This is a genomic window from Streptomyces sp. NPDC100445, assembly GCF_044759735.1.
Classification (GTDB): domain Bacteria; phylum Actinomycetota; class Actinomycetes; order Streptomycetales; family Streptomycetaceae; genus Streptomyces.
In genome coordinates, this window is sequence record NZ_JBIVZV010000010.1 from 129,149 (window position 1) to 186,819 (window position 57,671).

The 57,671-nt window shown below is 69.9% G+C and carries 48 protein-coding genes and 1 tRNA gene (2 of these 49 running past the window's edge); 22 read left to right on the forward strand and 27 right to left on the reverse strand.

All coding sequences use genetic code 11. The features are described 5' to 3' along the window. Together ACIQVT_RS23450 and ACIQVT_RS23455 are read left to right on the forward strand one after the other, a co-directional pair. Window positions 1-1,574, forward strand: the 3' portion of a protein-coding gene (locus tag ACIQVT_RS23450) for a hypothetical protein (protein ID WP_403757180.1). 2,638 nt of this gene lie to the left of the window's left edge; only the last 1,574 of its 4,212 coding nucleotides appear in the window; its start codon lies off the left edge, out of view; it ends in the stop codon at window positions 1,572-1,574. Between the two features lie 217 nt (window positions 1,575-1,791). Further along, window positions 1,792-2,265, forward strand: coding sequence for a hypothetical protein (locus ACIQVT_RS23455; RefSeq protein WP_403757183.1), 474 nt, complete (start codon window positions 1,792-1,794; stop codon window positions 2,263-2,265). A 191-nt stretch (window positions 2,266-2,456) separates the two neighbouring features. Here ACIQVT_RS23455 and ACIQVT_RS23460 read toward each other — a convergent pair. The 9 genes from ACIQVT_RS23460 to dnaA form a co-directional block, all read right to left on the reverse strand. Further along, window positions 2,457-2,530: transfer RNA gene (locus ACIQVT_RS23460), tRNA-Ile, on the reverse strand. Between the two features lie 110 nt (window positions 2,531-2,640). Continuing rightward, entirely contained in the window at window positions 2,641-3,375 is a 735-nt protein-coding gene (locus ACIQVT_RS23465; protein WP_403757186.1) for a DUF3566 domain-containing protein, read from the reverse strand. 18 nt (window positions 3,376-3,393) lie between these two features. Beyond that, a complete protein-coding gene (gyrA, locus tag ACIQVT_RS23470; protein ID WP_403757189.1) occupies window positions 3,394-5,988 on the reverse strand; it encodes a DNA gyrase subunit A in 2,595 nt (864 codons plus the stop codon). Between the two features lie 42 nt (window positions 5,989-6,030). Beyond that, window positions 6,031-8,127, reverse strand: a complete 2,097-nt coding sequence (gyrB, locus tag ACIQVT_RS23475) for a DNA topoisomerase (ATP-hydrolyzing) subunit B (RefSeq protein WP_403757194.1) — start codon at window positions 8,125-8,127, stop codon at window positions 6,031-6,033. Window positions 8,128-9,256: 1,129 nt separating this feature from the next. Then, on the reverse strand, window positions 9,257-9,811 hold the full coding sequence (locus ACIQVT_RS23480) for a DUF721 domain-containing protein (RefSeq protein ID WP_403757197.1): 555 nt from the start codon (window positions 9,809-9,811) through the stop codon (window positions 9,257-9,259). After that, complete coding sequence (gene recF, locus ACIQVT_RS23485) at window positions 9,808-10,929, reverse strand: DNA replication/repair protein RecF (protein ID WP_403757200.1); 1,122 nt, start codon at window positions 10,927-10,929, stop codon at window positions 9,808-9,810. Before recF ends, ACIQVT_RS23480 begins: the two co-directional genes overlap by 4 nt. A gap of 35 nt (window positions 10,930-10,964) precedes the next feature. Continuing rightward, window positions 10,965-11,840: a phosphogluconate dehydrogenase (NAD(+)-dependent, decarboxylating) gene (gene gnd / locus ACIQVT_RS23490; RefSeq protein WP_403757203.1), complete on the reverse strand. Its 876-nt coding sequence runs from the start codon at window positions 11,838-11,840 to the stop codon at window positions 10,965-10,967. A 178-nt stretch (window positions 11,841-12,018) separates the two neighbouring features. Continuing rightward, window positions 12,019-13,149 carry a DNA polymerase III subunit beta gene (gene dnaN, locus ACIQVT_RS23495; RefSeq protein WP_403757206.1) on the reverse strand — a complete coding sequence of 377 codons (1,131 nt, stop codon included), beginning with the start codon at window positions 13,147-13,149 and terminating at the stop codon, window positions 12,019-12,021. Window positions 13,150-14,325: 1,176 nt separating this feature from the next. Beyond that, the gene (gene dnaA, locus ACIQVT_RS23500) at window positions 14,326-16,254 is read right to left on the reverse strand and encodes a chromosomal replication initiator protein DnaA (RefSeq protein ID WP_403757210.1); all 1,929 of its coding nucleotides are present in this window, start codon (window positions 16,252-16,254) and stop codon (window positions 14,326-14,328) included. A gap of 373 nt (window positions 16,255-16,627) precedes the next feature. On the opposite strand from dnaA, the gene rpmH reads away from it, so the two are divergent. The 9 genes from rpmH to ACIQVT_RS23545 all read left to right on the forward strand — a co-directional run bounded on the left by rpmH (window position 16,628) and on the right by ACIQVT_RS23545 (window position 23,594). Then, window positions 16,628-16,765 carry a 50S ribosomal protein L34 gene (gene rpmH, locus ACIQVT_RS23505; protein ID WP_003975051.1) on the forward strand — a complete coding sequence of 46 codons (138 nt, stop codon included), beginning with the start codon at window positions 16,628-16,630 and terminating at the stop codon, window positions 16,763-16,765. A 21-nt stretch (window positions 16,766-16,786) separates the two neighbouring features. Beyond that, window positions 16,787-17,158, forward strand: coding sequence for a ribonuclease P protein component (rnpA, locus tag ACIQVT_RS23510; protein WP_403757213.1), 372 nt, complete (start codon window positions 16,787-16,789; stop codon window positions 17,156-17,158). Further along, window positions 17,155-17,526, forward strand: a complete 372-nt coding sequence (gene yidD, locus ACIQVT_RS23515; protein WP_403757216.1) for a membrane protein insertion efficiency factor YidD — start codon at window positions 17,155-17,157, stop codon at window positions 17,524-17,526. The genes rnpA and yidD overlap by 4 nt, the downstream gene beginning before the upstream one ends. Window positions 17,527-17,529: 3 nt before the next feature. Next, window positions 17,530-18,813: a membrane protein insertase YidC gene (gene yidC / locus ACIQVT_RS23520; protein ID WP_403757221.1), complete on the forward strand. Its 1,284-nt coding sequence runs from the start codon at window positions 17,530-17,532 to the stop codon at window positions 18,811-18,813. Window positions 18,814-18,828: 15 nt separating this feature from the next. Then, complete coding sequence (locus tag ACIQVT_RS23525) at window positions 18,829-19,341, forward strand: protein jag (RefSeq protein ID WP_403757224.1); 513 nt, start codon at window positions 18,829-18,831, stop codon at window positions 19,339-19,341. Between the two features lie 119 nt (window positions 19,342-19,460). Then, a complete protein-coding gene (rsmG, locus tag ACIQVT_RS23530) occupies window positions 19,461-20,177 on the forward strand; it encodes a 16S rRNA (guanine(527)-N(7))-methyltransferase RsmG (RefSeq protein ID WP_403757227.1) in 717 nt (238 codons plus the stop codon). A gap of 305 nt (window positions 20,178-20,482) precedes the next feature. Continuing rightward, window positions 20,483-21,556 carry a ParA family protein gene (locus tag ACIQVT_RS23535; protein WP_403757230.1) on the forward strand — a complete coding sequence of 358 codons (1,074 nt, stop codon included), beginning with the start codon at window positions 20,483-20,485 and terminating at the stop codon, window positions 21,554-21,556. Further along, window positions 21,553-22,653 (forward strand): ParB/RepB/Spo0J family partition protein, encoded by a 1,101-nt coding sequence (locus tag ACIQVT_RS23540; RefSeq protein ID WP_403757234.1) that lies wholly within the window; start codon window positions 21,553-21,555, stop codon window positions 22,651-22,653. The genes ACIQVT_RS23535 and ACIQVT_RS23540 overlap by 4 nt, the downstream gene beginning before the upstream one ends. Window positions 22,654-22,976: 323 nt before the next feature. Then, a complete protein-coding gene (locus ACIQVT_RS23545) occupies window positions 22,977-23,594 on the forward strand; it encodes a GNAT family N-acetyltransferase (protein ID WP_403757237.1) in 618 nt (205 codons plus the stop codon). 95 nt (window positions 23,595-23,689) lie between these two features. Here the strand turns inward: ACIQVT_RS23545 and trxA are convergent, their stop codons facing one another. From trxA to ACIQVT_RS23580, 7 genes are all read right to left on the reverse strand, one after another. Further along, window positions 23,690-24,022, reverse strand: coding sequence for a thioredoxin (gene trxA, locus ACIQVT_RS23550; RefSeq protein ID WP_392197562.1), 333 nt, complete (start codon window positions 24,020-24,022; stop codon window positions 23,690-23,692). Window positions 24,023-24,073: 51 nt separating this feature from the next. Continuing rightward, window positions 24,074-25,045, reverse strand: a complete 972-nt coding sequence (gene trxB / locus ACIQVT_RS23555; RefSeq protein WP_403757241.1) for a thioredoxin-disulfide reductase — start codon at window positions 25,043-25,045, stop codon at window positions 24,074-24,076. 152 nt (window positions 25,046-25,197) lie between these two features. Further along, window positions 25,198-26,082, reverse strand: coding sequence for an anti-sigma factor family protein (locus tag ACIQVT_RS23560; RefSeq protein ID WP_403757244.1), 885 nt, complete (start codon window positions 26,080-26,082; stop codon window positions 25,198-25,200). Further along, on the reverse strand, window positions 26,079-26,807 hold the full coding sequence (gene sigM, locus ACIQVT_RS23565; RefSeq protein WP_403757247.1) for an RNA polymerase sigma factor SigM: 729 nt from the start codon (window positions 26,805-26,807) through the stop codon (window positions 26,079-26,081). The genes ACIQVT_RS23560 and sigM overlap by 4 nt, the downstream gene beginning before the upstream one ends. Window positions 26,808-26,833: 26 nt before the next feature. Next, entirely contained in the window at window positions 26,834-28,555 is a 1,722-nt protein-coding gene (locus tag ACIQVT_RS23570; protein ID WP_403757250.1) for a serine/threonine protein kinase, read from the reverse strand. 118 nt (window positions 28,556-28,673) lie between these two features. Beyond that, window positions 28,674-31,061 (reverse strand): murein biosynthesis integral membrane protein MurJ, encoded by a 2,388-nt coding sequence (gene murJ, locus ACIQVT_RS23575; protein WP_403757253.1) that lies wholly within the window; start codon window positions 31,059-31,061, stop codon window positions 28,674-28,676. A 45-nt stretch (window positions 31,062-31,106) separates the two neighbouring features. Next, a complete protein-coding gene (locus tag ACIQVT_RS23580; protein ID WP_403757256.1) occupies window positions 31,107-33,479 on the reverse strand; it encodes a DUF6049 family protein in 2,373 nt (790 codons plus the stop codon). Between the two features lie 254 nt (window positions 33,480-33,733). On the opposite strand from ACIQVT_RS23580, the gene ACIQVT_RS23585 reads away from it, so the two are divergent. Beyond that, window positions 33,734-35,200, forward strand: a complete 1,467-nt coding sequence (locus ACIQVT_RS23585) for a CCA tRNA nucleotidyltransferase (protein ID WP_403757259.1) — start codon at window positions 33,734-33,736, stop codon at window positions 35,198-35,200. Between the two features lie 61 nt (window positions 35,201-35,261). Here ACIQVT_RS23585 and ACIQVT_RS23590 read toward each other — a convergent pair whose 3' ends face one another. The 3 genes from ACIQVT_RS23590 to ACIQVT_RS23600 form a co-directional block, all read right to left on the reverse strand. Next, window positions 35,262-36,557, reverse strand: a complete 1,296-nt coding sequence (locus ACIQVT_RS23590) for an MFS transporter (protein ID WP_403757262.1) — start codon at window positions 36,555-36,557, stop codon at window positions 35,262-35,264. Between the two features lie 117 nt (window positions 36,558-36,674). Continuing rightward, window positions 36,675-37,757 (reverse strand): inositol-3-phosphate synthase, encoded by a 1,083-nt coding sequence (locus ACIQVT_RS23595; protein WP_403757264.1) that lies wholly within the window; start codon window positions 37,755-37,757, stop codon window positions 36,675-36,677. Window positions 37,758-37,801: 44 nt separating this feature from the next. Further along, the gene (locus tag ACIQVT_RS23600) at window positions 37,802-38,485 is read right to left on the reverse strand and encodes a helix-turn-helix transcriptional regulator (protein ID WP_403757266.1); all 684 of its coding nucleotides are present in this window, start codon (window positions 38,483-38,485) and stop codon (window positions 37,802-37,804) included. A gap of 396 nt (window positions 38,486-38,881) precedes the next feature. Between ACIQVT_RS23600 and ACIQVT_RS23605 the strand changes: the two genes are divergently transcribed. Both ACIQVT_RS23605 and ACIQVT_RS23610 read left to right on the forward strand, forming a co-directional pair. Beyond that, window positions 38,882-41,563, forward strand: a complete 2,682-nt coding sequence (locus ACIQVT_RS23605) for a transglycosylase domain-containing protein (RefSeq protein ID WP_403757268.1) — start codon at window positions 38,882-38,884, stop codon at window positions 41,561-41,563. Between the two features lie 128 nt (window positions 41,564-41,691). Next, window positions 41,692-43,245 carry a glycosyltransferase family 87 protein gene (locus ACIQVT_RS23610; protein ID WP_403757271.1) on the forward strand — a complete coding sequence of 518 codons (1,554 nt, stop codon included), beginning with the start codon at window positions 41,692-41,694 and terminating at the stop codon, window positions 43,243-43,245. A gap of 91 nt (window positions 43,246-43,336) precedes the next feature. On the opposite strand, the gene ACIQVT_RS23615 is transcribed toward ACIQVT_RS23610, so the two are convergent. From ACIQVT_RS23615 to ACIQVT_RS23625, 3 genes are all read right to left on the reverse strand, one after another. After that, window positions 43,337-44,368 carry an alanine racemase gene (locus tag ACIQVT_RS23615; RefSeq protein ID WP_403757276.1) on the reverse strand — a complete coding sequence of 344 codons (1,032 nt, stop codon included), beginning with the start codon at window positions 44,366-44,368 and terminating at the stop codon, window positions 43,337-43,339. An 82-nt stretch (window positions 44,369-44,450) separates the two neighbouring features. Further along, window positions 44,451-45,569, reverse strand: coding sequence for a lipid II:glycine glycyltransferase FemX (locus ACIQVT_RS23620; protein WP_403757279.1), 1,119 nt, complete (start codon window positions 45,567-45,569; stop codon window positions 44,451-44,453). Window positions 45,570-45,710: 141 nt separating this feature from the next. Then, on the reverse strand, window positions 45,711-46,025 hold the full coding sequence (locus ACIQVT_RS23625) for a hypothetical protein (protein ID WP_403757282.1): 315 nt from the start codon (window positions 46,023-46,025) through the stop codon (window positions 45,711-45,713). Between the two features lie 258 nt (window positions 46,026-46,283). Here ACIQVT_RS23625 and rpsF point away from each other — a divergent pair, with 258 nt between their 5' ends. The 4 genes from rpsF to rplI all read left to right on the forward strand — a co-directional run bounded on the left by rpsF (window position 46,284) and on the right by rplI (window position 48,001). Then, a complete protein-coding gene (gene rpsF, locus ACIQVT_RS23630; protein ID WP_403757285.1) occupies window positions 46,284-46,574 on the forward strand; it encodes a 30S ribosomal protein S6 in 291 nt (96 codons plus the stop codon). Between the two features lie 76 nt (window positions 46,575-46,650). Continuing rightward, a complete protein-coding gene (locus ACIQVT_RS23635; protein WP_403757287.1) occupies window positions 46,651-47,241 on the forward strand; it encodes a single-stranded DNA-binding protein in 591 nt (196 codons plus the stop codon). A gap of 58 nt (window positions 47,242-47,299) precedes the next feature. Further along, window positions 47,300-47,536, forward strand: a complete 237-nt coding sequence (gene rpsR, locus ACIQVT_RS23640; RefSeq protein ID WP_003949403.1) for a 30S ribosomal protein S18 — start codon at window positions 47,300-47,302, stop codon at window positions 47,534-47,536. 18 nt (window positions 47,537-47,554) lie between these two features. Further along, on the forward strand, window positions 47,555-48,001 hold the full coding sequence (rplI, locus tag ACIQVT_RS23645) for a 50S ribosomal protein L9 (RefSeq protein WP_361989556.1): 447 nt from the start codon (window positions 47,555-47,557) through the stop codon (window positions 47,999-48,001). A gap of 138 nt (window positions 48,002-48,139) precedes the next feature. On the opposite strand, the gene ACIQVT_RS23650 is transcribed toward rplI, so the two are convergent. Next, window positions 48,140-49,477 (reverse strand): MATE family efflux transporter, encoded by a 1,338-nt coding sequence (locus ACIQVT_RS23650; RefSeq protein ID WP_403757290.1) that lies wholly within the window; start codon window positions 49,475-49,477, stop codon window positions 48,140-48,142. A 481-nt stretch (window positions 49,478-49,958) separates the two neighbouring features. Between ACIQVT_RS23650 and dnaB the strand changes: the two genes are divergently transcribed. Continuing rightward, a complete protein-coding gene (gene dnaB / locus ACIQVT_RS23655; RefSeq protein WP_403757293.1) occupies window positions 49,959-51,437 on the forward strand; it encodes a replicative DNA helicase in 1,479 nt (492 codons plus the stop codon). A 25-nt stretch (window positions 51,438-51,462) separates the two neighbouring features. Here the strand turns inward: dnaB and ACIQVT_RS23660 are convergent, their stop codons facing one another. Beyond that, complete coding sequence (locus tag ACIQVT_RS23660; RefSeq protein ID WP_403757296.1) at window positions 51,463-52,803, reverse strand: phosphatase PAP2 family protein; 1,341 nt, start codon at window positions 52,801-52,803, stop codon at window positions 51,463-51,465. A 333-nt stretch (window positions 52,804-53,136) separates the two neighbouring features. On the opposite strand from ACIQVT_RS23660, the gene ACIQVT_RS23665 reads away from it, so the two are divergent. Next, window positions 53,137-54,522: a serine hydrolase domain-containing protein gene (locus tag ACIQVT_RS23665; RefSeq protein WP_403757299.1), complete on the forward strand. Its 1,386-nt coding sequence runs from the start codon at window positions 53,137-53,139 to the stop codon at window positions 54,520-54,522. Window positions 54,523-54,609: 87 nt separating this feature from the next. On the opposite strand, the gene ACIQVT_RS23670 is transcribed toward ACIQVT_RS23665, so the two are convergent. Together ACIQVT_RS23670 and ACIQVT_RS23675 are read right to left on the reverse strand one after the other, a co-directional pair. After that, window positions 54,610-55,062 carry a GNAT family N-acetyltransferase gene (locus ACIQVT_RS23670; RefSeq protein WP_403757302.1) on the reverse strand — a complete coding sequence of 151 codons (453 nt, stop codon included), beginning with the start codon at window positions 55,060-55,062 and terminating at the stop codon, window positions 54,610-54,612. Between the two features lie 9 nt (window positions 55,063-55,071). Next, window positions 55,072-55,530 carry a MarR family winged helix-turn-helix transcriptional regulator gene (locus ACIQVT_RS23675; protein WP_403757305.1) on the reverse strand — a complete coding sequence of 153 codons (459 nt, stop codon included), beginning with the start codon at window positions 55,528-55,530 and terminating at the stop codon, window positions 55,072-55,074. Window positions 55,531-55,674: 144 nt separating this feature from the next. Between ACIQVT_RS23675 and ACIQVT_RS23680 the strand changes: the two genes are divergently transcribed. Beyond that, on the forward strand, window positions 55,675-56,877 hold the full coding sequence (locus ACIQVT_RS23680; RefSeq protein ID WP_403757308.1) for an MFS transporter: 1,203 nt from the start codon (window positions 55,675-55,677) through the stop codon (window positions 56,875-56,877). Window positions 56,878-56,959: 82 nt separating this feature from the next. Then, entirely contained in the window at window positions 56,960-57,379 is a 420-nt protein-coding gene (locus ACIQVT_RS23685) for a heme-binding protein (RefSeq protein WP_403757312.1), read from the forward strand. 72 nt (window positions 57,380-57,451) lie between these two features. On the opposite strand, the gene ACIQVT_RS23690 is transcribed toward ACIQVT_RS23685, so the two are convergent. After that, on the reverse strand, window positions 57,452-57,671 hold the 3' portion of the coding sequence (locus tag ACIQVT_RS23690; RefSeq protein WP_403757316.1) for a GNAT family N-acetyltransferase. Its footprint extends 647 nt past the window's final position; only the last 220 of its 867 coding nucleotides appear in the window; its start codon lies off the right edge, out of view; it ends in the stop codon at window positions 57,452-57,454.

The window sequence follows — 57,671 nt, forward strand, 5'->3', positions numbered from 1 at the left end:
CCCCGCTGACCACGCTGCGCGGGCACCGGGCGGCGGTCCGCTGCGTGGCGTTCGGCCCGGACGGGCGGACGCTGGCGACGGGCGGCGACGACGACACGGTCCGGCTGTGGGACCTCTCCCGCCCGCGCCGGCCCGCACCGGCCGGGACCCTGCGGGGCCACACGGGCCTGGTGCACACGGTGGCCTTCAGTCCGGACGGGCACACCCTGGCCAGCGGCAGCGCCGACGACACGGTCCGGCTGTGGCACCTGTCCGGCCGGGGCCACGCGGCAGCGGCCGGCCCGCCGCTGACCGGTCACACCGGACCGGTCTGGTCCGTCGCGTTCAGCCCCGACGGCGGCCGGCTCGCCGCCGCCAGCGCGGACAGCACGGCGAGCCTGTGGAACGTCAGTGATCCGGCCTCCCCCTCCCAGGTCGGCGAGCCGCTCGCGGGCAGCAGCGGCGAGATGTACGCCCTGGGCTTCAGCCCCGACGGCAAGACCCTGGCCACCGGCAGCGGGGACGGCAAGGTGCGCCTGTGGTCGGTCCCCACCTCCGACATGATCGGCCGGAGCGGCGCCTTCCGTCCGGACGGCCGGGTCCTGGCCACCGCCGCCCGGGACGGCCGGCTGCGCCTGTGGAACGTGACGCGGCCCGGCCGGCCCGTCCCCCTCGGCGAGCCCTTCATGCGGGCCGACGGCGGCCAGCGCTCCCCCGCCTTCTCCCCCGACGGCCGCACCCTCGCCGTCCTCACCGGCGACGAGTCGGTGTACCTGTGGAACGTCACCGACCCCGCCCACCCGGTCCTCGCCGGCCCGCCGCTGCACCTCCGGACCCGCTTCATGGGCCCGGACGCGCTCGCCTGGAGCCCGGACGGCCACACCCTGGCCACCGCCTACGACGACCGCACGATCCGGCTGTGGAACGTCACCGACCCCGCGCGCGCCGTCCCGCTCGGCAAGCCGCTCACCGGCCACCGGGGCTTCATCGACACGCTGGTCTTCGCGCCCGACGGCCACTCCCTGGCCAGCGGCAGCGCCGACAGCACGATCCGGCTGTGGAACGTCACCGACCCCGGCCGGCCCGTCCCCCTCGGCGCGCCGCTCACCGAGCACTCCGGGCCCGTCAACGCCCTCGCCTGGAGCCCGGACGGACACACCCTGGCCAGCGGCAGCGACGACGACACCGTGCGCCTGTGGAACGTCACCGACCCGGCCGCGGCCAGCGCGCGGGGCGCCCGCCTCACCGGCCACACCGAGGCGGTCACGTCCCTCACCTTCGGCCCGGACGGCCACATCCTGGCCAGCGGCGGCAACGACAACACGGTCCGCCTGTGGAACGTCTCCGACCCCGCCTCGGCGACCCCGATCGGCCAGTCCATGAGCCCCAACGCCAAGACGGGCAACTTCCTGGCCTTCAGCCCCGCCACCCGCGTCCTCGGCGTCTCCAGCGGCGCCGACACGGTTCGCCTGTGGAGCCTGGACGCCGACGCGGCGATCCGGCACATCTGCTCGGTCACCCGGAACGTACTGACCGGACACAAGTGGCACGAGTACCTGCCGCGCCTGTCCTACGACCCCCCGTGTGGTCGATGATCGGCCAACGTACGGTCATTCCCCCGGACTTGCCCCCACGGAACCGACAACCTTGTTACCCTTGGCCATAGCCCGATCGCTGGTGCATCCCCCGTCGCCAGCGGTCGGGCGTTCGCGTTCCGCGCCCGGTACGGCGGTCTACACGCCACGGGGCCGCCTTGTCCCGAATCTCCCCGAAGAACCACGACATCGCGGCCATCGTTGCGACCATCCCGGCATGACACTGACAACGCTCGCGCCGCTCCTCGGCGTCGCGCTCGGCGGGCTCCTGTCAGGAGTGACCCAGCACTCGGTGCGACACTCATCGGAGCGGGCCGAAATACGCCGCGATGTTCGCGAATGCGCAGAATCACGCCGCAGCGAACGCCTGTCCTGCCTCGACGACTTCCTCGCGATCGTGCAGGAGGCCGAACGGGTCGCCGTCGACCGCTACCACCACCACGAGTCCGACGAACCGTGGCAGCCACGGGCGCGGCAGACCGAGGACCGGATGTGGCTGGCACAGAAGAAGATCCACATGCTGTGCCCGCAGGAGGTGAACGAGGCGGCACGCCGGCTCGCGTTCGCCACCCAGAAGGTGATCAGGAACGGCCCCGACGAGCCGGGTGAACCACAGGACGAGAAGGTCTGGGCGACCATCGGACCGGCCCGGCGTGACTTCCTCGACGTGGTCCGCGACCACCTGCGATGACCCGACCAGGAACCACCTGTGATCAGTCCCTGAGGCACGGGGAAGGGTCCTGGACCGTGGCGGGGGCAGCCGGCCTCGAATCCTGACCGGAGCGGCGCAGCGCCTCGGCGACGAACCCGGACGCCACGAACCCTAGGAGGCCGTCCACGGCAAGACCCCCGATCCATACGGACCGGGGGTCTCCTCGTATGTGGGGCTAACAGGATTTGAACCTGTGGCCTCATCCTTATCAGGGATGCGCTCTAACCAACTGAGCTATAGCCCCGCCGCGCTCTGCGGTGTATGTCCCGCGCGCTGACTCCTGAAGATTAGCGCACGACGGGGTCAGTCCCAAAATCGGTTGCCGGGCACCTGGCCGGCCGGGCGGCCGCGCGGTTACTCGTCCTCCGCCAGGGTCAGCTCGACGCCGCCCACGAACCCGGCGGAGAGGTTGTAGATGAACGCGGCGAGCGTCGCGAGGGCGGTGGCCAGGACCACGTCGATGACCGCGATGACCGTCGTGAACATCAGGACGTGGGGGAGGGACAGGAACGCCTGGAGGTCGAAGCCGTTCGCCTCGTTGGAGCCGGTCGCCTCCGAGATCGTGCCGCCGACCGTCGAGAACACGCCCATCGCGTCCATGACCATCCACAGCACCGCCGAGGCGACGATCGTGCAGATGCCGAGCGCGATGGAGAGCAGGAAGCTGACCTTCATCACCGACCACGGGTCGGCCTTGGCCACCCGCAGCCGGGCCTTGCGGGTGCGCGGCGTGGTCCGCACACCGGTGCGCGGCTTACGGGTCGCACCGGTGGCCTGCGCCGGGTAGGCCTGCGGCGGGTGGTACGGCCCGCCGCCTTGCTCCGGGCGCCGCTCACCGGGAAGCGGCGACGCCGCCTGTGCCTCGCCGGTCCGGGCCGGGCCTCGGGTGTCCGTCACGGTTCCCCCCTGGGGCTCCTGCTGGGATTCCTGCGCGCCGGGCGAATCCGGCGCGGAAGCCTTCACCGGCTTCAGGTTCGTCGTGTGCGGGTCGTCGGCCGTCCCCGCGCGCGCGGCGGAGCCACGGCCGCCGCCGTCCGTTTCCGTACCCCTGGAGGTACCGGCCGATCCGGCGCCCGTGGCTCCGCTCACGATGACTCTCTCCTCGTGCTACTCGGCCGAGGGCGCCTCGCCCTCGTCCGTGCCGGTCGTCGCGGCACCTTCGGCGGTCTCGTCGACGACCACGTCGCCGTCGACTTCCTCCGCCTCGCGTCCCGCCTCGGCGTTACGTGCGATACCGACCACGGCATCGCGCTTGCCCAGGTTGATCAGTTGGACGCCCATGGTGTCACGGCCCGTCTCCCTGATCTCGTTGACTCGCGTACGAATCACACCGCCGGAGAGGGTGATGGCGAGGATCTCGTCGTTCTCCTCGACAATCAGCGCGCCGACGAGGGACCCGCGGTCCTCCACGATCTTGGCGGCCTTGATGCCGAGGCCGCCGCGGCCCTGGACGCGGTACTCGTCGACGGCGGTCCGCTTCGCGTACCCACCGTCGGTGGCAGTGAAGACGAACGTACCGGGTCGCACCACATTCATCGAGAGAAGCTCGTCGCCCTCCCGGAAACTCATCCCCTTGACGCCGGAGGTGGCGCGGCCCATCGGGCGCAGGGAGTCGTCGGAGGCGGTGAACCGGATCGACTGCGCCTTCCTGCTGACCAGCAGCAGGTCGTCGTCGGCCGAGACGAGTTCGGCGCCGATCAGCTCGTCGTCGCTGCCGTCCTCGCGTTCCCGCAGGTTGATCGCGATGACACCGCCGGAGCGCGGCGAGTCGTAGTCCTTCAGCGACGTCTTCTTCACCAGTCCGGACTTGGTGGCGAGCACCAGGTACGGCGCCGCCTCGTAGTCGCGGATGGCGAGGATCTCGGCGATCGCCTCGTCCGGCTGGAAGGCGAGCAGGTTCGCCACGTGCTGCCCGCGCGCGTCCCGGCCGGCCTCCGGCAGCTCGTACGCCTTCGCCCGGTACACCCGGCCCTTGTTGGTGAAGAACAGCAGCCAGTGGTGGGTGGTGGAGACGAAGAAGTGGTCGACGATGTCGTCCTCCTTCAGCTTCGTCCCGCGCACGCCCTTGCCGCCGCGCTTCTGCGCCCGGTAGTCGTCCGTCTTGGTCCGCTTGACGTAACCGCCGCGCGAGACGGTGACGACGATGTCCTCCTCGGCGATCAGGTCCTCGATGGACATGTCGCCCTCGTACGGAATCAGCTTGGTCTGGCGGTCGTCGCCGTACTTCTCGACGATCGCGGCCAGCTCCTGGCTGACGATCCCGCGCTGGCGGACCGGCGAGGCGAGGATCTCGTTGTACTCGGTGATCTTCGCCTGGAGTTCGTCGTGCTCCTGGACGATCTTCTGGCGCTCCAGGGCGGCCAGCCGGCGCAGCTGCATCTCGAGGATGGCGTTGGCCTGGATCTCGTCGATCTCCAGGAGGCCCATCAGGCCGGTGCGCGCGACGTCGACGGTGTCACTGCGCCGGATCAGCGCGATGACCTCGTCGATGGCGTCCAAAGCCTTCAGCAGACCGCGCAGGATGTGCGCCCGCTCCTCGGCCTTGCGCAGCCGGAACCGGGTCCGGCGGACGATGACCTCGATCTGGTGCGTCACCCAGTGGCGGATGAACGCGTCCAGGGACAGGGTGCGCGGCACGCCGTCGACCAGCGCCAGCATGTTGGCGCCGAAGTTGGACTGGAGGTCGGTGTGCTTGTACAGGTTGTTCAGCACGACCTTGGCGACCGCGTCCCGCTTCAGGACGATCACCAGACGCTGGCCGGTCCGGGACGACGTCTCGTCGCGGACGTCCGCGATGCCGCCGATCTTGCCATCCTTGACCAGGTCGGCGATCTTCTGCGCCAGGTTGTCCGGGTTCGTCTGGTACGGCAGCTCGGTGACCACCAGGCACTGGCGGCCCTGGATCTCCTCGACCTCGACCACCGCGCGCATCGTGATGGAGCCGCGCCCGGTGCGGTACGCCTCCTCGATGCCCTTGCGGCCGACGACGAGCGCGCCGGTCGGGAAGTCCGGGCCCTTGATGCGCTCCAGGAGCGCGTCGAGCAGCTCCTCGTGGGAGGCCTCGGGGTTCTCCAGGTACCACTGGGCGCCGGCCGCGACCTCGCGCAGGTTGTGCGGCGGGATGTTGGTCGCCATGCCGACCGCGATACCGGCCGAGCCGTTGATCAGCAGGTTCGGGAAGCGGGCCGGTAGGACGGTCGGCTCCTTGGAGCGGCCGTCGTAGTTGTCCGTGAAGTCGACGGTCTCCTCGTCGATGTCGCGGACCATCTCCATCGACAGCGGCGCGAGCTTGCACTCGGTGTACCGCATCGCCGCCGCCGGGTCGTTGCCCGGGGAGCCGAAGTTGCCGTTGGAGTCCACCAGCGGCATCCGCATCGACCACGGCTGGGCGAGGCGCACCAGGGCGTCGTAGATGGAGGAGTCGCCGTGCGGGTGGTAGTTGCCCATGACGTCGCCGACGACGCGGGCGCACTTGTAGAAGCCGCGCTCGGGGCGGTAGCCGCCGTCGTACATCGCGTACAGCACTCGGCGGTGGACGGGCTTGAGACCGTCGCGGACGTCGGGCAGCGCGCGGGACACGATGACGGACATCGCGTAGTCGAGGTACGAACGCTGCATCTCCGTCTCGAGCCCGACGGGCTCGACACGCATCGCGACTTCGCCGCCCTCTTCAGGGGTGACGGGAGTGTTCTCGTCGGCCATTGCTGGTGAAGATCCTTCCCTGTGCGGTCAGCTGAGACCGACTCAGATGTCGAGGAAGCGGACGTCCTTGGCGTTGCGCTGGATGAACGCGCGGCGTGCCTCGACGTCCTCGCCCATCAGGACCGAGAACAGGTCGTCGGCCTGGGCGGCGTCGTCGAGCGTGACCTGGCCGAGGACCCGGTGCTCCTGGTCCATGGTGGTCACGCGCAGTTCCTCGGCGTTCATCTCGCCGAGGCCCTTGAAGCGCTGGATCGAGTCCTCGCGGATGCGCTTGCCGCGCTGGCGGCCCATCTCGATCAGCGCGTCGCGCTCGCGGTCGGAGTAGGCGTACTCGATGTCGTCCCGGCCCCACTTGATCTTGTACAGCGGGGGGCGGGAGAGGTACACGTGCCCGGCCTCGACCAGCGGCCGCATGAAGCGGAACAGGAAGGTGAGCAGCAGGGTGCTGATGTGCTGACCGTCGACGTCGGCGTCCGCCATCAGGATGATCTTGTGATAGCGAAGCTTCTCGATGTCGAAGTCCTCGTGCACACCCGTGCCGAAGGCCGAGATCAGCGCCTGGATCTCCTGGTTCTGGAGGATCTTGTCGATCCTGGCCTTCTCGACGTTCAGGATCTTGCCGCGGATCGGGAGGATCGCCTGGTACTGCGGGTTGCGGCCGGACTTGGCCGAACCGCCGGCGGAGTCACCCTCGACGATGAAGATCTCGCACTTGATCGGGTCGTTGGACTGGCAGTCCGACAGCTTGCCCGGCAGGGACGCCGACTCCAGCAGGCCCTTGCGGCGGGTCAGGTCACGGGCCTTGCGGGCCGCCACGCGCGCGGTGGCCGCCTGGATGCCCTTGCGGATGATGTCCGCGGCCTCGACCGGGTTGCGGTCCAGCCAGTCGGTGAGGTGCTCGTAGACCGCCCGCTGCACGAAGGTCTTCGCCTCGGTGTTGCCCAGCTTGGTCTTGGTCTGGCCCTCGAACTGCGGCTCGCTCAGCTTGACCGAGATGATCGCGGTCAGACCCTCACGGATGTCGTCACCGGTGAGGTTGTCGTCCTTCTCGCGGAGCAGCTTCTTGTCCCGCGCGTACTTGTTGATCAGCGAGGTCAGGGCGGCCCGGAAGCCCTCTTCGTGGGTACCGCCCTCATGCGTGTGGATGATGTTCGCGAAGGAGTACACGCCCTCGCTGTAACCGCTGTTCCACTGCATGGCGACCTCGAGGGACAGGCTCTTGTCCCGGTCCTCGGCCTCCAGGTCGATGATCGTGGGGTGGACCGCCTCTCCCTTGCGGGAGTTGAGGTACTTCACGAAGTCGACGATGCCGCCCTCGTAGTGGTACGTGACGGTCTTGACCTCGGCCTTCTCGTCCGCACCGGCCTCGTCCGCGCCGGTGACGGCCTTCGCCGACTCCCGCTCGTCGGTCAGCCGGATCGTCAGGCCCTTGTTGAGGAACGCCATCTCCTGGAAGCGCCGCGACAGCGTCTCGAAGGAGTACTCGGTCGTCTCGAAGATGTCCGCGTCCGCCCAGAAGGTGACCGAGGTACCGGTCTCCTCCGTCGCCTCGTGCCGCACGAGCGGGGCCGTGGGGACGCCCATCTTGTATTCCTGCGTCCAGCGGTGGCCGTCGGTCCTGACCTCGACGGAGACCTTGGACGACAGGGCGTTCACCACGGAGACGCCGACGCCGTGCAGACCACCGGAGACCGCGTAGCCACCGCCGCCGAACTTGCCGCCCGCGTGCAGCACGGTGAGCACGACCTCGAGGGCCGGCTTGCCCTCGGAGGGCACGATGCCCACCGGGATGCCGCGGCCGTTGTCGATGACGCGCACCCCGCCGTCGGCGAGGACGGTGATGTCGATGGTGTCCGCGTAACCGGCCAGCGCCTCGTCGACGGAGTTGTCGACGACCTCGTACACCAGGTGGTGCAGACCGCGCTCGCCCGTGGAGCCGATGTACATGCCGGGCCGCTTGCGGACCGCGTCCAGCCCTTCGAGCACGGTGATGGCGCTGGCGTCGTAGGAGGCGGGGGCGGTGGCCTCGCCACCCGCGGCGGCCTGGGGGGCCTCGCGGTTCACGCCGGCGTCGGTGGACGGGATGTTCTCGTTGGGGTTGCCGGAATCGGCCACGAAGCGCCCTTTCTGGCACAGCACGAGCCGGGCTCGTCGGCGGGTTGCCGGAGCGGCTGCGGCATGTTGCGTTGGTAAGCCTTGATCAGCGTTGCTCAGCTTTTCCCGGGCGGTCCCCACGTGGGGGCGGGATTGTCTTCCAGTCTACCGGTAGCGCTGACATCGATGGGGGTTTGCCGGTACCTGAGTCCCCATGTGCCGCCCTCAACCGGTCTCCGCCGGGTCCCGATATACGGATGGGGGCTCCAAGGGGCTCACAGCGGCACTCAGCGCCTTGGGCCGTCAACCCTTGGCTACTGGCGGGTCAGATGGCGATCCACACCTGTGTACGAGGGTGATCCGGACCCCCGGGCGGGGGTGGGGCGGCGCCGTACGGCCACCCCGTACGTGAGGTACGTCACCTCGACGCGGACAGGCCTCCGAAGCCCATTTCGAGGCCCTCGGGCGCCTCCGGAGGGGCGTGGGCCCACGCGCGGCCGCTGCGGGCGCAGCACCCCTGGCCCGGCGCCCTTCAGTGGACCGGCGACGTTCCCCGCGCTCCCGGACCGGGCCCCTCGGCGGGCCGCCGTGCCCGCGCTTCGGGCCGGCACGGCGTCGGCCCGGCCGCGGCGGCGAGCGGGCTCCCGCCCCCTGGTCGGTCGGGCCGCACCGCGCCCGAGGCTCCAGGCGAGCCGGGCCACCAGCTCCGGCGCGAACAGCCACAGCCGCGGGGCACCCGAGGCTCTGGGCCCCTGTCGGATGCGTGCGGCTGACAGCGGGCCTGTGGCGGTGCCTCGCGGCCCCCACGCCGCGGGCCGGCGCACGGGACGGCACCTTGATCGACCGGGCCGCACCGCGCCTCGCGGTCGCACACACCCCGGGACGAGCCCCCCCCGCCCCCTGGTCGGTCGGGCCGCACCGTGCTCGAGGCTCCAGGCGAGCCGGGCCACCAGCTCCGGCGCGAACAGCCGCAGCCGCGGGGGACCCCAGCCCTCTACGCACCCCCTCGGTGGGCCGCCGCGCCGGCGCTTCCGGCCGGCAGGGTGTCGGCCCGGCCGCAGCGGCGGGCGGGCACACGGGCTCAGCACCTTGATCGACCGGGCCGCACCGGGCCTCGCGGTCGCACACGCCCCGGGACGCGCCCTGGGCAGGCTGTGCGGCCCCGGTAGCCGGCTCAGCCGTAGGTGTCGCCGGGGCCCGTGCTGCCCGGGGCCCGCAGTGGGCCGTAGCGGCGGGCGGGGCCGCCCGGGCCCTGCACCTTGATCAGCCGGACCGCGCCGTGCCCGAGGTCCTGGTTGAGCCGGGCCACCAGCGTGGGCGCGAGGAGCCGTAGCTGGGTCGCCCAGGCCGTCGAGTCGCACTGCACCGTCAGCACCCGCTCGTCCTCGTCGTACCGCTGCGGTACGCAGTGCTTGGCCAGGTCCTCGCCGACGATCTCCGGCCAGCGGCCCATCACCCCGCCCACCGCGGCGGGCGTCTCCCAGCCCCGCTCGGTGATCAGCCGGTTGATCGCCGCGCCGAGCGCCAGCGGGTCACGGCCGTCGGCACGCGCGCCGGAGCGCAGGCCACCGCCCCGCCGGGCCTGTTTCCGCTGCCGCGCCGCGTCGCCCCGCGCGCGTGCCTGCTCCTTGGCCGCGCGCAGCGCCACGCGCGCGAGGTCGACGCCGGAGGGCTCCTTGCGCCCCGCGTCCTTCCCCGGGTCCGCGGGGACGGGTCCGTCGGGGCTCATACGCGCTCCACCGTCCCGCCGGCCACCGTGTACCGGACGCCGGCCAGCACGTGCGGCACGTCGTCGTCCACCGCGGCGGTCACCAGGACCTGCTCGCCGGGCGCGACCAGCTCCGCCAGCCGTTCCCGGCGCCGGGCGTCCAGCTCGGCGAAGACGTCGTCCAGGACCAGCACCGGCTCGTTGCCCTCGGCGCGCAGCAGGTCGTAGGAGGCGAGCCGCAGCGCCAGGGCGTACGACCAGGACTCCCCGTGCGAGGCGTACCCCTTCGCCGGCAGCTGCCCCAGCTTGAGCAACAGGTCGTCCCGGTGCGGGCCCACCAGCGTGACGCCCCGCTCGATCTCCTGCTTGCGCGCCTCCGTGAGCGCCGCCGTCAGCTGGGCGTACAGCTCCTCGCGCCCGTGCGCCTCACCGGGCGCCGACGGCTTGTACTCCAGCGCCACCGGGCCACCGCCCGGTGCCAGCTGCTCGTAGGCCTTGTCGGCCAGCGGCTGGAGCGCGGCGACGAGGTCCAGCCGCTGGGCGAGCAGCTCCGCACCCGCGCGCGCGAGGTGCTGGTCCCACACGTCGAGGGTGGACAGGTCCATCGACCGCCCGCCGTGCCGACGTGCGAGTGCCGCCGACTTCAGCAGGGTGTTGCGCTGCTTGAGCACCCGCTCGTAGTCGGAGCGGACGCCCGCCATCCGCGGGGACCGGGCGGTGATCAGTTCGTCGAGGAACCGCCGCCGCTCCCCGGGGTCGCCCTTCACCAGAGCCAGGTCCTCGGGCGCGAACAGCACGGTGCGTACGATCCCCAGCACATCCCGCGGTCTGACCTGCGAGGACCGGTTGATGCGGGCGCGGTTGGCCCGGCCCGGGTTCAGCTCCAGCTCGATCAGCTGCTGCCGCTCGCCCTGCCGGACCTGCGCCCGGACCACCGCCCGCTCGGCGCCCATGCGGACCAGGGGCGCGTCGGAGGCGACCCGGTGGCTGCCGAGCGTGGCGAGGTAGCCGACCGCTTCCACCAGGTTGGTCTTGCCCTGCCCGTTGGGGCCGACGAAAGCGCTGACGCCCGGGTCGAGCGGGACCTCGGCCCGGGCGTACGAACGGAAGTCGGCCAGCGAAAGATGCGTGACGTGCATGGTCGTTCCGCCGACCTCCCTGCTTCCTGTGGCGGCTACTTCTTCTCTACGGCGTGGCCGCCGAACTGGTTGCGCAGCGCGGCGATCATCTTCATCTGCGGCGAGTCGTCCTGCCGGGAGGCGAACCGCGCGAACAGCGAGGCGGTGATCGCGGGCAGCGGCACCGCGTTGTCGATCGCGGCCTCCACCGTCCAGCGTCCCTCACCGGAGTCCTGTGCGTAACCGCGCAGGGCTTCCAGGTGCTCGTCGTCGTCCAGGGCGTTCACCGCGAGGTCCAGCAGCCAGGAACGGATGACCGTGCCCTCCTGCCAGGAGCGGAAGACCTCGCGGACGTTCTCCACGGAGTCGACCTTCTCCAGCAGCTCCCAGCCCTCGGCGTAGGCCTGCATCATCGCGTACTCGATGCCGTTGTGGACCATCTTCGCGAAGTGGCCCGCGCCGACCCGGCCGGCGTGCACCGCGCCGAAGTCGCCCTCCGGCTTGAGCGCGTCGAAGACCGGCTGCACCTTGGCGACGTCCTCGGCGCTGCCGCCGTACATCAGCGCGTACCCGTTCTCCAGGCCCCAGACGCCGCCGGAGACGCCGCAGTCGACGAAGCCTATGCCCTTGGCCGCCAGCTCCCCGGCGTGCTTCTCGTCGTCCGTCCAGCGGGAGTTGCCGCCGTCCACGACCACGTCGCCGGGCTCCAGCAGCTCGGCGAGCTGGTCGATGGTGGACTGCGTGGGCTCACCGGCCGGGACCATCACCCAGACGACGCGCGGGCCGTCGAGCTTGCCCACGAGCTCTTCCAGGCTGTGGACGTCCGCGAGGTCGGCGTTGCGGTCGTATCCGAGGACGGTGTGGCCGGCGCGGCGGATCCGCTCGCGCATGTTGCCGCCCATCTTGCCGAGGCCGACGAGACCGAGCTCCATCAGTTGTGTTCCTTAGGTCGCTGTGTGGCGTGACAGGCACCGGAGTGCCGTGCCGAGCCTAGACCCGCCCGGTCACGCACAGCTGTGGGCATACGTGCTCATCCGTAGCCCCTCACCTGCGGATTCCGTCCACAGGCCGACGCGGTTCTCCACCGGCCTGTGGACGAGCGCCGGCCGCTCAGCCGCTGAGCCGCACCGGCATGATCAGGTACTTGTACGCGTCGTCGGCCTCCGCGTCCACCGCCGGCTTGCCGCTGAGCAGCGCCGGCTTCGTGGACGTCGTGAACGACAGCTGGGCCACCGGGGAGTCGATCGCGCTCAGGCCGTCCAGCAGGAACGTCGGGTTGAAGGCGATCGAGATGTCGTCGCCCTCCAGCTGGGCGTCGACCCTTTCCACAGCCTGTGCGTCGTCGCTGGACCCGGCCTCCAGGATCAGCACGCCCTGCTCGAAGCTGAGCCGCACCGGGGTGTTCCGCTCGGCGACCAGCGCCACGCGCTTGACGGCCTCCACGAAGGGCGCGGTCTCGATCACGGCGACGGAGTTGAACTCGGTCGGGAACAGCGTCCGGTACTTGGGCAGGTCGCCCTCGAGGAGCCGCGTGGTCGTGCGCCGGCCCGCGCCCTCGAAACCGATCAGGCCCTCACCGGCTCCGGAGCCGGACAGCGCCAGCGTGACGCTGTCACCGGCACCGAGCGACTTGGCGGTGTCCAGCAGCGTCTTGGCGGGGATCAGGGCGACCGCGGAGGCGTCCGGGTTCTCCGGCTTCCACAGGAACTCCCGGACCGCGAAGCGGTAGCGGTCGGTGGAGGCCAGGGTGACCGTGTCGCCCTCGATCTCGACGCGGACACCGGTGAGCACCGGGAGGGTGTCGTCACGGCCGGCCGCGATGGCCACCTGGGACACGGCGGCGGCGAAGACCTCACCGGGGACGGTGCCGGTGGCGTTCGGCATCTGCGGCAGCGCCGGGTACTCCTCCACCGGCAGGGTGTGGAGGGTGAACCGGGAGGAACCGCAGACCACGGTCGCCCGTACACCGTCTGTGGAGATCTCCACCGGCCGGTTGGGCAGCGCCCGGGAGATGTCGGCCAGCAGGCGGCCGGAGACGAGGACGGTGCCCTCCTCCTCGACCTCCGCGTCGACGTTCACGCGGGCGGAGACCTCGTAGTCGAAACCCGACAGGCTCAGCCGGCCGTCCTCCGCCTTGAGCAGGAGACCGGCGAGGACAGGCGCCGGCGGACGGGCCGGGAGGCTGCGTGCCGCCCAGGCCACTGCCTCCGCGAGTACGTCGCGTTCCACCCGGATCTTCACCGTAAGCCGCCTCCTGCTGTTGCTACTGAGTCCTCCGACTCGGTGCCACCGCCCACTGCGACGGGCAGAGCACCGGGGACCAGTCTGACGCACGGCACTGACAGTAGGTGCCCGTCGGGGTCAAGTCGGTCCGGGGGGCGGTCGGGCTCGAGACGGCGAGTTGTGCACAGGCCCCGCTTCGAAGCGGTTTCCCAGCTATCTCTAGTCGGGAGTAGTAGTAGGGCCTGTGGATACCGTGGATAACCTCGTTTGCCCAGCTCAGCCCGCGAATTTTATCCACCGGGCCTGTGGGTGGAGCCGGTGGACAACCCGGCCCGTCTGTGGAGAACAAAAAGTTCTGCACACAGCGCCCACAGGGCGAGGGCAGTTCTCCCCAGCTGCGTCCCCAGGAATACCCGGGTTTCCCACACCCCAATCCGGCAGCCTCGTGTGACGCCTTTCACTCGACGTGGTGACCGGGGCCCCAGGGTTGCCGAACAGTGGACAGCCATGTGGAGAAGCGGCCGATCGCTGGGGACAACCGCCCCCAGCCTGTGGGACGCCCGTGGACAACCGTGGCGGCGGGTTGACGACCCTTGGGTTGTCCACAGGCTGTGGAGATCCTTCGTCCACGAATCCACAGGCCTCTGAGCTGGAGGGAAGCCGTGAGCCCAGCCTCCCTGTGGACGGAGTTCGGGACAACTCCGCGGTCCCCAGGATGTGGACGGAAGAAAGTCACCGAATCTGTGGAGAGCGGCCGTAACCCGGCAACTAATCGAACACCGGATGACCCGGGAGGAACGACTCACCGCCCCGCGCGCGCGTCCCGGCGGGCCTCAACACCGGCCGGGAGCCCCGGTGAGCGCCTCCGGCCGCAGCGAACGGCGACCTCACAGGACCGGGTGGGGCGGTCGCGGCGCGGAGCGTGGGCCGGACGGGGCCCCGGCGGCCCCTGAGGGGCGTACAGCGGCCGGCCCCGCCGGACAGCGGCCGGCCCTGCCCGACAGGGCCCGACCACGCCGGGCAGTGCCCGGGGCACGGCTCATCCGGGACGGACCCCCCGCACCGCCGGCCCGAGCCCCACCACCGCCGGAACGCGGGCGCCCCGGGACGTGGGCGCCCACGAACGCCGAGGGCGCCCCGGGACGCATCCCGGGGCGCCCTCGGCGCTGGTTTCCGTACCGCGGCCGGCCGGCCTCAGCCGTTCTTGATGCGGTTCGTCAGCTCGGTGACCTGGTTGTAGATCGAGCGCCGCTCGGCCATCAGCGCACGGATCTTACGGTCGGCGTGCATGACGGTCGTGTGGTCCCGGCCGCCGAACTGCGCGCCGATCTTCGGCAGCGACAGGTCCGTCAGCTCCCGGCACAGGTACATGGCGATCTGCCGGGCCGTGACCAGCTGGCGGCCGCGTGAGCTGCCGCACAGGTCCTCGACCGTGAGTCCGAAGTAGTCCGCGGTCGCCGCCATGATGGCCGGCGCCGTGATCTCCGGCGTCGAGTCCTCACCGCCGGGGATCAGGTCCTTCAGGACGATCTCGGTCAGGCCCAGGTCCACCGGCTGCCGGTTGAGCGAGGCGAACGCCGTCACCCGGATCAGCGCGCCCTCCAGCTCACGGATGTTCCGCGAGATCCGGGAGGCGATGAACTCGAGCACCTCCGGCGGCGCGTTCAACTGCTCCTGCACCGCCTTCTTGCGCAGGATCGCGATCCGCGTCTCCAGCTCGGGCGGCTGGACATCGGTGATCAGACCCCACTCGAAACGGTTCCGCAGGCGGTCCTCCAGCGTCACCAGCTGCTTGGGCGGCCGGTCGCTCGACAGCACGATCTGCTTGTTGGCGTTGTGGAGCGTGTTGAACGTGTGGAAGAACTCCTCCTGCGTCGACTCCTTGTCCGCCAGGAACTGGATGTCGTCGACGAGCAGGATGTCCATCTCGCGGTACCGCTTGCGGAAGCTGTCGCCCTTGCCGTCGCGGATCGAGTTGATGAACTCGTTGGTGAACTCCTCCGAGCTCACGTACCGCACCCGCGTACCCGGGTAGAGGCTGCGGGCGTAATGCCCGATCGCGTGCAGCAGATGCGTCTTGCCGAGCCCCGACTCCCCGTAGATGAACAGGGGGTTGTAGGCCTTCGCCGGCGCCTCGGCGACCGCCACCGCCGCCGCGTGCGCGAACCGGTTCGACGCGCCGATGACGAACGTGTCGAACAGGTACTTCGGATTCAGCCGGGCGGTCGGCTCACCGGGCCCGCTCGGCTTCGCCGACTGCCCGGCGGACGGGCCCGAGCCGCCCGGACCGGACATGTCCGGGCGGCCGTGGCCGCCGCGGTGCCCCGACGGGTCGGGCGGCTCACGGCGGACCGGGTCGCGCTGGTCGTACTCGGTCCGTCCGGAGTCGTAATCCGGACGCGACGGCTCGTAGGGCCCGCGCGGACCGTCGTAGTCACCGCGCTGCTGCTCGTACGGCGCCCGGTCCCTGGCCTGCGGCCGGTAGTCCTGCGACGACGAGCCGTAGCGGTCCTGTTCGGAGCCGTAGCCGTCCTGGGACGACGGCGACGCGTACGGGTCGCGCTCGGGGAAACCGAGCCGCGGCTGCTGCCAGCCGTAGTCGTCCTGCGCGGGCCGCGGCCAGGCGCCGGGCTCGGGTCGCTGGTACTCCGACGGGTAGGCCGGGCGGGCGGTCGGCAACTGGTCCGGGCGGCCCTGCGGGGACTGCTCGCCGCGCGGTTCGGTGCCCGGGAGCTGCTCGGGGCCGCCGCGGTGGCGGCCGTAGCCCTCGTACGGGGCCGGGGACGGCTCCGGGTCCTCGTAGTGCGGCGCGGACGACTGCTGCGGGGCGGGCGCCGGCGGTTCGCCCGCCGAGTCGTCCACGGTGATCGCGATGCGGATGGGCCGGCCGCACTCGCGGCTCAGCGTCTCGCTGACGACCGGCGCCAGCCGGCCCTCCAGCACACCCTTCGCGAACTCGTTCGGTACGGCGAGCAGCGCGGTGTCGGCGACCAGGGCCAGCGGCTGGCAGCGCCGGATCCAGTGCTCGTCCCGCGCCTCGACGCCCTGGCCGCGCCCCTCCCCGAGCAGTTGCTCCAGTACGCGTGGCCACACTGCGGCAAGATCGGCAGGTACGTCAGCCACAGGGCACGCTCTCTCACAGGTCCCGCGAACGTGTGGTCCGGGGGGACGGGTCGGGATCTGAATCGGGTGGTGAGGGGGACAAGGGAACGAATCGGGGTCCGGCCAAGGTAGTCAGCGCGGCGGGTAGGGTTCAAGTTGTTGTCCCCAGCCTGTGGACAGTGTCTCTCGGCAGCCGCTGGTTTGACCGGACGGCCCAGCCGCGCGTACCGTAACCAGGTCGAGTTGTCGATGGCTGCTGCCGCCTGCCTCCGATGGGCACAGATCACTTGGGTGATCGGGAAGCGGTGCACTCGGGCGTGAAGCGAGCTACTCGTGGGCGCACGGTGACAGCCAGGACGGCACCCCGCCACTACCGATTTTCTGGAGCCCCCGAGTGAGCAAGCGCACCTTCCAGCCGAACAACCGTCGCCGCGCGAAGACCCACGGCTTCCGGCTGCGTATGCGGACCCGTGCCGGTCGCGCGATCCTGGCGACCCGCCGCAGCAAGGGTCGCGCCCGTCTGTCCGCCTGATCCCGATCAGGTCATGACATCGTGCTGCCCACCGACAACCGGCTGAGGCGGCGCGAGGACTTCGCGACCGCGGTACGACGAGGGCGCCGGGCCGGCCGCCCAACCCTCGTCGTCCACCTTCGTAGCGGTGCCACGGACCCGCACGCGCCTGGGGAGAGCGCTCCCCCGACGCGTGCGGGTTTCGTCGTGAGCAAGGCCGTGGGTGGCGCGGTCGTGCGCAACAAAGTGAAGCGCAGACTGCGTCATCTGATGCGTGACCGAGTAGGCCTGTTCCCCCCCGGTAGCCTGGTAGTCGTACGAGCGCTGCCCGGATCGGGCGACGCAGACCACGCACACCTGGCCCGAGACCTGGACGCCGCCCTGGAGCGGCTGCTGGGAGGGGGCGCGCGATGAAGTACCCGCTGCTGGCTCTGATCAAGCTGTACCAGTGGACGATCAGTCCGCTGCTGGGGCCGGTGTGCAAGTACTACCCGTCGTGCTCCCACTACGGCTACACGGCCATCGACCGGCACGGTGCGGTCAAGGGAACGGCACTCACCGCCTGGCGCATCCTCCGGTGCAATCCGTGGTCGCTGGGCGGGGTGGACCATGTCCCTCCGCGTAAGCGCCCGCGGTGGCACGAATGGCTGCGCGACGCGTGGCGCGCACGCAAGGGCGGGCCCTCCGCCGCACCGGCCATCGAAGCGAAGCCCGAGAAGCCTGCTTCCGAGCTTCCCCCGAGCCCGGCCGCAGAGACCTCGTCCCATGCCCAAGGAGCATGATTAGTGGACACGATTGCCAGCCTCTTCAGCTTCATCACGACACCCGTCTCATGGGTCATCGTCCAGTTCCACACGGTGTACGGCGCCGTCTTCGGCCCGAACACCGGTTGGGCCTGGGGCCTGTCCATCGTGTCCCTCGTGATCCTGATCCGCATCTGCCTGATCCCGCTCTTCGTGAAGCAGATCAAGTCGACGCGCGCGATGCAGACGCTCCAGCCCGAGATGAAGAAGATCCAGGAGCGTTACAAGAACGACCGGCAGCGCCAGTCGGAAGAGATGATGAAGCTGTACAAGGAGACGGGAACCAACCCGCTCTCCTCGTGCCTTCCCATCCTGGCGCAGTCCCCGTTCTTCTTCGCCCTGTACCACGTGCTCAGCGGCATCGCCTCGCACAAGCAGATCGGCGTCATCGACGAGCAGCTGCTCAACAGCGCCCGTCAGGCCCACATCTTCGGTGCCCCGCTCGCCGCGAAGTTCATGGACAGCGCGAGCACGGTCGAGGCGCTGGGCGCCACGCTGACCGACGTCCGGGTCGTGACCGCGGTCATGATCGTCATGATGTCGTTCTCGCAGTTCTACACCCAGCGTCAGCTGATGACGAAGAACGTCGACACCACGGTGAAGACGCCGTTCATGCAGCAGCAGAAGATGCTGATGTACGTCTTCCCGGTCATGTTCGCCGTCTTCGGCATCAACTTCCCGGTCGGTGTCCTCGTCTACTGGCTGACCACCAACGTGTGGACCATGGGCCAGCAGATGTACGTCATCCGCAACAACCCGACGCCGGGCTCCAAGGCGCAGGCCGCCTACCTGGAGCGCCTGACCAACCACGTCACCCAGCACGGCAAGATCCGCCGGCGCGGTGAGAAGGCCATCGTCAAGGCGATCGTCACCAAGGGCCGCGACCGCAACGAGTTCGAGCGCAAGTTCATCAACGCGCTGAACAAGGCCGGTCTCGCCGCCCAGCCCGACGGCACCGTGGTACGCAGCGTGGCCCAGGCCGCGGCGCAGACCGAGGACGGCGTGCCCACCACGGCGACCGTGACCGGCACCGAGCCCGCCCGGCGCCAGCAGCCCAAGCGGCAGAGCAAGTCCCAGCGTCAGGCCGGCGCGCCCAGGCAGGCGGGGGACGAGTCGCTGTCGCTGGAGAAGGCGGACGAGCCCCAGGCCACGAAGCCCGCCGCTGCCAAGCAGCCCCAGAAGCCCGGCTCCGGCACCCGCAGCAAGGCCCAGTCCGGCCAGCGCAAGGGTGGCCCGCAGCGGCCCAAGTCCCCGTCCAAGAAGTAAGAAGGAGCCCATCCCGTGACGGAAGGCACCACCTCCGCCGCTGCCGAGGGTGCAGACACCCTCACCCGACTGGAGCAGGAGGGTGAGATCGCGGCGGACTACCTCGAGGGTCTGCTGGACATCGCCGATCTCGACGGCGACATCGACATGGACGTCGAGGCGGACCGCGCCGCCGTGTCGATCATCAGTGACGCGGACAGCCGCGACCTGGAGAAGCTGGTCGGCCGGGACGGCGAGGTGCTGGAGGCGCTTCAGGAGCTGACGCGCCTGGCGGTGCACCGGGAGACCGGCGACCGCAGCCGGCTGATGCTGGACGTCGCGGGGTACCGGGCCAGGAAGCGGGCCGAGCTGTCCGAGCTGGGCGCCAAGGCCGCCGCCGAGGTGAAGAGCAGCGGCGAGCCCGTGAAGCTCGCCCCGATGAGCCCCTTCGAGCGCAAGGTCGTGCACGACGCGATCAAGGCCGCGGGGCTGCGCAGCGAGTCCGAGGGCGAGGAGCCGCAGCGGTTCGTCGTCGTTCTGCCCGCTTGATCGGATCCTCACGTTCCACCGGCCCCGTCTGTTGAGCAGGCGGGGCCGGACATATGTCAGCCCGGTAGTTCTGGTGGCCGGTGCGTGAAGCACCGGCGCTGTACGGAAGGACGGTCCCCGTGACGGAGGCAGCGGAGCTTCCCCCCGCGCCCGCGCAGGCGCGGGAAGTGTTTGGTGATCGCTTCGCGGACGCGGTGCGTTATGCGGAGCTGCTCGCCGAGGCGGGCGTGCAGCGCGGCCTCATCGGCCCGCGTGAGGTGCCCCGCCTGTGGGAGCGGCACCTGCTGAACTGCGCGGTGCTGTCCGAGGCCGTGCCCGAGGGGGTGACGGTCTGCGACGTCGGGTCGGGTGCCGGCCTGCCGGGTATCCCACTGGCCCTGGTCCGCGACGACCTCAACATCACCTTGCTGGAGCCGCTGCTGCGACGTACCAACTTCCTCAGCGAGGTCGTCGAGCTGCTCGGCCTCGACCACGTCACCGTGGTGCGCGGCCGAGCCGAGGAGGTCATGGGCAAGCTGCCGCCGGTGCACGTGGTGACCGCCCGTGCCGTGGCGCCACTGGACCGCCTGGCCACCTGGGGCATCCCGCTGCTGCGTCCGTACGGGGAGATGCTCGCGCTCAAGGGGGACACGGCCGAGGAGGAACTGAAGGCGGCGGCTTCCGCCCTCAGCAAGCTCGGCGCGGTCGAGACGTCCGTCCTGCATGTGGGTGAAGGCATCGTGGATCCGCTCTCCACCGTGGTGCGGGTCGAGGTCGGGGAGAGCCCGGGTGGGGTGCGTTTCGCGGCCAAACGCGCGAAGGCGGCTCGTACCGGTCGCACCCGACGCCGTCGCTGATCCGTTCGTCCTGACGGCGAGTCCTACTCCACACAAGCTGCCCCTCCGCCCTCCTCCGGAGTGTCGCGGAGGTCCGGCCGCAGGCGCTGTGCATCGTGTTTCACGTGAAACGTCGCTCATTGCTGCACGGCATCATCGGTCGCGGCCGCGCCGCGGCCGAGCCCCGCGACCGGAAGCCTCTCGGCTCGCTCGGCCAGGAACCCCCCTCCCCGGGCGCCCCGCCCCCCTCCCGGGGTACGGAGTTGTCCACAGAGGTGGATTTCTCCACAGAAGACCAGGCCTCACTGGTTCGTGACCCCGACGGCATGGGAGGCTCTGTTCATTGCGAGCCTGATGTCGAGGAGAGTGAATCCGTGCGGTCCGACGCCAACATCGCGGGACCGATGACCGATCCGGTCCCCGGTCCCCGCACCGAGTCGACGGGAGCGGATGTTTCACGTGAAACGCCGCCTCCGATGGACGACACTCCGATCGGTCGAGCCGCCCAACTGGCGGTGGAGGCACTCGGTCGCGCCGGTGAAGGACTGCCGCGACCCGAGCAGACCCGGCTGATCGTGGTCGCCAACCAGAAGGGCGGCGTGGGCAAGACGACGACGACCGTCAACCTTGCCGCCTCGCTCGCCCTGCACGGCAGCCGTGTCCTGGTGGTCGACCTCGACCCGCAGGGCAACGCCTCCACGGCACTGGGGATCGACCACCACGCCGAGGTCCCCTCCATCTACGACGTCCTGGTGGACAGCAGGCCGCTCGCCGAGGTCGTCCAGCCCGTCGTCGATGTAGAAGGTCTCTTCTGTGCGCCGGCCACCATCGACCTCGCCGGTGCGGAGATCGAGTTGGTGTCCCTCGTGGCCCGGGAGAGCCGGCTCCAGCGGGCGATCCAGGTGTACGAGCAGCCGTTGGACTACATCCTCATCGACTGTCCGCCCTCCCTCGGTCTGCTGACGGTCAACGCGCTGGTCGCGGGCCAGGAAGTGCTGATCCCGATCCAGTGCGAGTACTACGCACTGGAGGGCCTGGGCCAGCTGCTGCGCAACGTCGACCTGGTGCGGGGGCACCTCAACCCCACCCTGCACGTGTCGACCATTCTGCTCACCATGTACGACGGCCGGACGCGTCTCGCTTCCCAGGTCGCCGAAGAGGTGCGCACCCACTTCGGCGACGAGGTGCTGCGGACTAGCATTCCCCGCTCCGTGCGCATCTCCGAGGCGCCGAGCTACGGGCAGACGGTGCTGACCTACGATCCAGGATCGAGCGGCGCCCTCTCCTACCTGGAGGCTGCCCGAGAAATCGCGCTGAGGGGCATCGGTGTCGGCTACGACGCCGGCCACGCCCACATCGGCGCTCAGAACGACCCGAACATGGTGGAGGGCATCCAGTGAGCGAGCGACGGAGGGGACTGGGTCGTGGACTCGGTGCCTTGATCCCCCCTGCCCCGACCGAGAAGAACCCGGCGCCGACGGCACTGGGCGGTGGAGGATCGACCTCTCCCGCCGCCGTCCCGGTACTCATGACCGACCGGGGGGTGGCCGCGGCGAAGGTGGCCACCCTGCCGCCTGTCACCCCCGAGGCTGATGCCGCCCCCGTGCGCCCGGTCCCGGAGCTGCCCGAGCCTCCCATCGGCGCCCACTTCGCCGAGATCCCGCTCGACGACATCACGCCGAACCCGCGCCAGCCACGGGAGAACTTCGACGAGGAGGCGCTCCAGGAACTGGTCATCTCCATCAAGGAGGTCGGTCTCCTCCAGCCCGTCGTGGTGCGGCAGATGGGACCGGCCCGCTACGAGCTGATCATGGGAGAGCGCCGCTGGCGTGCTTGCCACGAGGCCGGCCTGGAGGCCATCCCGGCCATCGTCCGGGCCACGGAGGACGACAAGCTCCTCCTGGACGCGCTGCTGGAGAACCTGCACCGGGCGCAGCTGAACCCGATCGAGGAGGCCGCTGCCTACGACCAGCTGCTGAGGGACTTCGACTGCACGCACGACCAGCTGGCGGACCGGATCGGACGCTCCCGTCCGCAGGTCTCCAACACCCTGCGCCTGCTCAAGCTGTCGCCGATGGTGCAGAGGCGGGTGGCCGCCGGGGTGCTCTCGGCCGGTCACGCCCGGGCGCTGCTGGCCGTCGAGGACTCCGAGGAGCAGGACCGGCTCGCCCATCGGATCGTGGCTGAGGGCCTGTCCGTTCGGTCCGTGGAAGAGATCGTGAAGCTGATGGCGTCGGGGCCTGAGAAGGCCTCGCGGGCCCGGGGCCCCCGGGCCGGGTCGGTGCCCTCGCCGGCACTGAACGAGCTGGCCACCCGGCTGTCGGATCGCTTCGAGACGCGGGTGAAGGTCGAGCTGGGCCAGAAGAAGGGCAAGATCACCGTTGAGTTCGCCTCTCCGGACGATCTCGAGCGCATCCTGAGCACGCTCGCCCCGGGCGAGAAGCTGGCCCTCCAGAGGAGCCTTCAGGAGGAGGCCGACGAGGAGAGCCAGGACTGATCCTCGGGTGGTTCCGCCCTGTCGTGCAGGGGAGCGGGCCGTGTCCGGTCTGTGCCGGAACACGGCCCGCTCTTTGCTTTGAGGCGGTATCGAGTGAATCTCATCGTGGATACGATGCAAACAGGTATGGCACATCCACCGGACAGCATCTGCGCCTCTGAGCGGGGAGTCGGAGCCATGCGATCGATGAGCCGCACCGGACTGGTGAGCGTCGGTCTGGGCCTCGGCGCGGTCGGCGGATTCGTCGGCAGCCTGCTCAGGGAGTGGAGTGCTCTGTCAGCCGCACACGATGCGGCGGGCGAAGGAAGCGAGGATCAGCCTTCATGGGGCGTCGGCTCGTGCCGCTCACGCTGGACAACCTTCAGGACCTTCCCCAACGCTGTCGCTCATGCGTCTTCTGGGAACTGGACCCCGTCAGCGGCGAAGCGGCGGTGACAGCGGGTACAGCAGCGATGGAGAAGGAAGCCTGGATCTCCGGAGTCCTGCTGGACTGGGGGTCGTGCGGCCGGGTGGCGTACGTCGATGACGTGCCCGCGGGTTTCGTGCTCTACGCTCCGCCGGCCTATGTGCCGCGCTCCGCTGCCTTTCCCACGAGTCCGGTCTCACCGGATGCGGTGCAGCTGATAACGGCCTTCATCCTGCCCGGTTACCAGGGGCAGGGACTGGGTCGGATGCTGGTGCAGGCGGTCGCCAAGGATCTGCTGCGCAGGGGCTTCAAGGCGATCGAGGCGTTCGGTGACGCCCATTGGAAGGAGCCCGCCTGTCTGCTCCCCGCCGATCAGCTGCTGGCGGTGGGCTTCAAGACGGTTCGTCAGCACCACGCCCATCCCCGGTTGCGGCTGGAGCTGCGGTCCACCGTCTCCTGGAAGGAAGACGTGGAGATGGCACTCGACCGGCTCCTGGGAGCGGTACAGAAGGAGCCCGCGCTGCGGCCGCTGTAGTCGGCGGGTCTCGCAGGGCGGTCGTCAGCGGAACGTGGCGCCATGCGAATGGGCCGGCCCCGAAGGGCCGGCCCATTCGTGTTTCACGTGGAACGTCACTTGGTGATGAACTCTTCGAGGTCGCGCAGGAGCGCGGCCTTGGGCTTGGCGCCGACGATCGTCTTGGCGACCTCACCGTCCTGGTAGACGTTGAGAGTCGGGATGGACATGACGCCGTACTTGGCGGCCGTGCCCGGGTTCTCGTCAATGTTGATCTTGACGATCTCGATCTTGTCGCCGAACTCGGCAGCGATCGCCTCCAACGACGGGGCGATCTGGCGGCACGGGCCGCACCAGGCAGCCCAGAAGTCCACCAGAACGGGCTTGTCGCTCTTCAGGACGTCCTGGTCGAAGGAATCGTCGGTCACAATCTTGAGGTTGCCGGCCACGGCGGGCTCCTTACCTTGGTCGTGCGGTGGGGCGTGGGGAAAAGCGGAAGGTCAGACGGCGGCGGTCTTCTCGGGCTCCGCCTGGTCCTCGTCCGCGAGAGCGGCGAGGAAGCGCTCGGCGTCCAGAGCGGCGGAGCAGCCGGTGCCGGCCGCGGTGATCGCCTGGCGGTAGGTGTGGTCGACCACGTCGCCGGCGCCGAAGACACCGGTCAGGTTGGTACGCGTGGACGGAGCGGCGACCTTCAGGTAGCCCTCCTCGTCCAGGTCCAGCTGTCCCTTGAACAGCTCGGTGCGCGGGTCGTGGCCGATCGCGATGAACAGCCCCGTGACGGGCAGCTCGGACAGCTCGCCGGTCTTGAGGTTGCGCAGCTTGAGGCCGGACAGCTTCTGGTCGCCCTGAATCTCGGCGACCTCGCTGTCCCAGACGAACTTGATCTTGGGGTCGGCGAAGGCGCGCTCCTGCATCGCCTTGGAGGCGCGCAGGGTGTCCCGGCGGTGGACGATGGTCACGGACTTGGCGAACCGCGAGAGGAAGGTGGCCTCCTCCATCGCGGTGTCACCGCCGCCGATGACGGCGATGTCCTGGTCCCTGAAGAAGAACCCGTCACAGGTGGCACACCAGCTGACGCCGCGGCCGGACAGTGCGTCCTCCTTCGGCAGCCCCAGCTTGCGGTGCTGGGACCCGGTGGTCACGATGACGGCCTTCGCCCGGTGCACGGTGCCCGCGGTGTCGGTGACGGTCTTGATCTCACCGGCCAGGTCGACGGAGACGATGTCGTCCGGAACCAGCTCCGCACCGAAGCGCTCGGCCTGGGCGCGCATGTTGTCCATGAGGTCGGGACCCATGATGCCGTCGCGGAAGCCGGGGAAGTTCTCCACCTCGGTGGTGTTCATCAGGGCCCCACCCGCGGTGACGGCGCCTTCGAACACCAGGGGCTTCAGCGACGCACGGGCGGTGTAGAGCGCCGCCGTGTAGCCGGCGGGCCCGGAGCCGATGATGATCACGTTACGGACGTCGCTCACGGCTTGATTCCTCGTCTCTGGTCAGCGTCAGTCGACCGGTGAGGGCCCCTTTCAGGACTCTCACCCACCCAACGGATCCTACGGGGCGCGCATTCCCGGTGTGTCCGGGCACACGCGCGGGCACCGGAGGCCGAAGGGGTGTTCCAGCCGACTCAGTGACGGGCGACGGACTGCTTCAGCAGGACCTTGCCGGGCGTGGTGCCCTGCTGCTGTACGCAGGCCTGGTCGACCACATAGGCGGTGACCCGCTTGCTGTCCCGCGCGTCGGCCACGACCACGAGGTAGGCGGCCTTCCCCGCATAGGTGCCCGTCTTGGCGCCGAGGACGTCGGCGTTCCGGCTGAGTGCCTGCCGTACGCAGTCGGGGACGGGGACGGCGGTCTGGAGCAGGGTGTGCGGGCCCGGGGTCACCCCCGTCGTGTCCGACCCGTCGCCGGTGTTCAGCCGGGGCTCCTCGCTGCGGTGCGGCAGTCCCTTCCTCGTGGCGAGCAGGCCGAGCGCCTGGTTCTGCACGCTGTCCCCCGAGAAGGTGCCGGCTGAGGGAGTCGGCGTTGCCTGGGCCGTCGTCCGGCCGGCATGGTCACCGAGGGACGTCACGACGAGGGCGCCGCTCCCCAGTACCGCGGCCGTGAGGACGGCACCCAGGACGAACCGGCCGCGGCGCCGCCCGCGCTCGGACGGCTTGCGCCCGGGCCCGGTCGTCGCACGCGGTCGTCCGGCGGGACGATCCTGCACGGCCGGTGTTTCACGTGAAACAGAGCCAGTGGTGTCCTGGCCCTCCGCGCGCGGCGGGGCCTCGGCAGCCAGGGCGGCGTCGATACGCGCGGCCACGTCGTCCGGCATGCGCTCCGGTTCCGCCGCGGCGGTGCCGAGCAGGCTGCGGATCTCCGCCAGTGAGGCGTACAGGTCCGCACACGGCTCACACGTGCCCAGGTGATGCCGCACCCCGGTGCTCCGGTCCGGCGGAAGCAGACCCTCGGTCAGGTCGGAGAGCTCGGTGACGTCCGGGTGCCCGGCCGTGTCCGTCGTGGAAGTCACGCTCGCCCACCTCCGCCCTTCACTACGGCTGAATCGCTCGGTCCGGGTTCCAGAGGGCGTCCGCCCGCTGATCCCGTTGCCGGTGGGACGGAAGTCCCCGCCCCTCGGTTCCCCCGCGGGCCCGGTTCTTTCCGTGGAGCCGCGCTGCCCTCGGGCCGTAGATGGGTGAGCAGGGGCAGCAAGCGGGCCCTGCCCCGGGCACAGCGGCTCTTCACCGTCCCCGTCGGCACCTCCAGGATCCGTGCGGCCTCGGCCACCGGATACCCCTGCATGTCCACCAGGACCAGAGCGGCCCGCTGCTCGGCCGGAAGGGTGCCGAGCGCTTCGAGGAGCTGCCGGTGGACGTCCTTGCGTTCGGCCGGCGCCGAGGCGGACTCGTGCGGCTCCAGCAGTTGTTCCAGCCGCTCGGTGTCGTCGACCGGGGCGGTCTTGCGGGACGCCGCCTTGCGGACGCGGTCCAGGCAGGCGTTGACGGTGATCCGGTGCAGCCACGTGGTGACGGCCGACTGCCCCCGGAAGGTATGGGCGGCCCGGTAGGCGGAGACCAGGGCGTCCTGGACCGCGTCGGCGGCCTCCTCCCGGTCGCCCAGTGTCCGCAGCGCGACCGCCCAGAGCCGGTCCCGGTGCCGCCGCACGAGCTCACCGAAGGCTTCGGGATCGCCTTCCACGTGACGGGCGAGCAGGTCCTTGTCGCTCACCCCGTCGTATCCGGCGCCCTCCGCCATCTGTCCCCTCCGGTCCGGGTGAGACGTCAGCCCGTGAACTTCACTTCGCCGATGGCCTGCTTGTAGCCGGCGTCGGCGTACAGGACGGAGTCATACCCTGAATTCGGCACAGCCGTCAGCCAGACGAGGACGTAACGCGTCTTCGCCGGCTTGGTGACCTTCACCGTAGCGGTGGTGCCTGTCGTCGTGACCTTGCCGATCTGGTCCATCGAGTCCAACGAGGGCGGCGTCAGCGAGTCCGCCGCGTACAGCTCGACCGTCGTGTGGTCACCGGCATAGCGCATGTCGATGGTGGCGGTGCTCAGCTTCCTGGTCGAGCCGAGGTCGTAGACGATGCCGACGCCCGGCTTGAACGGCGCGATGGTGGGGCCCTCGTTGAAGCTCCGCGTCCTCCAGTAGGTGGACGTGTCCCCGTCGTACGTCTTCGTCACGTCGCCGGGGCGCTGGGCGCTGCCCTCGGCGATGAACTCCTGGCTGTCCTGGATCTTTATCGGGACCGGCTTCGTCTTCCCGGAGTTCTTGTCGCCGTCGTCCGTCGTCCGGCTCTTGTGGGTGTCGTCCGACGTGTCGTTCCGGTCCATCAGGGCATCCGCCAACTGCCAGCTGCCCAGACCCAGAGCGGCGATCAGGAGCGCCGACACGGCCCACTTCAGGGCCTTGCCGGTACGGCTCTGGAGCGGGGGCGGCGGGGCCGCGATCGGCTGGCCGGCCCCGGGATGCGGTGCGGGGCGACCGTAGGTGCCCTGCTGGTAGGTGGTGCGCTGGTAGTCCGGCGGTGCCGTGAACGACGGCTCGGGCGGGCGGATGCGCGGCATCTCGCCGATCGCCTTCACCAGCTCCTCCGGCGTGGTGCACGGGGCCTCGTGGCGGGACGCCGTGGCCCCGTCGTTCACGAGGGCGCGCATGGTCAGCTCGGACAGGCCGCGGTGCACCCCGGCACGTACCTGGTCCGGTGCGATGAGGCCGATGTCCTTGGGGAGGCCGGACAGGCCGTAGGCGTCGTTCTCGTACGGCCAGCGCTGGGTCAGCGCCGCGTACAGCAGCGCGCCGATGGCCTCGGTGTCCGTGCGCTGCGGCGTCTCGGAGCCGACGCCGCGCAGCGCCGCGTTCACGGCGAGACCCCGGATGCGCCACTGGCCGGTGGAGGTGCGCAGCACGGCATTCGGGTTCAGCCGCAGGTGGGCGAGGCCCTCGCGGTGCGCCGCGGCCATGGCCGAGGAGACCTGACTGACCATCTGGTAGGCGTCGTGCGGTTCCAGCGGGCCGGTGGCCAGGAGGGTGGTCAGCTCGGTGGCGTCGGGCAGCCACTCGTGCACGACGTAGACGAGGTCGTTCTCCTCCACGGCGTCGAGGACCTGGACGAACCGCGGATCGCCGAGCAGCGCGGAGGAACGGGCGGCGGCGAGGACGGAACGTGCCCGGACGTGGTCCGCGGGCAGTACGTGGACGCCGACGGCACGGCGGAGTTTCTCGTCGACCGCACGCCAACTGCTGAAGCCGTCCAGACGGGTGACGCACTCCTCCAGCCGGTAGCGTCTGGCCAGCTTGTGACCGCTGTGCAGTTCCGGGGGCGAAGCCTTCTGCGCGGGACCGTCGGTGCCGCCACTCCCCTGTGCCTGGTCGCTGTCCGTGTCCCGCTCCGGGTTCTTGGCCACCCCGTCGGCCGTGGACTGGTCCGCCTTGGCGGTCAGCGGTTGATCCCCGCTGGTGTCTGCCACGTCGACGGCAGCCGTGCTCCGATCCGCCACCGTCGTCCCTGCCTCCCCATCCGTTGCACGCTGTCCGACGCCGAAACCAATTGTGCCCACAGTCTGCCGCTATGCACGACACACGGCGGCGGACGATGGTTGTGCGCCTACCCCCGCCTCAACGCCCCAGACGCCCGCGCACCATACCCACGAGCGAGTTGAGTTCCTCGATGCGCATCCGCCGGGCCGCTACGAAGAAGACACCCAGCAGAACGACGCCGCCGGCGAGCAGCGCGGCGAACGAGCCGACGACCCCCTGGCCGAGGGTGCGTCCGATGCCGTAGCAGGCCGCGCCGCTGAGCAGGGCCGCCGGCAGGGAGGCGATGCCCAGTCGCGCGTACGTGCGCAGCACCCGGGCGCCGTCCAGGTCGCCGCCGAGCCGCTTGCGCAGCCGCCGCCAGGCGATGCCCACCCCGATGGCGTAGGCGAGGCCGTAGGCGGCGGCCATACCTGCGACCGCCCAGCGGGGCGGCAGCAGGAAGTAGCACAGGGCCGAGGCGGTCGCGTTGACCGCGGCCACGATGACCGTGTTGTAGAAGGGGGTGCGGGTGTCCTCGTAGGCGTAGAAGGCGCGCAGGACGACGTACTGCACCGAGTACGGGATGAGGCCGAGGCCGAAGGCCATCAGCATGTACCCCATGTTCACGGCGGCGCTGGTGCCCGCCGAGCCGAAGATCAGCGTGCACATGGGGATGCCGAGGGACAGGAAGCCGAAGGCGATCGGGACGATGGCGACGGCGGTGGTGCGCAGGCCCTGGGAGATGTCCTCGCGGACCGCGCCGACATCGCCCTCCGCGGCCGAGCGGGAGATGCGCGGCAGCAGGGCGGCCATCAGCGACACGGTGATGATGGCCTGGGGCAGGCCCCAGATCAGCTGGGCGTTGGCGTAGGCGGCGAAACCGGCGCCCTTGATGCCGGAGTCCTTGCCGGCCGCGGTGGACAGCTGTGTCACGACCATGGCGCCCGCCTGGTTGGCCAGAACGAACAGGACCGTCCACTTCGCGAGCATCGCGGCCTTGCCCAGGCCATGGCCGCGCCAGTCGAACCGCAGCCGGACCCGGAACCCGGTCTCGCGAAGGTAGGGGATCATCGCCAGTGCCTGCACGACCAGACCGAGCAGCACACCGATGCCGAGCAGGCGCTGGCCCTCCGGCGGGATGTTCGTGACCGTCATGTGGGAGTCGGCCGCGGTGCCGTACACCCAGATGAACATGCCGAGCGTCACGATGATGACGATGTTGTTCAGGACCGGGGTCCACATCATCGCGCCGAACTTGCCGCGCGCGTTGAGGATCTGACCCATCACCACGTGGATGCCCATGAAGAAGATCGAGGGCAGGAAGTAGCGGGTGAAGGTGACGGCGACGTCGTTGGCCGCCGGGTTGGTGGCGACCGGGTTCGACAGCAGGCGCACCAGCAGGGGCGCGGCGAACATCGCGAGGCCGGTCAGCGCGGCCAGCGCCACCATGACCAGGGTGAGGAGCCGGTTGGCGAAGGCCTCGCCACCGTCCTCGTCCTCCTTCATGGAGCGCACCAGCTGGGGCACGAACACGGAGTTCAGGCCGCCGCCGACGGTCAGGATGTAGATCATCGTCGGCAGCTGGTAGGCCACCTGGAAGGAGTCGGCGAGGAAGCCGAGGCCCAGGGCGGCGGCGATCAGCGCGGAGCGCACGAAGCCGGTGAGCCGGGAGACCATCGTGCCCGCCGCCATCACGGCACTGGACTTCAGCAGTCCGGTGGCCCGCCCGCCCTTCTTGGGGGGCGCGGCGGGAGCGGTGCCGGCCGCGCGGACCTCCGGCCCGGCGGCCGCGGGGCCCCCCGGGACGCCGGTGGGTCCGGGAGCGGTGGCCGGGGCGGGCACCGGGGACTGCGCCGCGTGCCCGGCGGCCGCGTACGAGGCCTGGGCCGGATAGGCGTCCCCGGCGTACGGGTTGCCCTGCTGCGGTCCCTGGCCGTGCGACGGCACGTACGGACCGCTGTGTCCGCCACCCGGCGCGCCGGCCGGGCCGGGAACGGCCGGCGGGTCCATGGGCGCGTGGCCGCCGCTGTGCTGCTGGTCCCTGAAGAGGTGGGCGAAGGCGTCCGGCTCGTGGTACTCCTCGCCGGAGTGGCTGACCAGGTCGTCGACGCCCACGAACTGGGTGGTGCGCGGATCGTCGCCGTAGGGCAGGTACGGGGCCGGCACCTCCGGCTCGGGCGCCGGGGGCTGAGCCCACACCTGAGGGTCCGGCGCGTACGGCGACCGGGCGGGCGGGGCGTACAGCGGCTGCTGCGCGTCGTAGGTGCCCGGGGGTGGCGGTGGATGGGCGGCGCGGTCGTAGAGCGCCTCGGCCACCGGGTCCTGGGCGGACAGGTCGTGCGCCCGGTAGGGATCCTGTTCGTAGGCGTCCCGGAGGTACATGTCCGCCGCGTGCTGCGGCGGCACCTGGCCAGGCTCGGACGGCGGCTCGGGGTGGCCCGAACCGGCAGCGCCCTCGCCGCGGTCACCGTCGTACGGCGCGCTCATGCTTACCCCACCTCATCGTCCCGGGCCCACCGGCCACGACATCGCTCAACGGTCCACTCTCTCACCCGTCCCGGACGGGTCGGCGCTTTCCGGTGCGGTGTCCGGCGCAGGGTCACTCGGCTGCTCCGGGTCCCCCGTCCCGGACGCGGGGCCGGGCTCCTCCTGGAGACGGTCCCCGGGGGCCCCGGGGTTCCCCGGTTCGTCCGTGTCCTTCTTCGCCGTGCCGCCGTCGCCCTCGTCGGTCTGCCGGGCGGCGGCGCGCTTGCGCTGGGTGTACATCCGGAATCCGGCGAGGACGAGGAGCAGTACGCCGCCGCCGATGACCAGCATGACGGTGGGGGTGACCTCGGTGACCTTCACGTCGAAGGTGACGGGGTGACCGTATTCCTGGCCGTCCTCGGTGAACAGCTGCGCGACGACCGCGACCCGGCCGTTGGCGTTGGCCGAGGTGGTGAACTTCACCGACTGGCTGTGTCCGCCGGAGACGTCCACCTGCTGCTCGTAGTAGGCCTTGCCGCCGATCTTGAGGCGGGTCGGCATGGTGGAGGTGAGACGCAGCACCAGGTGGCCGACCGGCTGGACCAGGCGGTTCTGGACGGTCACCGGGATGGTGGCGCTGCGGCCCGAGAGCTTGGTCTCCGACTTGTCGATCAGCCTGACCTGGTCGGCCAGCTCGTCGAGCCACGCCTCCACGTCGTCGCGGTAGCCGGTCGCCGCGCCACCGCTGCCGCGCCACGACGTGGACATCTCACGGTGTATGGCCAGCCCGAACGGGGTGGCCACGCGGGACCGGTCGGTGAGGATCACCTGGAAGTTGTCGAGCTTGTCCTGGGTGCGGGCGATCTGCTCGAAGACCGTCCGCGGCAGTTCCCGGCGGCGCAGTGAGGAGGGGTAGGCGGACGTCGAGGGGATGCGCGTGGTGGCCCGCGGGTCGGGCTTGGCCTTGGCCGCCGCGGTGAGGTCCTGTGCCTGGGACCAGCCGCTGCCCTGGAGCGCCTTCAGCGCCGCCGCCATCGCCTGTGCCTGGCTCGCCGTGGGCACGCGCTGCGGGGCGACGACGATGCTGCGTTCCTCGTCCGTCTGCGCGTTCAGCTCCAGGCTCTGGGCCAGGAACCGCTGTACGGCGAGGGTGGCCGTGCCCGCCCGCGTCAGGTCGCCCTCGAACGCCCTGGACAGTCGGGCGTCGGCGACCACCGCCGTGGTGCCCCCGCCGACCGGGCGGGCGGCGGACGGCGTGTACGGCAGTCCGGCGGTCTCCTGAAGGCTGTCGCTGCGGGCGATCACCCGGTCGGCGCCGGCGGATGTCGCGACCTTCATGATCGACGGGTCCACCGCTCCGTTGACGGGCCAGGCGAAGTCGGTGGCCGGCGTGATGTGGAGGACCGTCTTCACCGTGGTCGTGGCGATATCGGTGGCGTCCTTGAGGTGGCTGAGCGAGCCGGTGACGCTGGTGCCGCTGTGCGCGAGGGACGCCAGGTCCGGGTCGGCGAAGGGCAGGGCGACGACCTCCTTGCCGGTCACCGCCTTCTGGAGTGCGGCGAGCCACTGCTTGGCCACCGCCTGGTGCTCACGGGAGCCGGGCGTGGTGCTGCCGTCGGCGCCGGGCAGCCGGTAGTTGCCGGTGGCCATCGCGTCGACGGAGGCCAGCAGGTCCGGGTCGATCACCCACGTCACGTCGAGGTCCTTGCCCAGCTCCACCATCTGGGCCAGCCGACCGCCCGGTGACAGCTCCTTGGCCAGGTCGTCGTCGAGGAACACCGGCGTCTGGAGATCACCGGCGCCCGTCTTGGCCGTCATGTGCACGGTGGAGATCAGCGGCCACAGGAACGTGGTCCTCGTCCGGGTGTCGGCCTCGGACGACTGCCAGGGCAGGAACGTCTGCCGGACGCCGAGCAGCTGGTCCCAGGGCTGTGCGGAGGTCTGCCCGGACAGGGAGACCCCGAACTGGTAGACGCCGTCCTCGCCGAGGTCCAGCTTGTCCACGGGGACGGAGATGCTGAAATGCTCGGCGACGCCCGGAGGCAGTGTGGCGAACTTCTCCTGGTACTTGTCGTCGATCTCGGAGCCGGCGCCGCCCTGCGGATCGTCGGAGTGCCGGGCGACGGCGTCGATGGCCGAGCGGGTGGTGAGCTGGGGCCCCACCCGCAGGTTCACGTGGGCGCCGGTGACGGTCCGCCTGCCGTTGTTGGTCACCGTGCCGGACACGGTCAGCGTGTCCCCGTCCGTGGGGACGCTGGGGGTCAGTGTGTCCAGGGACACGGACACGGTGTCCGAGGACGCGGCGTGCGCGGGTGCCGCGGCGGTCAGCTGGAGCAGACCGGCCAACAGCGGTGCCCCGGCGAGCAGCGCTCCCGCGCGTCGCATCCACCGGCGGGCAGGTGAGGCACTGGTCCCCTGGAAGTCAGCCGCCTCGGCCACGCGCTCGCCCGTCCCTCGTCGTCGTCAGTGGTCGTCGGAATGTGCGTCCACGCATGGTAACGATGCGCGCAGAGGGTAAGTGCCGCGGTCTCCGCCACAAGATCGGGACGACGACGGCGACCCGTCCTCTATCGGAAGTATCGAGGGGATAGCGACCGTACGCCGCAAGAGCAGCGCTTGCGGGGGTATGGAGGGAGCTGTCCACGCCGTCCGGCGGGGCGCTCCGGTCGCGCGGGCACGTACCCTTTTCTGTTGTGCCGAACCCCAACGAAGACACTCCCTCTGCCCTGAGCCAGGCGCAGCAGCGCGCGGTCGCCGAGCTGCTGCGGGTGGCTCCCGTCGCCGACGATCTCGCCCGCCGATTCCAGGAGGCCGGGTTCTCACTCGCCCTGGTCGGCGGTTCGGTCCGTGACGCGCTGCTCGGCCGGCTCGGCAACGACCTGGACTTCACCACCGATGCCCGTCCCGAGGACGTTCTGAAGATCCTCCGGCCGTGGGCGGACGCGGTGTGGGAGGTGGGGATCGCCTTCGGCACGGTAGGCGCGCAGAAGAGCGCCCGGGTGGGGGACACCGACTGGCACTTCCAGATCGAGATCACCACCTACCGGTCGGAGGCCTACGACCGCACCTCGCGCAAGCCCGAGGTGTCCTACGGCGACTCCATCGAGGAGGACCTGGTCCGCCGCGACTTCACGGTGAACGCCATGGCCGTGGCGCTGCCGGCGAAGGAGTTCATCGACCCGCACGGTGGCTTGGCCGACCTCGCGACCCGTGTGCTGCGGACCCCGGGCACACCCGAGGAGTCGTTCTCCGACGACCCCCTGCGCATGATGCGGGCCGCCCGGTTCGCCGCTCAGCTGGACTTCGAGATCGCCCCCGAGGTCGTCACCGCGATGACGGAGATGGCCGGGCGTATCGCGATCGTCTCGGCGGAGCGGATCCGTGACGAGCTGAACAAGCTCATCCTCTCCGCCCATCCGCGCAAGGGGCTGGCCCTGCTCGTGGACACCGGGCTCGCCGAGCACGTCCTGCCCGAGCTGCCCGCCCTCCGCCTGGAACGTGACGAGCACCACCGGCACAAGGACGTCTACGAGCACACGCTGATCGTCCTTGAGCAGGCGATCGCGCTGGAGCAGGACGGACCGGATCTCACGCTCCGCTTGGCCGCGCTGCTCCACGACATCGGCAAGCCGCGCACCCGACGCTTCGAGGACGACGGCCGTGTCTCGTTCCACCACCACGAGGTGGTCGGCGCGAAGATGACCAAGAAGCGCATGACCGCCTTGAAATACTCCAACGAGCTGGTGAAGGACGTCTCACGGCTGGTCGAGCTGCACCTGCGCTTCCACGGGTACGGCACCGGGGAGTGGACGGACTCGGCGGTCCGCCGCTACGTCCGTGACGCGGGCCCCCTGCTGGACCGCCTGCACAAGCTGACCCGTTCCGACTGCACCACCCGCAACAAGCGGAGGGCGACCGCGCTGTCCCGGGCCTACGACGGCCTGGAGGAGCGCATCGCCGAGCTGCACGAGCAGGAGGAGCTGGACGCCATCCGTCCGGACCTCGACGGCAACCAGATCATGCAGATCCTGGATGTCGGGCCCGGCCCGGTCATCGGCCAGGCGTACAAGCACATGCTGGAGTTGCGGCTGGAGAACGGCCCGATGGGTCACGACGCCGCGGTGGAGGCCCTGAAGGAGTGGTGGGCCGCGCAGGGCTGAGTCGCGCCCTGCGGTGTTTCACGTGAAACACCGCACGGGCCGACGGGATCGGAGCGGTGTTTCACGTGAAACACCGCTCCTCGTCGCTTCCGGCCGCATACCGCTCGACACGAGCCAGAGCCACGGCGGTGCCTCCGTAGAGGAGGGCGACCAGGACCACCAGGACAGGCGAGCGGCCGTCCGGTGGCAGCAGCAGGGCCGCCACACCGGCCGCGCCGACGAAGGCCATGTTGAAGAGGACGTCGTACACGGAGAAGACACGGCCGCGGAAGCCGTCGTCCACACCGGACTGGACGACGGTGTCCGTGGCGATCTTGGCTCCCTGGGTGATCACGCCCAGGACGAAGGCGGCGGCCAGCAGCGGGACGGTGGCGAACGGCAGGGCGAGAACCGGTACCAGCACCGCCGCTGTGCCGGAGCACACCACGATCCAGCGGCCGGCACCGAGTCGTCCCGCCGCCCAGGGTGTCACCACGGCCGCCACGAAGAACCCCGCTCCGGACAGGGCCAGCGCCGGCCCGAGCAGACGCAGTCCTTCCTCGGGGGTGTCGGAGAGGGCGTAGCGGCACAGCATCAGGAGAAGGACGAGGAGCGCGCCGTAGCAGAAGCGCATCACCGTCATCCCGGCCAGGGCCCACGCGGTCTCCCGGCGTCCGGGCGCGGCCAGGTGCCGAACGGCCGCGGCCAGCTCGCGTGCCGTTCCGGCGAGCGCCGTGCCGAGGTGTGGGCGTGCCGGGTGCCGGTCGGGGCCGAGGAGCTCCGGGGGCAGGGCCAGCGACGCCAGGCTCGCGCACAGGTAGAGGAGTGCGCCGAGCAGGACGACGGCGGCATCGGATCCCGAGGCCAGGAGGCGCACGCCGAGGGCCAGACCGCCGCCGGCGGTCGCGGCGAGCGTGCCGGCCGTGGGCGAGACCGAGTTGGCCAGCACCAGACGCTCGTCGCCCACCACACGTGGCAGGGCGGCGGACAGCCCGGCGAGCACGAAACGGTTGACCGCGGTCACGCAGAGGGCGGATACGTAGAACAGCCAGTCGGGGACGTGGCCGATGACGAGCCCGGCGGTGGCCGCGGCGAGCAGGGCCCGCAGCAGGTTGCCGTGGACGAAGACCTGCCGACGCCGCCAGCGGTCCAGCAGCACGCCCGCGAACGGGCCCACCAGGGAGTAGGGGAGCAGCAGGACCGCCATCGCGGACGCGACCGCGGCGGCCGAGGTCTGCTTCTCCGGGGAGAAGACGACGTACGCGGCGAGCGCGATCTGGAAGACGCCGTCGGCCCCCTGCGAGAGGAGACGGACGTACAGCAGACGCCGGAAGTACCGCAGACGCGACAGGAGACGGAGGTCTCGTACGACAGGCATGGGGCACAGCCTCACACATGAGGAAGGTCCCCGGGTCGGGGGACCCGGGGACCTTCACCGCCCTGGCAGGAGCGTCTGTGCGATGCGCCACTGTACCGAGCAGGCGATCAGCGGTGACTAGCGTTCGACGTCACCGCGGATGAACTTCTCGACGTTCTCACGGGCCTCGTCGTCGAAGTACTGGACCGGCGGGGACTTCATGAAGTACGAGGACGCCGACAGGATCGGGCCGCCGATGCCGCGGTCCTTGGCGATCTTGGCCGCACGCAGGGCGTCGATGATGACACCCGCGGAGTTCGGGGAGTCCCAGACCTCGAGCTTGTACTCCAGGTTCAGCGGGACGTCACCGAAGGCGCGGCCCTCGAGGCGGACGTAGGCCCACTTGCGGTCGTCCAGCCAGGCCACGTAGTCCGACGGGCCGATGTGGACGTTCTTCTCGCCGAGGTCCCGGTCGGGGATCTGGGAGGTGACGGCCTGCGTCTTGGAGATCTTCTTGGACTCCAGGCGCTCGCGCTCGAGCATGTTCTTGAAGTCCATGTTGCCGCCCACGTTCAGCTGCATGGTGCGGTCGAGGACGACACCGCGGTCCTCGAACAGCTTCGCCATGACGCGGTGCGTGATGGTGGCACCGACCTGGGACTTGATGTCGTCACCGACGATCGGCACGCCGGCCTCGGTGAACTTGTCCGCCCACTCCTTGGTGCCGGCGATGAAGACCGGGAGGGCGTTGACGAAGGCGACCTTGGCGTCGATGGCGGCCTGCGCATAGAACTTCGCAGCGGCCTCGGAGCCCACGGGGAGGTAGCAGACCAGGACGTCGACCTGCTTGTCCTTCAGGATCTGGACGATGTCGACCGGCTCGGCGTCCGACTCCTCGATGGTCTCGCGGTAGTACTTGCCGAGACCGTCGAGGGTGTGGCCGCGCTGGACCGTCACACCGGAGGCGGGAACGTCGCAGATCTTGATGGTGTTGTTCTCGGAGGCGCCGATGGCGTCCGCGAGGTCCAGGCCGACCTTCTTGGCGTCGACGTCGAACGCGGCGACGAACTCGATGTCGCGCACGTGGTATTCACCGAACTGCACGTGCATCAGGCCGGGGACCCTGGACGCCGGGTCGGCGTCCTTGTAGTACTCGACTCCCTGCACCAGCGACGCCGCGCAGTTGCCCACGCCGACGATGGCTACGCGAACCGAACCCATTCCGGTTGCTCCCTGTGTGTACGAGTGAGGCCCTGACTGGGCGCTCACGTGGCGGTGTCGTCGGGCGTATCCGTCCCGGGGGTGTCCCCGGGACGGGGCAGGCCGCCCGTCGCTCCTGTGATGGTGTCCTGCTGAGCGGGCCCCCCGGACGCGGAACCCTTCAGGTCCCGCCCGGCCCGCTCGCTCTCGATGAGCTCGTTCAGCCAGCGCACTTCGCGCTCCACGGACTCCATGCCGTGGCGCTGTAGCTCAAGCGTGTAGTCGTCGAGGCGCTCCCGGGTGCGCGCCAGTGAGGCGCGCATCTTCTCCAGGCGCTCCTCCAAGCGGCTGCGCCGGCCCTCCAGCACACGCATGCGCACATCGCGCGAGGTCTGCCCGAAGAAGGCGAACCGCGCGGCGAAGTGCTCGTCCTCGTACGCGTCGGGGCCGGTCTGGGAGAGCAGCTCCTCGAAGTGCTCCTTGCCTTCCGCCGTCAGCCGGTAAACGATCTTGGCGCGGCGGCCGGCGAGGGGCGCGGTGAGCGCGTCCTCGTGGGTGCTTCCCGGCTCCTCGATCAGCCAGCCGTTGGTGACCAGCGTCTTCAGGCAGGGGTACAGCGTCCCGTAGCTGAACGCGCGGAAGACACCCAGTGACGTGTTCAGGCGTTTGCGCAGCTCGTACCCGTGCATCGGGGACTCCCGGAGCAGGCCGAGTACGGCGAACTCGAGGATGCCGGAACGCCGGCTCATCGTCGCCTCCTCCCGGTCCCGCAGGCCGATCCCGCAGGTCGCGCAGTACTTGTCCGTGTCTTTATACCGTGCTGATGTATCGACTCGATACATCAGCACGATAGAACGGCTCACCGGGTGCGACAAGGGGGATGACGGTGAACGGGATCACATCATCGATTCGTTGGAGGCAACTTGCCTGGTTTGGGGTGAACTTCGGGGCTCGGCAGGTTTTGGCGGTGCGTAGTCTGTGCGGCATGCACACCACCGGGAACCTCGTGGCGCCTGGGACGCGTCGTCGTCCTCGGTGCGGTACGGGTGAATGCGGAACCGACCACATCCGTACTTCGGGGGGACCGGAAACCAGCCGCCGTTCCAGGCGCGCACGGGTGCGCCTGCCCGAGGAGTAATCGTTCGATGAGCGAGCACCGTCGCAAACCGCCGCAGCCGCAGGGAGGCGGACGTGCCGCGGCCCGACGCGGCCAATCCGGTTCGTCCCCCGGCCGCCGCGCGGCACCGCGAGGCGCCACAGAGTCCCCCGCCGGCTCCTACACCTCCCAGTCCTACGGGCCGGACTCCCAGGACACCGGAGGTGACGAGCCTGTCTACGGCAGCCGTGCCGAGGCGCGCCGGGCGGCGCAGAAAGGCGGCCGCCGCAGGCCGGCCGACGCCGCGGGTCCGGCTGGGGCCGGCCCCGGGCGCGGCAGGGGGCGGGCGACCTCGGCACCCGGCAAGAAGCGGCTGATCGACTACCCCCGGGTGGGCAGGCACGGCTGGCGGCGCTGGGTGCCGTCCTGGAAGCTGGTCAGCGGACTGTTCATCGGCTTCGTCGGCAGCTTGGTCGCGATGGTGGGCATCGGTTACGCGATGGTCTCGATCCCCAACGAGAACGACGCGGCCAAGTCCCAGAACAACGTCTACTACTGGGCCGGCGGCAGTCAGATGGTCGCCACGGGCACGGGCGTCAACCGGCAGAACGTCGGCATCGAGCAGATTCCCCCGGCGATGCGTTGGGCCGTGATCTCGGCCGAGAACAAGTCGTTCTACCAGGACTCGGGCATCGACCCCATGGGCATCGCGCGCGCCGTGGCCAACATGGCGCGGGGTGGCCAGACGCAGGGCGGCTCGACCATCACCCAGCAGTACGTGAAGAACACGTACCTCAGCCAGGACCAGACGCTCACCCGCAAGTTCAAGGAGATGTTCATCTCCATCAAGGTGGGCACGAAGCTGAAGAAGAACGTCATTCTTCGGGGCTACCTGAACACCTCGTACTTCGGCCGGGGCGCGTACGGCATCCAGGCCGCCGCGCAGACCTACTACGGCAAGGACGCGGTCGACCTCCAGCCGAGCGAGTGCGCCGTCCTCGCGGCCCTGCTCAAGGGCCCGACGTACTACGACCCGGCGGGCAACCCGGATCTCGACAAGTCGGCGGACGCCATCGCCAACAAGAAGCGTTCCATGGCCCGCTGGGCCTGGATCCTCGGCGAGATGCACAAGGACAACCACCTGAGCGACGTCGACTACCAGAAGGCGATCAAGAAGTACCCGATGCCGGACGGCCGCAAGGCGACCAAGGGCATGACCGGGCAGATCAGCTACCTGGCCGACACGGCGAAGAAGTACGTCCTCGCCCACTCCGACATCACGGAGGCCCAGTTCGACCGGGGCGGGTACCAGATCTACACGACGTTCCAGAAGGACAAGGTCAACGCCCTGGCCAAGGCCGTCAAGAAGGTCCAGAAGGACCGTCTCGACCCGAAGCACCGCGACCTCGACAAGTACGTCCAGTTCGGCGCGGCCTCGGTGGTGCCCAAGGACGGTGCCATCGTCGCTCTCTACGGCGGCGACGGCTACGAGAACGGGCACTTCACCAACAATGCGGACACCTCCGGTGTGCCCGTGGGTTCCACCTGGAAGCCGTTCGTGCTCGCCGCCGCCATGAAGTACGGCACGTACGACTCCAAGGGGGAGGGCATCTCCCCGCTGAGCAAGTACAACGGCAACGACCACCTGAAGGTCCACCGGCCGGACGGCTCGTTCTACCTCAACAAGGACAACTCGTACTTCTTCCAGAACAACGAGAGCGACCATCCGTGGGGTTACATCACCCTGCGCAAGGCGATGGAGCAGTCCGTCAACACACCGTTCGTGCAGCTCGGTGTGGACGTGGGGATGACGCACGTCAGGGACGTCGCCAAGTCCGCCGGCATCCTCAGCGACAGCATGTCGCAGGACCTCAACCCGTCGTTCGCCATCGGTACGTCGACGCCCAGCGCGATCCGTATGGCCGACGCCTACGCGACGTTCGCCGCGTCCGGCAAGCAGACGGACCCGTACTCCGTGACCGCGGTGAAGGCGAACGGCGCGGACGCGCCCAGCTTCGTCAAGCCCAGGCCCGCCCCCCAGCAGGTCCTGGACTCGAACATCGCCAACAACGTCACGGACGTCCTCGAGAACGTCATCCAGAACGGCACGGGCACGAACGCCAAGGCCCTCGGCCGTACGGCGGCGGGCAAGACCGGCACCACCGACGAGAACAAGTCGGCCTGGTTCGTCGGCTACACCCAGCAACTGTCGACCTCGGTGGCGATGTTCCGCGAGAACCCCAAGGATCACAAGCTGCTGTCGATGAACGGCACGGCCGGCGCGGACTCGATCCACGGTGGTGACATCCCGACCTCGGTGTGGACCGAGTACATGATGTCCGCGCTCAAGGGCAAGAACGATCCCGGTTTCCCGGCCGCCACCGAGATCGGCACGCTCAAGGACGAGGTGGGCGCCCCCACCCCGACCCCGAGTGCCACGTTCACCCCGACGCCCACGCCGAGCGCCACGCCGAGCCCGACGCCCAGCAAGACGACGCCCACGCCGACTCCCTCGGCCAGCGCGTCCTGCGTTTTCGGGTGGGGCAACGCTTGCGACGGGAACACCACCGGCACCGGTCCCGGCGGCACGGACACGGGCGGTACGGACGGAGGGAGCACGCCGACGCCCACCGTCACGGACACGGCCGGTGAGGGGACCACCCGGGGCAACGGCAACGGGAATGGGAACGGCAACAGCAACGGGGGCTTCTTCGGAGGCCCCACCGGTTGACGAGATGATCCGTCCGGTTGACGGCCATATCGCCGGCCACGGGCGTTTCACGTGAAACACGGGCCGCCCCACCGCGAGGTGCGGCGGCCCGCGGCGTGTTCCCGGGCGGGTACGGCAGGATGGGCCTCATGCCCAGTGCAGAGATGACGTCCGCGAGCATGCGCGAGCCGGAGCCCGTGCGGCCCGCCATGGCGGAGCCGGTGCAGCCGACGAGGGAGGACGAGGTCGCCGCGGCCGGCAGCGAGCTGATCGGCGGCCCCCTGGGCAGGCGCGCCCTGCCCGGGACCTCCTGGTGGACGGCCGTACGGATCGTGGTGCTCGTCGCGATCGGCATGTTCGCCCTGGGGCTGATCCAGAAGGCGCCCTGCTACCACAGTGCCTGGTTCTTCGGCGCGAGCAGCCAATACACGCACGCCTGCTACTCCGACATCCCGCACCTCTACCAGGGCCGTGGGTTCGCCGACCATCTCGTCCCCTACTTCGACAAGCTGCCGGGCGACATGGACTACCTCGAATATCCGGTGCTCACCGGACTGTTCATGGAGGTGGCCTCCTGGCTGACCCCGCACAGCGGTGGCATCCAACACCAGGAGCAGTGGTACTGGTTCGTCAACGCCGGGATGCTGATGGTGTGCGCCGCGGTCGTCGCCGTGTGCGTGGCCCGCACCCATCGCCGACGCCCCTGGGACGGCCTGCTGGTCGCTCTGGCGCCCGCCTTCGCCCTGACCGCGACCATCAACTGGGACCTGCTGGCGGTCGCTCTGACGGCCGCCGCGATGCTGATGTGGTCGCGGGGCCGGGCCCTCGCCTTCGGCGTCCTGCTGGGGCTCGCCACGGCCGCCAAGCTCTATCCCGTCCTGCTGCTGGGTCCGCTGCTGGTGCTGTGCTGGCGGGCCGGCAGATGGCGCCACTTCGGCCGGGCCGTGACCGGTGCCGTGGGCGCCTGGCTCGTGGTGGACCTGCCCGTGATGCTCACGCACGATGCGACAGGCTTCCACATCCGCGAGGGCTGGGCGAAGTTCTACACCTTCAGCCAGGAGCGCGGGGTCGATTTCGGTTCCTTCTGGCTGATCTGGTCGCAGAACTCCAGCAACCCGCCCACCACCGGCTTCGTCAACACCGCGGCCATGGTGCTGGTGGTGCTGTGCTTCCTCGGTGTCGCCGCACTGGCGTTCACGGCTCCGCGCCGCCCGCGCTTCGCCCAGCTCGCTTTCCTGATGGTGGCGGCCTTCGTGCTCACCAACAAGGTCTACTCCCCGCAGTACGTCCTGTGGCTGGTGCCGCTTGCGGTCCTCGCCCGGCCCAAGTGGCGCGACTTCCTGGTCTGGCAGGCCTGCGAGGTCGCGTACTTCCTGGGCATCTGGCTGTACCTCGCCTACACGACCAGCGGAGACGCCCACAAGGGTCTGCCGACACAGGGCTACTACTGGGTGATCGTCGTCCACCTGCTGGGCACGCTGTACCTCTGTGCCGTCGTCGTGCGGGACATCCTCATGCCGGAACGGGACGTCGTGCGCCGGTCCGGTGAGGACGACCCCTCGGGCGGGGTGCTCGACGGGGCGGAGGACGCCTTCGTGCTCGGTGCGGCGGCCCGTCCCCCGCTGCACGCGGCCCGTTCCGACGGGCCGCAGGTGGAGTGGGGCAGGCCCGGAACACCGGCCGACCAGGACGGTTCGCTCTGAGCGAACAGCCGTCACGGACCATCCGTCAGGTCATGCGAAAGGCCGTACCCCGGCGTCCCGGGGGTACGGCCTTCGCGCTGTCCGGACGGGCTCAGCGGTCCACGATCCGGTCGAACTGCGTCGTGGTGTGCCGCAGATGCGCCACCAGTTCGTCCCCCACCTTCGGCTCGGGGGCGTCCGCGGGGACGAAGAGGATGGACACCTGCATGTGCGGCGGCTCGGCGAACCAGCGCTGCTTGCCGCCCCAGACGAACGGCGAGAGGTTCCGGTTGACCGTGGCGAGTCCGGCCCGCGCGACGCCCTTGGCCCGCGGCATGACGCCGTGCAGGGCCTTCGGGGCCTCAAGGCCCACCCCGTGCGACGTACCGCCGGCCACGACCACCAGGTAGCCGTCGGAAGCCGCCTTCTGCTGGCGGTAGCCGAACCGGTCGCCCTTCGCCACGCGGGTGACGTCCAGGACGGCACCGTGGTACTCGGTGGCCTCATGGTCGCCCAGCCACAGCCGCGTGCCGATGCGGGCGCGGAACCGGGTCTGCGGGAACTGCTGCTGGAGCCGGGCCAGCTCGTCCGCCTTGAGGTGGCTGACGAACATCGTGTGCAGCGGCAGCCGGGCCGCGCGCAACCGGTCCATCCAGCCGATGACCTCCTCGACGGCGTCCGAGCCGTCGGTGCGGTCCAGCGGCAGGTGGATGGCGAAGCCCTCCAGCCGGACGTTCTCTATGGCCTGGTGCAGCTGCGGCAGCTCCTGCTCGCTCACCCCGTGCCGCTTCATCGAGGACATCACCTCGATCACGACCCGCGCGCCCACGAGGCCGTACACGCCGTCGATCGACGACACCGAGCGCACCACCCGGTCGGGCAGCGGAACCGGTTCCTCGCCGCGCCGGTACGGCGTCAGCACCAGCAGGTCACCGCTGAAGAAGTCCTTTATGCGCGCGGCCTCGTACGTGGTGCCGACGGCGAGCAGGTCGGCACCGAGCCGTGTGGCCTCCTCCGACAGCCGCTCGTGCCCGAAGCCGTATCCGTTGCCCTTGCAGACCGGGACCAGTCCCGGGAACTGCTCCTGCACGTGCTTGTGGTGCGCACGCCAGCGCGCGGTGTCGACGTAGAGCGTGAGCGCCATGGCCGGATCCGGGACCTTTCTCGTGACTGCGGTACATCGGTGGTGGAACGGTGAAGGCTATGGAATCAAACGCCCGCGCGGCTCAGCGACGCGACATGTAGATGTCGAGCGCCTTGTGGAGCAGCTTGTTGAGCGGGAAGTCCCATTCGCCGAGGTACTCGGCGGCCTGGCCGCCGGTGCCGACCTTGAACTGGATGAGGCCGAAGAGGTGGTCGGTCTCGTCCAGCGAGTCGGAGATGCCGCGCAGGTCGTAGACGGTGGCGCCGAGCGCGTAGGCGTCGCACAGCATCCGCCACTGCATCGCGTTCGACGGCCGGACCTCGCGGCCGATGTTGTCGGAGGCGCCGTAGGAGTACCAGACGTGCCCACCGACGATCAGCATGGTCGCCGCGGACAGGTTCACCCCGTTGTGCCGGGCGAAGTACAGCCGCATGCGGTTGGGATCCTCGGTGTTGAGAGCCGTCCACATGCGCTGGAAGTACGACAGCGGGCGGGGCCGGAAGTGGTCACGGACGGCCGTGATCTCGTACAGCCGCTGCCACTCGGCCAAGTCCTGGTAGCCGCCCTGGACGACCTCCACGCCGGCCTTCTCGGCCTTCTTGATGTTGCGGCGCCACAGCTGGTTGAAGTTCTTGTGGACCTCTTCCAGGGAGCGGTTGGCCAGCGGCACCTGGTAGACGTAGCGGGGCTGGACGTCACCGAAGCCGGCACCGCCGTCCTCGCCCTGCTGCCAGCCCATGCGGCGCAGCTTGTCGGACACCTCGAAGGCGCGCGGCTCGATGAAGTCGGCCTCGAGGTCGCGCAGTCGCTTGATGTCCGGGTCCTGGATGCCCCTCTTGATGGTGTCCGCGTTCCACCGACGGATGATCACCGGCGGACCCATCTTCACGGAGAAGGCGCCCTGCTGCTTCAGGTGCGCCAGCATCGGCTGGAGCCAGTCGTCGAGATTGGGCGCGTACCAGTTGATGACCGGGCCCTCGGGCAGGTACGCCAGATAGCGCTTGATCTTGGGCAGCTGGCGGTAGAGGACCAGGCCCACGCCGACGAGCTGGCCGTTCCTGTCGAACCAGCCGAGGCTCTCCGAGCGCCACTCGGCCTTCACATCGGCCCATGCCGGGACCTGCATGTGGCTCGCCGCCGGCAAGCTCTGGATGTAGGCCAGATGTTGCTCACGGCTGATGGTCCTCAGGGTCAGGCTCATGTCGGGGCGCTCCTCGGGCTGGTGTGTCCCCATGGGTACAGGGGCTCCGGCTCTCGCGCCGAAGCCTACTGCGCCCCGCGAGCGCCCCGACTGGGCGTACGGGATTAGGGCCTTCCGACGAAAGGCCCTAGCCCGGACGGGTCAGCTGAAGAGCCCGCCGAACAGTCCCCCGTGTGCCATGCCGAGCAGGAAACCGAGTCCCGAGGCACCGAGGCCCAGGATCAGACCGAAACGCTCGCGAGTGGTCACCGAGATCCACTGTCCGTACGCACCGACGAAGAGACCGATCAGACCGGCCCAGGACGTCACCAGGTGGAGGCTGTGGAAGAACGACGTGATGAAGGACAGCAGCCCCAGGACCAGTGTCACCACCACGAGGGCGTCCTGGAGCGGATGGGACTTGCCGTCCGTCGCGAACAGCGATCCGGCTGTGTTGGGCTGCAATGCCTGTGCCATAGGGCACCTCCTGCGGAAGCGGCGCATCGTAGCGCCGTCGACACCCGATGTGTACAGATTGAGGGCGTCGGCGGCAGGATTTCAACCGGAAGCGGGTGTGCGGGTAGTGTGTACCGTCTGCACGGTGTCTGCCCACGCCCGCCGGGTGCCTCTCGGGGCCCTCGATTGTCAGTGGTGCCGGATACCGTTGCGTACGCATCACAACCCTCCTGCCACGGAACGACCGTGGCCGCTGAGTCCGAAGGAGGTGGGTTCCACATGCGTCACTACGAGGTGATGGTCATCCTCGACCCCGATCTCGAAGAGCGTGCTGTCTCCCCGCTGATCGAGAACTTCCTCGCCGTCGTCCGTGACGGCGGCGGCAAGGTCGAGAAGGTCGACACCTGGGGCCGTCGTCGTCTCGCCTACGAGATCAAGAAGAAGCCCGAGGGCATCTACTCGGTCATCGACCTCCAGGCAGAGCCTGCGGTCGTCAAGGAGCTCGACCGCCAGATGAACCTGAACGAGTCGATCCTCCGGACCAAGGTCCTCCGCCCCGAGATGCACTGAGCTTCCGCTCAGCTGATCCCGGGACTCGAGTAGCAGCACCAAGCAGCCAGCAGCAAACCCGCCGAGAGGTTCCCCCATGGCAGGCGAGACCGTCATCACGGTCATCGGCAATCTTGTCGACGACCCCGAGCTGCGCTTCACCCCGTCCGGTGCGGCGGTCGCGAAGTTCCGCGTCGCGTCCACTCCCCGCACCTTCGACCGCCAGACGAACGAGTGGAAGGACGGCGAGAGCCTGTTCCTGACCTGCTCGGTCTGGCGTCAGGCGGCTGAGAACGTCGCCGAGTCGCTCCAGCGAGGCATGCGCGTCATCGTGCAGGGCCGGCTGAAGCAGCGGTCCTATGAGGACCGTGAGGGCGTCAAGCGCACGGTCTACGAGCTGGACGTCGAGGAAGTCGGCCCCAGCCTGCGCAATGCCACGGCCAAGGTCGCCAAGACCGCCGGTGGCGGCCGCAGTGGCCAGGGGGGTTACAGCGGCGGTGGCGGCGGCCAGCAGGGCGGCGGCTGGGGCGGTGGCTCCGGTGGTGCCCAGCAGGGCGCCGGCGCCGGCGCGCCGGCCGAGGACCCCTGGGCGACCGGCACTCCCGCCGGTGGTGGCCAGGGTGGCGGCGGCTGGGGCGGAAGCTCCGGCGGCAGTGGCGGCGGCTACTCGGACGAGCCCCCCTTCTAGGCCTTCGGGCTGAGGGTGGGTCGTACCCAAACTTCTTGATCACACAGGAGAAACACCCATGGCGAAGCCGCCTGTGCGCAAGCCGAAGAAGAAGGTCTGCGCATTCTGCAAGGACAAGGTCACGTACGTGGACTACAAGGACACGAACATGCTGCGGAAGTTCATTTCCGACCGCGGCAAGATCCGTGCCCGCCGCGTGACCGGCAACTGCACGCAGCACCAGCGTGACGTCGCCACGGCCGTCAAGAACAGCCGTGAGATGGCGCTGCTGCCCTACACGTCCACCGCGCGATAAGGGAAGGGTGACCGACTCATGAAGATCATCCTCACCCACGAGGTCTCCGGCCTCGGTGCCGCGGGCGACGTCGTGGACGTCAAGGACGGTTACGCTCGCAACTACCTGATCCCGCGGAAGTTCGCTATCCGCTGGACCAAGGGCGGCGAGAAGGACGTCGAGCAGATCCGTCGCGCTCGCAAGATCCACGAAATCCAGACGATCGAGCAGGCCAACCAGATCAAGGGCCAGCTCGAGGGCGTGAAGGTCACTCTGGCCGTCCGCTCCGGCGACTCCGGCCGTCTCTTCGGCTCCGTCACCCCGGCCGACATCGCTTCGGCGATCAAGGCTTCCGGTGGCCCCGAGGTCGACAAGCGCCGCGTCGAGCTGACCTCTCCGATCAAGACCCTGGGCGCCCACGAGACGTCCGTGCGTCTGCACCCCGAGGTTGCCGCCAAGGTCAACATCGAGGTCGTCGCGGCCTGATCGCCGCGTGATCACTTGGCTCGCTGGAGCCGGTGAAAGGGGCCGCACCCCTCAGGGTGCGGCCCCTTTGCCATCGCCGGAACCGGGCCGTGCCGTGTTTCACGTGAAACGGTCAGCGGGCCGCAGCCGTCACGATTGTCAGCGGGCCGCGCCCGTCACGATCCAGCGGCCCGAGCGGGTCCGCAGCCACAGGGTCAGCATGCGCACCGTCATCATCAGCGCCATCGCCGCCCAGATCGCGGTGAGCCCGCCACCGAGAGCGGGCACCAGCACGGCCACCGGAGCGAACACCGCCAGGGTGGCGACCATGGCCCAGGCGAGGTACGGGCCGTCTCCCGCGCCCATCAGCACGCCGTCCAGAACGAAGACGATCCCGCAGACGGGTTGGGAGAGAGCCACCAGAAGCAGCGCCGGCAGGGCGACGTCCTGAACCGTGCGGTCACCGGTGAACAGCGGCAGGAAGAGCGGTCGCGCGGCCACCACGAGCAGACCGAGAACGACGCCCGTGGCGATCCCCCACTGGACCATGCGGCGGCACGCCTCACGTGCGCCCTCCGCATCGTCCGCGCCGAGATACCGGCCGATGATGGCCTGCCCGGCGATCGCTATCGCGTCGAGCGCGAAGGCCAGCAGGTTCCACAGCGACAGGGTGATCTGATGTGCGGCGATCTCGGCGTCACCGAGCCGTGCGGCGATCGCCGTCGCGATCATGATGATCGCCCGCAGCGACAGGGTGCGGACCAGGAGGGGGACGCCTGCCCGGGCCGAGGCCCGGATGCCGGCGGCATCCGGCCGGAGGGAGGCGCCGTGGCGTCGGGCCCCGCGGACGACGACGGCCAGGTAGACGGCGGCCATCCCGCACTGCGCGATGACCGTGCCCCAGGCGGATCCCGCGATGCCGAGGCCGGCGCCGTAGACCAGCACCAGGTTCAGCCCGGCGTTGGCGACGAAACCGCCGACCGCGACATAGAGGGGGGTCCGGGTGTCGTGCAAGCCGCGCAGGACACCCGTGGCGGCCAGGACCCCGAGCATGGCGGGGATGCCCAGCGAGGAGATACGCAGGTACGTCGTCGCGTAGGGAGCTGCCGTCGCCGAGGCGCCGAAGAGATCCACGATCGCGGGGGCCAGGGGAAGGACGACGGCGATCACGGCTGCACCGAGCAGCAGCGCCAGCCAGATCCCGTCCATGCCCTGCCGGATGGCCGCCCGCAGATCACCGGCTCCGAGGAGCCGGGCGACGGCGGCCGTGGTCGCGTAGGCGAGGAAGACGAAGACGCTCACCGCGGTGGTGAGGAGCGCCGAGGCCACGCCGAGACCGGCGAGCTGAGCGGTCCCGAGATGGCCGACGATGGCGCTGTCCGCCAGGACGAACAGGGGCTCGGCGACGAGGGCGCCGAAAGCCGGCACGGCCAGCGCGATGATGTCCCGGTCGTGCCGGCGCCGGGTGGCGCGAGGGGTCGCTGGAGCCTGTGTCATGAGCGTCAATGTAACCATCCACAGGTAAGTGGTGCAACTGGCCTGTGTGCCTTACTTGGCTTTCCGTGGGGCGTCCTTTCGGGAACCGTTCGAAGCGATCTTGGCCCGATGGGGAAAGTTTTTCTTCTGCACAGCCCGTGGACGGCAAAGATGCAGGTCAGAGGGCTCGGTCCAGGGAGATGGAGGGCTTGTTCACAGGGCTGTCCACCGGGTCGTGCACAGGTTTCGGCGAGTTCTCCACAGCATCCGGGCGGTCGTCCACATGGCCTGTGGATAACCAGATTGGCTGACGGTGCCGACGGGCCTACCGTGGTCCGGCGCCCGCTCCTTCCCGCGGCTCCGGAAGCATCCATCTTCCGGTCCGGCGAACGTCACAAATCCGACGCGGCAGAACCGGAGTTGGGCCTCTTGTTTGTCAGTGTCGTGCCGTACAAAAGAGGTCACGGCGAGGTCCGCCGTGCGGACGGGAGGAGGTGGCTCGGTGAGTATTTCCGAGCCCTTGGACGATCCGTGGGCCGACAGCGGGCCCAGTGATCGTCTGCCGGCCTCCCGGCGGCGCGGTGACGGCGGCCGGGGCCGCGACGAGCAGCACGACCGGGGCCGGGACAGCGGTGCCTGGGAGGGCGGGGGCTCGGCCTTCGAGCGAGTGCCGCCCCAGGACCTGGACGCCGAGCAGTCGGTGCTGGGCGGCATGCTGCTGTCGAAGGACGCCATCGCCGATGTCGTCGAGATCCTCAAGGGCCACGACTTCTACAAGCCCGCGCACGAGACGATCTACCAGGCCATCCTGGACATCTACGCCAAGGGTGAGCCGGCCGATCCGATCACCATCGCCGCCGAGCTCACCAAACGCGGTGAGATCAACAAGGTCGGCGGGGCCGCCTACCTCCACACCCTCGTCCAGACCGTGCCGACGGCGGCCAACGCCGAGTACTACGCGGAGATCGTCCACGAGCGGGCCGTCCTGCGCCGCCTGGTCGAGGCCGGTACGCGCATCACGCAGATGGGGTATGCGGCCGACGGCGACGTGGACGAGATCGTCAACAGCGCCCAGGCCGAGATCTACGCCGTCACCGAGCAGCGCACCAGCGAGGACTACCTGCCCCTCGGCGACATCATGGAGGGCGCGCTCGACGAGATCGAGGCGATCGGCTCACGCAGCGGCGAGATGACGGGCGTGCCCACCGGGTTCACCGACTTCGACTCGCTGACGAACGGCCTCCACCCTGGGCAGATGATCGTCATCGCGGCCCGTCCCGCGATGGGCAAGTCGACGCTCGCGCTGGACTTCGCCCGAGCCGCCTCGATCAAGAACAACCTGCCGAGCGTCATCTTCTCGCTCGAGATGGGCCGCAACGAGATCGCGATGCGACTGCTGTCCGCCGAGGCACGCGTCGCCCTGCACCACATGCGTTCCGGCACGATGACCGACGAGGACTGGACCCGGCTGGCCCGCCGCATGCCGGACGTCTCGGCCGCGCCGCTGTACATCGACGACTCCCCGAACCTGTCGATGATGGAGATCCGCGCCAAGTGCCGGCGTCTGAAGCAGCGCAACGACCTGAAGCTGGTCGTCATCGACTACCTCCAGCTGATGCAGTCCGGCGGCTCCAAGCGCGCCGAGAGCCGTCAGCAGGAGGTCTCGGACATGTCCCGTAACCTCAAGCTGCTGGCGAAGGAGCTGGAGATCCCGGTCATCGCCCTCTCCCAGCTCAACCGTGGCCCCGAGCAGCGCACCGACAAGAAGCCGATGGTCTCGGACCTGCGTGAGTCCGGTTCCATCGAGCAGGACGCCGACATGGTCATCCTGCTGCACCGCGAGGACGCGTACGAGAAGGAGTCCCCGCGCGCGGGCGAGGCCGACCTGATCGTCGCCAAGCACCGAAACGGTCCCACCGCCACGATCACGGTCGCCTTCCAGGGCCACTACTCCCGCTTCGTGGACATGGCCCAGACCTGATCGCCCGGGAGAATCACGCTTCGTCTCAGACCAGTTCCGGCTGCGGTTCGGGCTGGGCGATCGGTGCGGCCTTCGGTTCCCACGGCCGGGTGGTGCGTACATAGCCGTAGATGACGGAGACCATGGCCAGAACGAGGATCGGTCCGAAAACCGACGGATGTGCGGCCATTTGAACCGGCAGCCAGCGATAGGAAACCAGCAGGGCGGCGAAGACCGTGGTGCCGTAGGCGACCAGCTGGATTCCCGACCGGTCCCAGCCGCGTTCGAGCGAGCGCAGAGCCGCCTCGATGGTCAGGGTGAAGACGACGCCGGCGATGATGTCCGTGCCGTAGTGGTAACCGAAGCCCAGCGTGGCGCCGAGCGTGGCGATCAGCCAGAAGGTGCCGGCGAATCGGAGGAGGCGTGGGCCCTTGCGGGAATGGATGAAGATCGCGGTGGCCCACGCGGTGTGCAGACTCGGCATGCAGTTGCGTGGGGTGATCTCGTCGAACGGCATGTGGCGCGGGGTCACCAGAGCGGGTGGCGTGGACGGCCACTGGGCGGCCACCGCCCAGTGGCCGCCGTCCGCGCCGTACGCGAAGATCGGTCCGACCACCGGGAAGAGCATGTAGATACCGGGCCCCAGCAGGCCGATCACCAGGAACGTGCGCACCAGGTGATGGCGCGGGAAGCGGCGCTCGGCCGCCACGTTGCGCAGCTGGTAGAGGGCGACGACGACCGCGGCCACCGCGAGCTGGATGTAGACGTAGTCGAGGACGTGCTCGCCGATGGAGCCGGTGGCGCGGACGATCCGCCCGGCCACCCAGGACGGGTTGCCCAGGGCGTGGTCGGCGGTGGCCACGTACTGGTCGAGCACCATGGGCCGGGTCTTGGACGTGATGAGCAACCAGGTGTCACCGGTCTTGCGGCCGGCCACCAGGAGCAGCCCCAGCCCGACGCCCTTCAGCAGCAGGGCGCGTTCCTGCCCGGTGCGGCGCGTGACAGCGATGACCGTGTAGCCGAGGACCACCCACAACGCGCCGTTGCCGAAGCCCATCTTGGCGTCGATCGCCCAGCGCACCAGCAGGAAGACGACGTCGATACCGACCGCGACACCCGCGGCGATCAACCGTTCCCGCCAGGTGAGCACCACCATCATCAGCGCCATGCTGGCGTAGAGCAGTGGCCCCGACTTCGGGGCGACCACGACTTCCTTCACCTGGTTGGTGATGGGTCCCGGCAGGCCGTAGTGACGAGCGGCGATCTCCAGTGCGATGAGGAATCCGAGGGCCACCACGCCCACTGTGGCCCACAGCACGGTTCGTGGCCGACGCCACTCGAGAGATGTAATTCCGCACCTTATTCGCGAAAATACCCGCGATGCCATAGATATCAATTGTTTGGCCGATTTGATAGGAGGTGGTGGATTGGGACGCTCGTCGTGCTGGCTGTCATGTTTTTCCGGCAAGGGCGGGTGATGGGCGTGATCGTCGTAAGTTAGAACATGTTATCGGAGTGGTGTGAGCGGGTTTCGTCGGTCATCGATGCGGTGAAGGCCGGTCGGTTCCGCGCTCGTTGGTACAACGCCCCGGGGACGACCATGGCACTGCCCGCCCCCGCCGGTACACCCCTTCCGGGTCTTCCGCGCGCCCTGGTGGCGGGCTTCGCCCCATGGAGACCCGCGTTCGACCTCCGGCGGCGCACCGGGTGGACTGTGCCCATGACGACATCTCAGGAAGCACTGTTGCCCGGCACCCGGCGTGCCCTGCTGCACCGGATCGCTGTCGCACAGGCCGAGGGGCGGGCTCCTTCGCTGGTGGCCGCCGTGGTACGGGGTGGACGGGCCGTGTGGCACGGGGCCCGCACCTCGGTGGACGGGCACGGACCGGACGAGACCGTGCAGTACCGGATCGGCTCCCTCACCAAGATCTTCACCGCCGTACTGGTGCTGCGACTGCGCGACGAGGGTGCGCTGGACCTCGGTGACCGACTGGAGAAGCATCTGCCCGGCACCGGCGTGGGGGAGGCGACGGTCGCGGAACTGCTCGCGCACACCGCGGGGCTGGCGGCCGAGTCGCCCGCGCCGTGGTGGGAGCGGACGCCCGGCGCGCTGCGGCCCGAGCTGAGCGATGTGCTCGGTGACCAGCCGCTGCTGCATCCCGTCGGTCGGCGGTTCCACTACTCCAACCCTGGATACACGCTGCTCGGCGCCTTGGTGGAGCAGGTGCGCGGAGCCTCCTGGGAGAAGGTGCTGCACGACGAGATCCTCGAGCCGCTCGGTCTGCACCGGACGAGTACGCGGCCGCGCGCCCCGCACGCGGGCGGCTGGGCGGTGCACCCGTGGGCGGACGCCCTGCTGCCCGAGCCGGTGGAGGATCTGGGCCGGATGGCGCCGGCGGGCCAGCTGTGGTCGACCACCGGGGACCTGGCACGGTTCGCGGTGTTCCTGGCGCAGGGGGACGACCGGGTCCTGAGCGCGGAGTCGGTGCGGGAGATGCGGACACCCGCGGCACCCACCGAGGCGGTGGACGTGCTGGACGGGGCGACCTACGGCCTGGGTCTCCAGATTCAGCGGCATGACGGCCGGCTGCTCGTGGGGCACTCCGGTTCCCTGCCGGGGTTCCTCGCGAACCTCAGCCTCAGCGTGGAGGACGACGTGGCCGCCGTGGTGCTGGCCAACTGCACCAGTGGGCCGCTGCTGGGCGCGGTGGGCGCGGACCTCGTCCGGATCGTCGCCGAGGCGGAACCACGGATCCCCGAGCCCTGGCGGCCCCTGCGGGAGGTGGATCCGGCGGTGCTGGAGCTGGTGGGCCAGTGGTACTGGGGCACGCATGCCTTCGGCCTCCGGGCGACCGCCGACGGTCTCCTCGCGCTGGCACCGCTGACCGGTGGTGGCCGTCGGGCCCGCTTCCGCCCGAACGGCGACGGCACGTGGACGGGTGTGGAGGGTTATTACGCCGGGGAAGCGCTGCGGCCGGTGCGGCACCCCGACGGGACCATGAGCCACCTCGACCTCGGCTCGTTCGTGTTCACACGACAGCCGTACGACCCAGGTGCGCCGGTGCCCGGTGGCGTCGGCCCCGAGGGGTGGCGAGGCATCGGTTAGCCCCGAACCCGAGGGGTGTGTTTCACGTGGAACACACCCCTTGCTCCGCTTTCTGCTCCCCCTGTCCGCCCGGCACGGCGATGGCGGTCAGAGGCGGAGCTTGAAGCCCTCGTGCGAGGCGGTGAAGCCCAGCCGCGCGTAGAAGCGGTGGGCGTCGGTGCGTGACTTGTCGGACGTCAGCTGCACGAAGCGGCAGCCGAGCCGCCGGGCGGTGTCGACGGCCCACTCGATCAACTGGCTGCCCAGTCCGCCGCCGCGCTCGTCGGAATGGATCCGCACGGCCTCGATGAGCGCGCGGGTGGCTCCCTGGTGCGAGAGGCCCGGGATGGTCGTGAGCTGAAGAGTCCCGACCACATGGCCTTCGCGCACCGCCACGACGAGGTGCTGGTTCGGGTCCGCGTCGAGGCGTTCCAGCGCGGCCCGGTACGGCGTCAGGTCGTCGAGCGACTCGCGCTGGGCCCCCAGCGGGTCGTCGGCGAGCATGGCGACGATCGCCGGGAGGTCGTCGGCGGTCGCGTCCCGTATTTCAAGATCTCCCATGTCCGCACCCTATGCGGGCACGTTCAGGGACTCCACGGCCCGCACCAGTGGCGCCAGTTCGGCATGCCCGGATGCCTCGTCCAGGGCCTCGCGCAGTGCGGTGTCGTTGGTGGGTCGCGCCTCCTCCAGCAGGCGCAGCCCCGCCGGAGTGACGTTGGTGTAGATGCCGCGCCGGTCGGTGGGGCACAGGTACCGCTCCAGCAGGCCGCGGTCTTCCAAGCGGGTCACCAGGCGGGTGGTGGCGCTCTGGCTGAGCACCACCGCGTCGGCGACCTGCTTCATCTGGAGATGCCCGCCCTCGCCGTCGTGCTGCCGACTGAGCACGTCGAGCAGGGAGTACTCGCGCACGCTCAGGTCGTGCCCGGCCTGTAGGGCGCGCTCGATGTGCGCCTCGATCCGTCCGTGCAGCGCGGAAAGGGCGCACCAGCCCTGGGCGAGCGCGGTGAGCGCGGGGTCCGTCGCTGTCATTGGCGTTTCCTCCGTTCCGGAGCGGCTGCACCACCAGGGTAGAGCACGACCGCAATAGTCGCCGCTTGCATGTAGCCCGCGCCTGCAACTATTGTGGTCGAGCGTAAAGCGCTTCTGCAATCGTTTGGGAAGGTGTCACCCCCCATGCCTCTCGCGCTACTGGCCCTCGCGATCGGGGCCTTCGGAATCGGCACGACCGAATTCGTGATCATGGGCTTGCTGCCCGAGGTCGCGGGCGACTTCGGGGTGTCCATCCCCACGGCGGGCCTGCTCGTGACGGGTTACGCGCTCGGTGTGGTCATCGGCGCCCCACTGATGACCGTCCTCGGCACCAAAGTCCCGCGCAAGCGGATGCTGATGCTGCTGATGGGTCTGTTCATCGCCGGCAACCTGCTCTCCGCGGTGGCCCCGGCCTTCTCGGTCATGCTGATCGGACGCGTGGTCGCCTCACTCGCCCACGGCGCCTTCTTCGGAATCGGCTCCGTCGTGGCAGCCGAGCTGGTCGCGCCCCACAAGAAGGCCGGCGCCATCGCCATGATGTTCACCGGACTGACCGTCGCCAACGTCGTCGGCGTCCCGCTCGGCACCCTCGTCGGGCAGGCCGTCGGCTGGCGGGTCACCTTCGCCGTCGTGGCGGTCCTCGGCGTCATCGGGCTCGCCGGCATCGCCAAGCTCGTGCCCGACCTGCCGCGCCCGCACGGTGTGCACCTGCGGCACGAGCTGGCCGCGTTCAAGAACGCCCAGGTACTGCTCGCCATGGCGATGACCGTGCTCGGCTTCGGCGGTGTCTTCGCGGCTGTCACCTACATCGCGCCGATGATGACCCACGTCGCCGGCTTCGCCGACACCTCGGTCACCTGGCTGCTGGTCCTGTTCGGCCTCGGCATGGTCGGCGGCAACCTCCTCGGCGGCCGGTTCGCCGACCGCGCCCTCATGCCGATGCTGTACGTCTCGCTGGGCGCCCTGGCCGTCGTCCTCGCGCTCTTCACCGTCACCGCTCACAACAAGATCGCGGCCGCGGTGACCATCGCGCTGATCGGCGCCCTCGGTTTCGCCACCGTACCGCCGCTCCAGAAGCGGGTCCTGGACCAGGCGCACGGCGCCCCGACGCTCGCGTCAGCCGTCAACATCGGCGCTTTCAACCTGGGCAACGCCCTGTCGGCCTGGCTCGGCGGCCTCGTGATCTCGGCCGGCCTCGGCTACACGGCCCCCAACTGGGTGGGCGCCGCCCTGGCCGCAGCGGCCCTGGTGCTGGCCGTCCTCTCCGCCGTCCTGGAGCGCCGCGACGGGACCGGCGCGGTCGCCTCCGGGACGGCCGCCGAACCGCGCGAGCCCGTCCACCACTGAGCCGTCCGGCACGTCGCACACACCCGTACCGCGCCCCCGGTACGGCGGACATCCACCACCGCACCATCAAGGAGACAGTTCCATGAGCACCACCGCCGTAGCCCCGCTGTCCATCGAGGACGCCGAGCTGCTCATCGGCGCGGCCCGGCACGCGGCCGAGGACGCCGGAGTCACCGTCAGCGTCACCGTCCTGGACGCCGGCGGCAACCTGATCGCCTTCCGCCGGGACGACCGGGCCGTGCTGATCTCCGGTGAGACCAGCACCCGCAAGGCCTACACGGCGCTCCAGTTGAACGCGCCCACCGCCGACCTCGTCGATGCCGTGCAGCCCGGTGGCCTCTTCCACACGCTGCCCACGGCTCTGGACCGGCCCCTGCTCTTCATCGCGGGCGGTGTCCCCGTCCGCCGGGACGGCCGGCTGATCGGCGCCGTGGGCGTCGGTGGCGGCGCACCGGAGCAGGACCACGGTTTCGCCACCGCTGCCGTGCAGGCGCTCGTCTGAGTACTCGACCGACGCCGGTGACACGGGCCCCGCCGCTTCCAGCGGCGGGGCCCGTACGCGTCGTACGGCGGTTCAGCCCGCGGCCACCGTCAGCGGCGCGAACCGCCGGGTCCAGTCCCCCGGGAGATCCGTGATGCCGTAGGTCATCACCGAGTTGAAGGCCACGGAGGCCAGCCCACGCGCCTTCGCCCAGACCAGCAACTCCTCGTGGCGCACGTCGATGTCCGTGCGCAGCGGACGGTCCGTACGGGCCGCCAGTGAGGTGATGAGCGCCTTGGCGGTTTCCGTGTCC

Bases quoted from the DNA above. Each gene is read 5' to 3' on its own strand.
- sigM (WP_403757247.1), bottom strand. From the start codon at position 26,807: ATGGCGGAGGGCGCCGGATACGACGGGGTGAGCGACAAGGACCTGCTC.
- ACIQVT_RS23605 (WP_403757268.1), top strand. From the start codon at position 38,882: ATGAGCGAGCACCGTCGCAAACCGCCGCAGCCGCAGGGAGGCGGACGT.
- gyrA (WP_403757189.1), bottom strand. From the start codon at position 5,988: ATGGCCGACGAGAACACTCCCGTCACCCCTGAAGAGGGCGGCGAAGTC.
- ACIQVT_RS23625 (WP_403757282.1), bottom strand. From the start codon at position 46,025: ATGGCACAGGCATTGCAGCCCAACACAGCCGGATCGCTGTTCGCGACG.
- ACIQVT_RS23675 (WP_403757305.1), bottom strand. From the start codon at position 55,530: ATGACAGCGACGGACCCCGCGCTCACCGCGCTCGCCCAGGGCTGGTGC.
- ACIQVT_RS23620 (WP_403757279.1), bottom strand. From the start codon at position 45,569: ATGAGCCTGACCCTGAGGACCATCAGCCGTGAGCAACATCTGGCCTAC.
- ACIQVT_RS23680 (WP_403757308.1), top strand. From the start codon at position 55,675: ATGCCTCTCGCGCTACTGGCCCTCGCGATCGGGGCCTTCGGAATCGGC.
- rpsF (WP_403757285.1), top strand. From the start codon at position 46,284: ATGCGTCACTACGAGGTGATGGTCATCCTCGACCCCGATCTCGAAGAG.
- rplI (WP_361989556.1), top strand. From the start codon at position 47,555: ATGAAGATCATCCTCACCCACGAGGTCTCCGGCCTCGGTGCCGCGGGC.
- yidD (WP_403757216.1), top strand. From the start codon at position 17,155: ATGAAGTACCCGCTGCTGGCTCTGATCAAGCTGTACCAGTGGACGATC.
- ACIQVT_RS23665 (WP_403757299.1), top strand. From the start codon at position 53,137: ATGACGACATCTCAGGAAGCACTGTTGCCCGGCACCCGGCGTGCCCTG.
- ACIQVT_RS23660 (WP_403757296.1), bottom strand. From the start codon at position 52,803: ATGGCATCGCGGGTATTTTCGCGAATAAGGTGCGGAATTACATCTCTC.
- ACIQVT_RS23685 (WP_403757312.1), top strand. From the start codon at position 56,960: ATGAGCACCACCGCCGTAGCCCCGCTGTCCATCGAGGACGCCGAGCTG.
- ACIQVT_RS23590 (WP_403757262.1), bottom strand. From the start codon at position 36,557: ATGCCTGTCGTACGAGACCTCCGTCTCCTGTCGCGTCTGCGGTACTTC.
- ACIQVT_RS23610 (WP_403757271.1), top strand. From the start codon at position 41,692: ATGCCCAGTGCAGAGATGACGTCCGCGAGCATGCGCGAGCCGGAGCCC.
- murJ (WP_403757253.1), bottom strand. From the start codon at position 31,061: ATGAGCGCGCCGTACGACGGTGACCGCGGCGAGGGCGCTGCCGGTTCG.
- ACIQVT_RS23635 (WP_403757287.1), top strand. From the start codon at position 46,651: ATGGCAGGCGAGACCGTCATCACGGTCATCGGCAATCTTGTCGACGAC.
- ACIQVT_RS23535 (WP_403757230.1), top strand. From the start codon at position 20,483: ATGGGAGGCTCTGTTCATTGCGAGCCTGATGTCGAGGAGAGTGAATCC.
- ACIQVT_RS23595 (WP_403757264.1), bottom strand. From the start codon at position 37,757: ATGGGTTCGGTTCGCGTAGCCATCGTCGGCGTGGGCAACTGCGCGGCG.
- recF (WP_403757200.1), bottom strand. From the start codon at position 10,929: ATGCACGTCACGCATCTTTCGCTGGCCGACTTCCGTTCGTACGCCCGG.
- ACIQVT_RS23545 (WP_403757237.1), top strand. From the start codon at position 22,977: ATGGGGCGTCGGCTCGTGCCGCTCACGCTGGACAACCTTCAGGACCTT.
- gnd (WP_403757203.1), bottom strand. From the start codon at position 11,840: ATGGAGCTCGGTCTCGTCGGCCTCGGCAAGATGGGCGGCAACATGCGC.
- ACIQVT_RS23455 (WP_403757183.1), top strand. From the start codon at position 1,792: ATGACACTGACAACGCTCGCGCCGCTCCTCGGCGTCGCGCTCGGCGGG.
- ACIQVT_RS23670 (WP_403757302.1), bottom strand. From the start codon at position 55,062: ATGGGAGATCTTGAAATACGGGACGCGACCGCCGACGACCTCCCGGCG.
- rpsR (WP_003949403.1), top strand. From the start codon at position 47,300: ATGGCGAAGCCGCCTGTGCGCAAGCCGAAGAAGAAGGTCTGCGCATTC.
- ACIQVT_RS23480 (WP_403757197.1), bottom strand. From the start codon at position 9,811: ATGAGCCCCGACGGACCCGTCCCCGCGGACCCGGGGAAGGACGCGGGG.
- ACIQVT_RS23615 (WP_403757276.1), bottom strand. From the start codon at position 44,368: ATGGCGCTCACGCTCTACGTCGACACCGCGCGCTGGCGTGCGCACCAC.
- ACIQVT_RS23650 (WP_403757290.1), bottom strand. From the start codon at position 49,477: ATGACACAGGCTCCAGCGACCCCTCGCGCCACCCGGCGCCGGCACGAC.
- ACIQVT_RS23600 (WP_403757266.1), bottom strand. From the start codon at position 38,485: ATGAGCCGGCGTTCCGGCATCCTCGAGTTCGCCGTACTCGGCCTGCTC.